The organism is Dactylosporangium sp. CA-139114 (genome assembly GCF_050955725.1).
In the GTDB taxonomy this organism is placed as follows: Bacteria; Actinomycetota; Actinomycetes; order Mycobacteriales; family Micromonosporaceae; genus Dactylosporangium.
In genome coordinates this window covers 4,090,975-4,148,645 of the sequence record NZ_CP192080.1, presented here as the reverse complement: position 1 = coordinate 4,148,645, position 57,671 = coordinate 4,090,975, and the positions used below count along the sequence as shown (strand labels likewise).

Annotated in this window: 49 protein-coding genes (2 of these 49 only partly in view); 31 read left to right on the top strand and 18 right to left on the bottom strand. The window is 73.3% G+C overall.

Annotated features, from left to right (window positions below; genetic code table 11):
• From ACQP2P_RS18885 to ACQP2P_RS18845, 9 genes are all read left to right on the top strand, one after another.
• Positions 1-355, top strand: the 3' portion of a protein-coding gene (locus ACQP2P_RS18885; RefSeq protein ID WP_433617718.1) for a KamA family radical SAM protein. It extends 926 nt beyond the left edge of the window; the window shows 355 of its 1,281 coding nt (coding positions 927-1,281); its start codon lies beyond the left edge, outside the window; the stop codon is at positions 353-355.
• Positions 356-364: 9 nt separating this feature from the next.
• Entirely contained in the window at positions 365-1,150 is a 786-nt protein-coding gene (locus tag ACQP2P_RS18880; RefSeq protein ID WP_433617717.1) for a DUF3050 domain-containing protein, read from the top strand.
• The gene (locus ACQP2P_RS18875) at positions 1,141-2,130 is read left to right on the top strand and encodes a threonine aldolase family protein (protein ID WP_433617716.1); all 990 of its coding nucleotides are present in this window, start codon (positions 1,141-1,143) and stop codon (positions 2,128-2,130) included. Before ACQP2P_RS18880 ends, ACQP2P_RS18875 begins: the two co-directional genes overlap by 10 nt.
• A 57-nt stretch (positions 2,131-2,187) precedes the next feature.
• The gene (locus tag ACQP2P_RS18870) at positions 2,188-2,520 is read left to right on the top strand and encodes a hypothetical protein (protein ID WP_433617714.1); all 333 of its coding nucleotides are present in this window, start codon (positions 2,188-2,190) and stop codon (positions 2,518-2,520) included.
• Between the two features lie 2,294 nt (positions 2,521-4,814).
• A complete protein-coding gene (locus ACQP2P_RS18865) occupies positions 4,815-5,666 on the top strand; it encodes an alkaline phosphatase family protein (protein ID WP_433617713.1) in 852 nt (283 codons plus the stop codon).
• A 56-nt stretch (positions 5,667-5,722) separates the two neighbouring features.
• Entirely contained in the window at positions 5,723-6,988 is a 1,266-nt protein-coding gene (locus tag ACQP2P_RS18860; RefSeq protein ID WP_433617711.1) for an MFS transporter, read from the top strand.
• A gap of 4 nt (positions 6,989-6,992) precedes the next feature.
• Positions 6,993-7,970, top strand: a complete 978-nt coding sequence (locus ACQP2P_RS18855; RefSeq protein ID WP_433617709.1) for a hypothetical protein — start codon at positions 6,993-6,995, stop codon at positions 7,968-7,970.
• A gap of 9 nt (positions 7,971-7,979) precedes the next feature.
• Positions 7,980-8,369 (top strand): hypothetical protein, encoded by a 390-nt coding sequence (locus tag ACQP2P_RS18850; RefSeq protein ID WP_433617708.1) that lies wholly within the window; start codon positions 7,980-7,982, stop codon positions 8,367-8,369.
• A gap of 599 nt (positions 8,370-8,968) precedes the next feature.
• The gene (locus ACQP2P_RS18845) at positions 8,969-9,133 is read left to right on the top strand and encodes a hypothetical protein (RefSeq protein WP_433617707.1); all 165 of its coding nucleotides are present in this window, start codon (positions 8,969-8,971) and stop codon (positions 9,131-9,133) included.
• Here ACQP2P_RS18845 and ACQP2P_RS18840 read toward each other — a convergent pair.
• On the bottom strand, positions 9,115-9,912 hold the full coding sequence (locus ACQP2P_RS18840; protein ID WP_433617706.1) for an ABC transporter permease: 798 nt from the start codon (positions 9,910-9,912) through the stop codon (positions 9,115-9,117). The genes ACQP2P_RS18845 and ACQP2P_RS18840 overlap by 19 nt on opposite strands.
• A complete protein-coding gene (locus tag ACQP2P_RS18835; protein WP_433617704.1) occupies positions 9,909-10,862 on the bottom strand; it encodes an ATP-binding cassette domain-containing protein in 954 nt (317 codons plus the stop codon). The genes ACQP2P_RS18840 and ACQP2P_RS18835 overlap by 4 nt, the downstream gene beginning before the upstream one ends.
• Positions 10,863-10,961: 99 nt before the next feature.
• Between ACQP2P_RS18835 and ACQP2P_RS18830 the strand changes: the two genes are divergently transcribed.
• From ACQP2P_RS18830 to ACQP2P_RS18790, 9 genes are all read left to right on the top strand, one after another.
• The gene (locus ACQP2P_RS18830) at positions 10,962-12,083 is read left to right on the top strand and encodes a magnesium and cobalt transport protein CorA (RefSeq protein ID WP_433617703.1); all 1,122 of its coding nucleotides are present in this window, start codon (positions 10,962-10,964) and stop codon (positions 12,081-12,083) included.
• 21 nt (positions 12,084-12,104) lie between these two features.
• Entirely contained in the window at positions 12,105-14,087 is a 1,983-nt protein-coding gene (locus tag ACQP2P_RS18825) for an amino acid transporter (RefSeq protein ID WP_433617701.1), read from the top strand.
• A 36-nt stretch (positions 14,088-14,123) separates the two neighbouring features.
• The gene (locus ACQP2P_RS18820) at positions 14,124-14,678 is read left to right on the top strand and encodes a hypothetical protein (protein WP_433617699.1); all 555 of its coding nucleotides are present in this window, start codon (positions 14,124-14,126) and stop codon (positions 14,676-14,678) included.
• Positions 14,679-14,709: 31 nt separating this feature from the next.
• Positions 14,710-15,486: a hypothetical protein gene (locus tag ACQP2P_RS18815; protein WP_433617698.1), complete on the top strand. Its 777-nt coding sequence runs from the start codon at positions 14,710-14,712 to the stop codon at positions 15,484-15,486.
• Between the two features lie 235 nt (positions 15,487-15,721).
• A complete protein-coding gene (locus ACQP2P_RS18810; RefSeq protein WP_433617696.1) occupies positions 15,722-17,779 on the top strand; it encodes a DNA gyrase/topoisomerase IV subunit B in 2,058 nt (685 codons plus the stop codon).
• A gap of 26 nt (positions 17,780-17,805) precedes the next feature.
• Positions 17,806-20,292, top strand: coding sequence for a DNA gyrase/topoisomerase IV subunit A (locus ACQP2P_RS18805; RefSeq protein WP_433617694.1), 2,487 nt, complete (start codon positions 17,806-17,808; stop codon positions 20,290-20,292).
• A 345-nt stretch (positions 20,293-20,637) separates the two neighbouring features.
• On the top strand, positions 20,638-22,188 hold the full coding sequence (locus ACQP2P_RS18800) for a hypothetical protein (protein ID WP_433617693.1): 1,551 nt from the start codon (positions 20,638-20,640) through the stop codon (positions 22,186-22,188).
• Positions 22,189-22,330: 142 nt separating this feature from the next.
• Complete coding sequence (locus ACQP2P_RS18795) at positions 22,331-23,479, top strand: lytic polysaccharide monooxygenase (protein WP_433617691.1); 1,149 nt, start codon at positions 22,331-22,333, stop codon at positions 23,477-23,479.
• Between the two features lie 67 nt (positions 23,480-23,546).
• Positions 23,547-24,359: a hypothetical protein gene (locus tag ACQP2P_RS18790; RefSeq protein WP_433617689.1), complete on the top strand. Its 813-nt coding sequence runs from the start codon at positions 23,547-23,549 to the stop codon at positions 24,357-24,359.
• Between the two features lie 48 nt (positions 24,360-24,407).
• Here the strand turns inward: ACQP2P_RS18790 and ACQP2P_RS18785 are convergent, their stop codons facing one another.
• The 6 genes from ACQP2P_RS18785 to ACQP2P_RS18760 all read right to left on the bottom strand — a co-directional run bounded on the left by ACQP2P_RS18785 (position 24,408) and on the right by ACQP2P_RS18760 (position 33,110).
• A complete protein-coding gene (locus tag ACQP2P_RS18785) occupies positions 24,408-25,004 on the bottom strand; it encodes a hypothetical protein (RefSeq protein WP_433617687.1) in 597 nt (198 codons plus the stop codon).
• A 733-nt stretch (positions 25,005-25,737) separates the two neighbouring features.
• Positions 25,738-27,372, bottom strand: a complete 1,635-nt coding sequence (gene pgi / locus ACQP2P_RS18780) for a glucose-6-phosphate isomerase (RefSeq protein ID WP_433617685.1) — start codon at positions 27,370-27,372, stop codon at positions 25,738-25,740.
• Between the two features lie 129 nt (positions 27,373-27,501).
• Positions 27,502-28,452, bottom strand: a complete 951-nt coding sequence (locus tag ACQP2P_RS18775; RefSeq protein ID WP_433617684.1) for a sulfite exporter TauE/SafE family protein — start codon at positions 28,450-28,452, stop codon at positions 27,502-27,504.
• Positions 28,453-28,782: 330 nt separating this feature from the next.
• Positions 28,783-30,768 carry an ABC transporter ATP-binding protein gene (locus ACQP2P_RS18770; RefSeq protein ID WP_433617682.1) on the bottom strand — a complete coding sequence of 662 codons (1,986 nt, stop codon included), beginning with the start codon at positions 30,766-30,768 and terminating at the stop codon, positions 28,783-28,785.
• Positions 30,765-32,501 carry an ABC transporter ATP-binding protein gene (locus ACQP2P_RS18765; protein ID WP_433617680.1) on the bottom strand — a complete coding sequence of 579 codons (1,737 nt, stop codon included), beginning with the start codon at positions 32,499-32,501 and terminating at the stop codon, positions 30,765-30,767. Before ACQP2P_RS18765 ends, ACQP2P_RS18770 begins: the two co-directional genes overlap by 4 nt.
• 3 nt (positions 32,502-32,504) lie before the next feature.
• Positions 32,505-33,110, bottom strand: coding sequence for a TetR/AcrR family transcriptional regulator (locus tag ACQP2P_RS18760; protein WP_433617679.1), 606 nt, complete (start codon positions 33,108-33,110; stop codon positions 32,505-32,507).
• Between the two features lie 145 nt (positions 33,111-33,255).
• On the opposite strand from ACQP2P_RS18760, the gene ACQP2P_RS18755 reads away from it, so the two are divergent.
• Positions 33,256-34,440: a GAF domain-containing sensor histidine kinase gene (locus ACQP2P_RS18755; protein WP_433617677.1), complete on the top strand. Its 1,185-nt coding sequence runs from the start codon at positions 33,256-33,258 to the stop codon at positions 34,438-34,440.
• Positions 34,441-34,475: 35 nt separating this feature from the next.
• On the opposite strand, the gene erm is transcribed toward ACQP2P_RS18755, so the two are convergent.
• The 3 genes from erm to ACQP2P_RS18740 form a co-directional block, all read right to left on the bottom strand.
• Positions 34,476-35,255 (bottom strand): ErmE/ErmH/ErmO/ErmR family 23S rRNA (adenine(2058)-N(6))-methyltransferase, encoded by a 780-nt coding sequence (erm, locus tag ACQP2P_RS18750; RefSeq protein WP_433617675.1) that lies wholly within the window; start codon positions 35,253-35,255, stop codon positions 34,476-34,478.
• A gap of 237 nt (positions 35,256-35,492) precedes the next feature.
• On the bottom strand, positions 35,493-37,016 hold the full coding sequence (locus ACQP2P_RS18745) for an MFS transporter (RefSeq protein ID WP_433617674.1): 1,524 nt from the start codon (positions 37,014-37,016) through the stop codon (positions 35,493-35,495).
• A 110-nt stretch (positions 37,017-37,126) separates the two neighbouring features.
• Positions 37,127-38,242: a MerR family transcriptional regulator gene (locus ACQP2P_RS18740; protein WP_433617673.1), complete on the bottom strand. Its 1,116-nt coding sequence runs from the start codon at positions 38,240-38,242 to the stop codon at positions 37,127-37,129.
• Positions 38,243-38,306: 64 nt separating this feature from the next.
• Here ACQP2P_RS18740 and ACQP2P_RS18735 point away from each other — a divergent pair, with 64 nt between their 5' ends.
• Positions 38,307-40,478, top strand: coding sequence for a DUF4132 domain-containing protein (locus ACQP2P_RS18735; protein ID WP_433617671.1), 2,172 nt, complete (start codon positions 38,307-38,309; stop codon positions 40,476-40,478).
• A 5-nt stretch (positions 40,479-40,483) separates the two neighbouring features.
• Here the strand turns inward: ACQP2P_RS18735 and ACQP2P_RS18730 are convergent, their stop codons facing one another.
• Positions 40,484-41,044: a helix-turn-helix domain-containing protein gene (locus tag ACQP2P_RS18730; protein ID WP_433617669.1), complete on the bottom strand. Its 561-nt coding sequence runs from the start codon at positions 41,042-41,044 to the stop codon at positions 40,484-40,486.
• 67 nt (positions 41,045-41,111) lie between these two features.
• Between ACQP2P_RS18730 and ACQP2P_RS18725 the strand changes: the two genes are divergently transcribed.
• The 3 genes from ACQP2P_RS18725 to ACQP2P_RS18715 are packed head-to-tail and all read left to right on the top strand — an operon-like array spanning position 41,112 to position 44,245.
• Positions 41,112-41,990, top strand: a complete 879-nt coding sequence (locus tag ACQP2P_RS18725; protein ID WP_433617667.1) for an NAD(P)/FAD-dependent oxidoreductase — start codon at positions 41,112-41,114, stop codon at positions 41,988-41,990.
• A gap of 26 nt (positions 41,991-42,016) precedes the next feature.
• Positions 42,017-42,967: a DNA polymerase domain-containing protein gene (locus ACQP2P_RS18720; RefSeq protein ID WP_433617665.1), complete on the top strand. Its 951-nt coding sequence runs from the start codon at positions 42,017-42,019 to the stop codon at positions 42,965-42,967.
• A 51-nt stretch (positions 42,968-43,018) separates the two neighbouring features.
• Positions 43,019-44,245, top strand: a complete 1,227-nt coding sequence (locus ACQP2P_RS18715; protein WP_433617663.1) for a sugar efflux transporter — start codon at positions 43,019-43,021, stop codon at positions 44,243-44,245.
• Between the two features lie 75 nt (positions 44,246-44,320).
• Here the strand turns inward: ACQP2P_RS18715 and ACQP2P_RS18710 are convergent, their stop codons facing one another.
• On the bottom strand, positions 44,321-44,899 hold the full coding sequence (locus ACQP2P_RS18710) for a CGNR zinc finger domain-containing protein (protein WP_433617661.1): 579 nt from the start codon (positions 44,897-44,899) through the stop codon (positions 44,321-44,323).
• Positions 44,900-44,955: 56 nt separating this feature from the next.
• Complete coding sequence (locus ACQP2P_RS18705; protein WP_433617659.1) at positions 44,956-45,870, bottom strand: alpha/beta fold hydrolase; 915 nt, start codon at positions 45,868-45,870, stop codon at positions 44,956-44,958.
• A 36-nt stretch (positions 45,871-45,906) separates the two neighbouring features.
• Between ACQP2P_RS18705 and ACQP2P_RS18700 the strand changes: the two genes are divergently transcribed.
• From ACQP2P_RS18700 to ACQP2P_RS18685, 4 genes are all read left to right on the top strand, one after another.
• Positions 45,907-46,488, top strand: coding sequence for a helix-turn-helix domain-containing protein (locus ACQP2P_RS18700; RefSeq protein WP_433617658.1), 582 nt, complete (start codon positions 45,907-45,909; stop codon positions 46,486-46,488).
• A gap of 23 nt (positions 46,489-46,511) precedes the next feature.
• Positions 46,512-47,519, top strand: coding sequence for a selenide, water dikinase SelD (selD, locus tag ACQP2P_RS18695; RefSeq protein WP_433617656.1), 1,008 nt, complete (start codon positions 46,512-46,514; stop codon positions 47,517-47,519).
• A 556-nt stretch (positions 47,520-48,075) separates the two neighbouring features.
• Positions 48,076-48,483: a DUF2752 domain-containing protein gene (locus tag ACQP2P_RS18690; RefSeq protein ID WP_433617654.1), complete on the top strand. Its 408-nt coding sequence runs from the start codon at positions 48,076-48,078 to the stop codon at positions 48,481-48,483.
• A gap of 13 nt (positions 48,484-48,496) precedes the next feature.
• On the top strand, positions 48,497-48,901 hold the full coding sequence (locus ACQP2P_RS18685) for an RDD family protein (RefSeq protein ID WP_433617652.1): 405 nt from the start codon (positions 48,497-48,499) through the stop codon (positions 48,899-48,901).
• A gap of 260 nt (positions 48,902-49,161) precedes the next feature.
• Here the strand turns inward: ACQP2P_RS18685 and nrfD are convergent, their stop codons facing one another.
• From nrfD to fdh, 3 genes are all read right to left on the bottom strand, one after another.
• Positions 49,162-50,070, bottom strand: coding sequence for an NrfD/PsrC family molybdoenzyme membrane anchor subunit (gene nrfD, locus ACQP2P_RS18680; RefSeq protein ID WP_433617650.1), 909 nt, complete (start codon positions 50,068-50,070; stop codon positions 49,162-49,164).
• A 470-nt stretch (positions 50,071-50,540) separates the two neighbouring features.
• Complete coding sequence (locus ACQP2P_RS18675) at positions 50,541-51,332, bottom strand: 4Fe-4S dicluster domain-containing protein (RefSeq protein ID WP_433617649.1); 792 nt, start codon at positions 51,330-51,332, stop codon at positions 50,541-50,543.
• Positions 51,329-54,514: a formate dehydrogenase gene (gene fdh / locus ACQP2P_RS18670; RefSeq protein WP_433617647.1), complete on the bottom strand. Its 3,186-nt coding sequence runs from the start codon at positions 54,512-54,514 to the stop codon at positions 51,329-51,331. Before fdh ends, ACQP2P_RS18675 begins: the two co-directional genes overlap by 4 nt.
• A gap of 215 nt (positions 54,515-54,729) precedes the next feature.
• On the opposite strand from fdh, the gene ACQP2P_RS18665 reads away from it, so the two are divergent.
• Positions 54,730-55,230, top strand: coding sequence for a metallophosphoesterase family protein (locus ACQP2P_RS18665; protein ID WP_433617645.1), 501 nt, complete (start codon positions 54,730-54,732; stop codon positions 55,228-55,230).
• A 10-nt stretch (positions 55,231-55,240) separates the two neighbouring features.
• Entirely contained in the window at positions 55,241-55,600 is a 360-nt protein-coding gene (locus tag ACQP2P_RS18660; protein WP_433617644.1) for a DUF4180 domain-containing protein, read from the top strand.
• A 490-nt stretch (positions 55,601-56,090) separates the two neighbouring features.
• Here the strand turns inward: ACQP2P_RS18660 and ACQP2P_RS18655 are convergent, their stop codons facing one another.
• The gene (locus ACQP2P_RS18655) at positions 56,091-56,990 is read right to left on the bottom strand and encodes a polysaccharide deacetylase family protein (RefSeq protein ID WP_433617643.1); all 900 of its coding nucleotides are present in this window, start codon (positions 56,988-56,990) and stop codon (positions 56,091-56,093) included.
• A gap of 56 nt (positions 56,991-57,046) precedes the next feature.
• Here ACQP2P_RS18655 and ACQP2P_RS18650 point away from each other — a divergent pair, with 56 nt between their 5' ends.
• Both ACQP2P_RS18650 and ACQP2P_RS18645 read left to right on the top strand, forming a co-directional pair.
• Complete coding sequence (locus ACQP2P_RS18650; protein ID WP_433617641.1) at positions 57,047-57,475, top strand: helix-turn-helix transcriptional regulator; 429 nt, start codon at positions 57,047-57,049, stop codon at positions 57,473-57,475.
• 11 nt (positions 57,476-57,486) lie between these two features.
• Positions 57,487-57,671: the 5' end (the start) of a VOC family protein gene (locus ACQP2P_RS18645; RefSeq protein ID WP_433617640.1), read on the top strand. It continues 226 nt past the right edge of the window; 185 of the gene's 411 nt are visible here — the first part of the coding sequence; its start codon is at positions 57,487-57,489; its stop codon lies beyond the right edge, outside the window.

Genomic DNA, 57,671 nt, shown 5'->3' with positions numbered 1-57,671 from the left:
GGCCGGGGTGAACGACTCGGTCGGGGCACTGCTCGACCTGTGCTTCGGCCTGCAGGACGAGGCGGGCATCCTGCCGTACTACTTCTACCTCTGCGACATGATCCCCGGCGCCGAGCACTGGCGCATCCCGCTCTCGGCCGCGATCACGCTGCAGGACGGGCTGATGGGCTGGCTGCCCGGGTACGCCACCCCGCGCCTGGTCTGCGACGTGCCCTACGCCGGCAAGCGCTGGGTGCACCAGGCCGTCTCCTACGACCGCGAGCGCGGCGTCTCCGCATGGTCCGGCTCCTCCTTCTACTACGACCCGATCCACACATTGCCCGAGGCCGGCCGCCACTGGTGGTCGCTGCAGTAAGGAGAGGACATGTCCCGCTACGACTGGGGCGACACGCACCCCGGGATCGAGAAGCTCAAGGCGGAGATCACCCCGGCCCGCGACCGCGTGGTCGGCCATCCGCTCTACGCCGCGCTGCGCGACCACGCGGCGATCGTGACGTTCATGGAGCACCACGTCTTCGCCGTGTGGGACTTCATGTCCCTGCTCAAGTCGCTGCAGCGCAGCCTCACCTGCGTCGACGTGCCGTGGGTGCCCAGCGGCCCGACCGGCAGCCGCCGGCTCATCAACGACATCGTGCTCGTCGAGGAGAGCGACGAGCTGCGCGGCGGGTTCATCAGCCACTTCGAGCTGTACCTCGAGGGCATGACCGAGGCCGGCGCCGACCGCACCGCGATCGACGCCTTCATCGCCGCCCTGCGCGCGGGCACCGGGGTGCCGGAGGCGCTCGTGGCCGCCGCCGTGCCCGCCCCGTCGGCCGCGTTCACGACCACGACGTGGGACTTCATCCGCACCGCGCCGGTGCACTGCCAGGCGGCCGCGTTCGCCTTCGGCCGCGAGGACCTCATCCCCGACATGTTCGAGCAGGTCGTGAAGGTCAACGAGCGCGGCGCGGGCAGGCTCGACACGTTCGTGGACTACCTGGCCCGCCACATCGAGGTCGACGGCGAGGAGCACACGCCGATGGCCATGCAGATGCTGGCCGACCTGTGCGGGGACGACGCCGCGCGCTGGACCGAGGCGGCGGACACCGTCATCGCGGCCCTGGACGCCCGCGTGGCCCTGTGGGACGGCATCCTGAAGGCGTGTACCTGATCAGTGACAACACCGCGGGCGTCCATCCGGACGTGCTCGCGGCCATCGCGGAGGCCAACACCGGGCACGTGCCCTCCTACGGCCGCGACCCGGTGACCGCCCGGGCCGACGCGCTGTTCCGCGAGCACTTCGGCGAGCGGGCCGAGACGGTGCTCGCGGTCACCGGGACCGCGGCGAACGTCATCGCGCTGGCGGCGCTCCTGCGCCCGTACGAGACCGTCCTCTGCGCCGGGACCGCGCACATCGTCACCGACGAGTGCGCGGCCCCGGAACGGTTCACCGGCGGGCGGATCACCACCGTGGACACCCCCGACGGCCGGCTCACGCCCGCGCAGGTCGCCGCGTTCGCCCGGGCCGGCGACCCGCCGCACGCCCCGCTGCCCCGGGCGGTGTCGATCGCCCAGCCGACCGAGCTCGGCACCCTGTACTCCGTCGCCGAGCTGCGCGCCCTGGCCGACACCGCGCACGAGCACGGGCTGCGGCTGCACATCGACGGCGCCCGGCTGGCCAACGCCGCCGCCGCGCTCGGCACCGGCCTGGCCGAGGCCGCGACCGGGGCCGACGTCGTGTCGTTCGGCGGCACCAAGAACGGGGCCCTGGCCGCCGACGCCGTGGTCTTCCTCGATGCCGGCCTCGCCGGTCCGCGGCACCTGATCCAGAAACAGGCCATGCAGCTGCTGTCCAAGAGCCGGTTCACCGCCGCCCAGTTCGTCGCGCTGCTCGACGGGGGCCTTTGGCGTACCAATGCCGAGCACGCCAACGCGATGGCCGCCCGCATCGCGTCCGTCCTCGCGGCTCACGCCGAGATCGTCCACCCGGTGCACACCAACGCCGTGTTCGCCACGCTGCCGTCCTGCGACGGGGAGCTCGACCGCTACGGCTCCGGCGACCCGATCCGCCGCTACATGGCCGCCTTCGACACGACACCGGCCGATGTGGACGCATTCGCGGGAGTCCTGCAAGCGGCGTTCACCCGCTGAGCCTTGGAACGGCTCTGCCGCGCAGCGCCTCGGCACCGGCACGGCCACGACCGTCGCGTGCGCGTCCGGGACCGAGGCACCGGCCAGGTCCGGCATGCCCTCAGCGACCACGACGACCCGGTGCTCGCGGTCGCGTGCAGTCCCGGCGGGAGCCTGCTCGCCTCGGGCTGCGCCCACCCCCGCCGCGACGTCTTCGACGCGCACCCGGGCGGCCCGGCCACGCTGGCGGTCCACCCATGTGCTCACCGCGGCCGGGCTCGACGGCGTCCCGCGCCTGTTCGACCTGGCCGACGGGGCGTGGAGCGCGCGGCACTGCACGCGGTCGCGTACCACGCCGACGGCTCAGCCCTGGCCACCGGCGACGACGCACACGTGGTGCTGCCGCACTAGTCCGCCCCGACGACCCCGCCGCGCGGCCACCGGGGCGCGGTGCTCGGGTTGGCGCTCGGCGGCACGCTGCTGGCCGGCGCGGGGCGGACGCGACGGCCCGTCCCTGGCCCAGCTCACCCGTGCTGACCGGGACTCTTCGTTGCCCCACAGGCGTCGGGGGAAAAGGGCAGCGCGGGATGCGTCGCAGCTGGTCCCGCTCGTCGATGACATGGGGCAGGATGCCGTCCCGGCGCACGCTGACGCGTTGCCCGGCCGGGGGGCTGATCCCTGCGCACGCGTTGACCACTCGGCCGGCCCCCACACCCGGCAGATCCGGCGCGACGGCCGGCAGCGGTGACGGACCGGCGACCGTAGGCCAACGGACGGGCCGGCTCGCGTTGGGGACAGCCCCGAAAAGCAACTCTTGATCCGGGCTTCGCTCCGGTTCCGGAATGTTCACTATTTGCGCTCGGCGTGGTTCGGGATCGATGGCCCGGTCGTGTTCTGGGATAATTTTGGGCATGGGGCAGATGCAGCTTTTCAGTTCTCGGGAATTGGCTGCCATGCGTGACCGCACGAAGGCCCGGAATTGGTGGCCCGGGAAGGACGAGTTTCGGAAGGAAGCGCAGCGACGGCGTGATTGGGGGTTGGTGAGACGGCATGCGGAGAAGCTGCGCCGCATCCACGGTCCCGCAGATCCCGAGCCCGAAGCGCCAGCTCCTCCAAGCCAGCGACCTCCTGAGGCCGTCTCGACACAACCGCCGTCCGACCCCACCCCAACGGCGCCCATCGGGCCGGCCGAACAATCACACCAACCGACCGCGGACAATCACGCCAGCGCCCCAGCTGAGTCTGGCACCGCAATTCCCCCGATGCAACAATCCCACGAGCCGGGGCCGCGCACAGGCATCACCCGGCGCCTGCACGCATATACAAACGGTCCGCAACGATATTCCATCACAGCGGCCACAAAACGGCGTGCGCCCGCATTGCTCTCGGCGCGTGACTTCGGCGTGCACGACTCCACGGTGCACGGCCCTGCGGTGAACCGCTGCACGCCGTGTGACTCCGCGACGCGCGGCCCTGCGGTGCGCAGCCGCGCGGCTCGGGGCGCGCAGCTTCGGGGTGCGCGGCCGCACGTGCGCGGCTGCACGGTGCACGGCCCTGCGGTGAACCGCTGCACGGCTTGCGCCGCGCGACTCCAGGTGCACGACTCCGCCACGCGCGACTGCACGGTGCGCTGCCCTGCAATACGCCGCTGCACGCCGTGCGACTCCGCGACGCGCGACTCCGCGGCGCGCGGCCCTGCGGTGCGCAGCCGCGCGGCTCGGGGCGCGCAGCTCCGGGGTGCGTGGCCGCACGTGCGCGGCTGCACGGTGCACGGCCCTGCGGTGAACCGCTGCACGCCGTGCGACTCCGCGACGCGCGACTCCGCGACGCGCGGCCCTGCGGTGCGCAGCCGCGCGGCTCGGGGCGCGCAGCTCCGGGGTGCGCGGCCGCACGTGCGCGGCTGCATGGTGCGCGGCCCGGAAGCGCCAGCGGACGTCAACCGCGTGCACGGGAACCCCGCGCGGCCCACTGGTCGGCCGCCGGGAAGAGCATCACCGGCGCCGCATACGTGACCACGCCACTCCACCCGTGCCGCCAGACCCTGGGCGGTGCAACGAGCGTCCGTGGGCACCAGGGCGAGGCCGAGCAGCAGCCGCAGGGCACCGTCCACGGCAGCGGCAGGCCAGGGCGACAGCACGGCGAGCCGGTGACAGCGAGCCGGTGACAGCGAGCCGGTGACAGGGAGCCGGTGGGAGGGAGCCGGCGTGTGCGCTGCGAGCCAGTGGCACGCCAGGGCGCCGCCCGGCACCGTCGAGGCCGCCCAAGGCCAGCCTCTCGAACGCGCCTTCGAAGCCGGCCGTCGCGCTGCTCGCGATCGCCGCGCATGGGCGGCGGTGCTGTGCGGCGTCAGCGCCGGGACCGACGTCCGCCGGGCTGTGGCGCCCCCCTGGCCGCGGTTGTGGCCGGTGCCGGTGAGAACCACGCCTGGGGTCGCCGGCCAACCCGGCCGGTCCTCACGCCGCGGCCGACGACGGTGATCCGGAGCCGGCGAGCATCACCACCGCACACGACGAGTCGAAGACCGCCGACCCGGATGCGATCGGCAACACCCATGCCGGCGCGCGGTCGTCGTGGGCCGGGAGCGTGCGGGCGGTGCGGGGAGTTCACCGGGCGCACGCCTGACGGACCCGCAAGAGTCATAGTCTTCCATCTATCGATGCGTACGATGGGGGTGTCATCCCGGCCCAGTGAGGGGGAATCTACACATGTCGATTCGTCGGGTGGTGTTCGCGCTGGCGACCACTGCCCTCGTCGCCGGTGGCCTGACCGCCGCGGCGTCCACCGCCCAGGCCGCCACCGGGGTTCCGCGCTTCGATCACATCGTTCTGGTGATGTTCGAGAACCACGCGTACTCCCAGATCAGCGGCGCCGGCTCCGCCCCGTACTTCAACTCCCTGGCGAGCCAGGGCGCGAAGTTCACCAAATCCTACGCGATCACGCACCCGAGCCAGCCGAACTATATCGCGCTGTTCTCGGGCTCCACCCAGGGCGTGACCAGCGACGACTGCCCGAAGAACTTTACCGGCACCAACCTGCAGTCGCAGCTGTCGGGCGCCGGGCTGTCGTTCAAGGGCTACTCCGAGTCCATGCCCTCCAACGGCTACACCGGCTGCTCGAGCGGCAACTACCAGCGCAAGCACAACGCCTGGGTCGACTTCTCGAGCGTGCCCGCGGCGTCGAACCTGACGTACGCGAGCTTCCCCTCGTCGTCGAACTACGCCTCGCTGCCGACGGTCGCGTTCGTCTCGCCGAACATGTGCAACGACATGCACGACTGCTCGGTCGGCACCGGGGACACGTGGCTCAAGAACAACCTCGACGCCTACGCGCAGTGGGCCAAGACGCACAACAGCCTGCTGATCGTGACGTTCGACGAGGACAACCGCCTGGCCCTCAACCAGATCTTCACCGTCTTCGCCGGCGCGCACGTGCAGGCCGGCTCCTACGCCGAGAAGATCAACCACTACAACGTCCTGCGCACCATCGAGGGCGCGTACGGCCTGCCGGGCATCGGCGGCGCGGCGAGCCTGTCCCCGATCACGGACGTCTGGAACTGATCGATCCCCGGGCGCCCCGTCTCCAGCGGGGCGCCCGCCGGCCACGAGAGGCTGACGTGTACCTGTCCACAGTGGACAAGCCGGTCACCGGCCCCGCCCCGCGCGGCACCCGCGTCGCCGCCACAGTGCTCGCCCTGGGCACGGTGAGCCTGATCACCGACGTCTCGTCGGAGATGGTGGCCGCGATCCTGCCGCTGTACCTCATGCTGGGCCTGCACCTCGGCCCCCTCGGCTACGGCGTGGTCGACGGCCTCTACACCGGCGCCACCGCGCTGCTGCGCCTCGCCGGCGGCTACGTGGCCGACCGCATCCGCCGCCGCAAGGCCGTCGCCGCCGCCGGCTACGGCATCTCCGCGGTGGCCAAGCTGGGCCTGCTCGCCGCGGGCTCGTCGGTCCCGCTGCTCAGCGCCGTGATCGTCGCCGACCGCGCGGGCAAGGGCCTGCGCACCGCCCCGCGCGACGCGCTCATCACGCTGTCCACGCCGGCGGACCGCCTGGGCCGGGCCTTCGGTGTGCACCGCGCGATGGACAGCGTGGGGGCCTTCGCCGGCCCGCTGGTCGCGGTGGCGGTCCTGGGCGCCTCGGCGCAGTCCTTCGACGCCGTGTTCGTGACGAGCTTCGCCATCGCCGCGCTGGGCGTGTTCGTCCTGCTCACCTTCGTGCCCGAGCACCGCGGCCCGGCCTGGACGAGCGAACCCTCCCCGAGCCGGCCCACGGCACCCGCGGCCGTCTCCATGCGCGCCGCCGCCGCACTGCTCGCGCGCCGGGACTTCCGGCTCGTCGTGCTCGCCGCGGCCGTCATGGGCCTGGCCACCATCGGCGACGGGTTCGTCTACCTGGTGCTGCAGCGCCGCCACGATCTCGCCGTCGGATGGTTTCCGCTGCTGGCCGTCGGCACCAGCCTCGTCTATCTGCTCCTCGCCGTCCCGCTGGGCCGCCTCGCCGACCGCGTCGGGCGCGCCCGTGTCTACCTGGCCGGGTTCGCCGCGCTCGCGGTCGTCTACCTGCTGCTCGCCGCCGGGCTCGGCGGCGTGCCGATGCTGGTGCTCACGGTGGCCCTCTACGGCGCGTTCTACGCGGCGACCGACGGCGTGCTGATGGCGCTCGCCGGGCCGCTGCTGCCGGAGTCGCTGCGCACGACCGGCATCGCCCTGGTGCAGAGCGGGCAGGCCCTGGCGTATCTGGTCTCCTCGATCCTGTTCGGCCTCGCGTGGCAGCTGTGGGGGCCCGGCCCGGCGCTGCTCGCGGCCGCCGCGGCCGCCCTGGCCGCCGTCGCCCTCGTCGCCTGCATGCTCCGGAGAGGTACGGCAGACATTGCATAAGATCTTGTCAACGGCGATCGTCGCGGCGATCCTCGCCGGAGGGGCCGCGGCCTACATCTTCCGGGCCGCGCACCGCAACGATGCCGCCGCGGCCGCCCCCGAGGCCATCCACCTCCAGCCCGGAGACCTGCTCGTCCGCAGCACCGCCGACGGGTCGATGGGGCACCTCGCGGTCGTGGACGGCACCACCCGCAAGGTCTCGGCCGTGAGCTGCAACCGCGTCTACGCCGCCGCGCAGACCGTCATCTGCCTGCGCCCCGACGGCCCGCTCGCGACCTACCAGGTCGCCGTGCTCGACGGGAGCCTGCGCGAGCGGGACACGTACCCGATGGTGGGCGTCCCGAACCGGGCCCGCGTCTCGGCCGACGGGCGGCTGGTGACGTGGACGGCGTTCGTCACCGGCGACTCGTACAACGGCGGGCAGTTCTCGACCCGCGTCGGGGTGCTCGACACGACCTCCGGCGACCTGCTGGCCGGCACCCTGGAGACGTTCGCGCTCACCCGGGACGGCCGGCCGTACCAGGCCGCCGACGTCAACTTCTGGGGCGTCACGTTCGCGCCGGACGACCGGACGTTCTACGCCACGATGTCGACCCAGGGCCGGCGGTACCTCGTCGAGGGCGACCTCACCGCCCGCACCCTGCGCACCCTGGCCGAGAACGTCGAGTGCCCGTCGCTGTCGCCCGACGGCACCCGCATCGCGTTCAAGCAGGCCGTCGGCGCCGACCCGGCGAAGGGCTGGCGCCCGGCCGTCCTGGACCGGGCGACCCTGCGGACCACGGTGCTCGCCGAGACCCGCAGCGTCGACGACCAGATCGCCTGGCGGGACGAGCGCACGGTGATGTACGCGCTGCCGCGGGACCGGGACCACGCCGACGTCTGGTCCGTGCCGGCCGACGGCACCGGGGCCCCGGCCGTGCTCGTGCCCGACGCCGAGTCCCCCGCGCACATAGAGTGGAAATCGAGGCCTACCAAAGAGTAACTTGACCGGATGCGAACGCTGGCGCTGCTCATCGCGGCCGTGGGGATCCTCCTGGAAGGCCTGGTCATCGGGGTCACGCTGGTCGCCCTGGGCGGGGTGATCGACGCCTACTCCATGTCGCTGGCCGGCGCCGACCCGTCCGCCGCCCAGGTGGCGGTCAAAATCACGGGAGTCGTACTCGCCGTGCTCCTCGTCGTCCTCGCCGCCGGACTCGGCGCGGCGGCCGCCCGCGACCGGCACGCCCGCCGGATGGCCTTCCTGGCGATGCTCTTCCAGTGCGCGGTCGTCGTGATCGCGGGGCTGGCGCTGGGCTGGGCCGTGTTCGCGGGCACCCTGGTGGTGCTCGGCACGCTGCTGTACGCCCTCCTCGACGACTCGCAGCAGACCGCCACCCGCTGAGCCCCGCCGCGGTGGCATCCTTGCCCGGCGCCGACCACCACCCCGGGCGAGCCGGCCGTCGACGGCCGCCCGGTGCTCGGCGAGCGCCTCGCCGCCGCGGTCCGCTCGCTCGTCGACGCGCGCGGCCGCACCGTCCCTGCCGCCGCGCTCGCCGAGGCCGTGCGGGGCGGGGCACCGCCGGAGGACGCCGGGGCCGTCCCGGCCCGGCGAGGTCGTGGGACGCGCGCGGCCGCACCGTCACCGCCGCCGCGCTCGCCGAGGCCGTGCGGGGCACCGCCGGAGGACACCGGGGCCGTCCCTGCCCGCAGAGGTCGTGCACCGGCTGCCCGCCCCGGACGACGAGGCCGCCCTGGCCCCGCTCACCGCGCGGGTCATGGCCGGGGCGCTGGAGCTCGCCGTGGCCTGGCGGCGGCACATGCCGATCGAGGACGTCCGGCGACCGGTTCGGGCTGCTCGACGCCGCCCCGCGGGGGCTGCACGAGCGCCGACCAGGCCCGGGCGCCGGCTGCCAAGGTCCGCGCGGTGTTCTTCGTCGCCGCGGCGACCCGGCGTCGGCGCGCGAACTGCGGGCACTGGGCGAGCGCTGCTCACCGGTCGCGATGCACCTGTCCGACCCCGGCGCCGACCCGGTGATCGACACCGCCCGCGAGCCCGACCCGGCGGCGCAGCAGCGGCTCGCGGCGTGGCGGCGGCGGCCGATGACCGAGGTCACCGACCGCATCCGGGAGCTGGTGGACGTACACCTTCAGACCTTGCGGCGGTAGGCCCACAGCGCCAGCGGCATGAACACCGCGACGAGGGCGGCCGACCAGCCCAGCGTCCACCACACGTGCACCCCGTAGCCGGGCGTGCCCAGGAACAGCCCGCGCATCGCCTCGACCAGGTGGGTCAGCGGGTTGTTGCGCACGAACCCCCGCATCCAGCCCGGCAGCGTCGCGGTGGCGACGAACACGTTGGACGCGAAGGTCAGCGGCAGCACGACCAGGAAGCAGATGCCCTGCACCGCGCCCGAGGTGCGGGCCAGCATGCCGATGAGCACCGGGGCCCAGGACAGCGACAGCGCGAACACGACGGCGAGCAGCGCGCCGGCGACCGCGTGCAGCGGGTCGGAGCCGATGCGGAAGCCCAGGACGTAGGCGAAGGTGAAGGTGGAGATCGTCACCAGGAGGTACCGCACGACGTCCCCGAGGACCGCGCCGATCAACGGTGCCGCTCGGGGGATCGGCAGGGAGCGGAACCGGTCGAAGATGCCCTTCTCGAGGTCGGTGTTGAGGTTCACGCCGATCGAGATCGCGCCGATGGCGATCGTCTGGGCCAGGATGCCCGGCATCACGAACTGCAGGTAGTCATGGGTCGAGCCGGAGATCGCGCCGCCGAAGACGTAGACGAAGATGACCATGAACAGGGCCGGCTGGACGGTCACGTCGATGAGCTGCTCGGGCGTGCGCATCGTCTTGATGAGGCTGCGCCGGGTGAGCTCGAGGGAGTGGCGCAGCAGCTTGAACGGCTTCGGCGCGGGTCGGTCGAGGACGAGCGTGGTCATGCCGCAACCTCCGCGGGCTTGGACGTGAGGGAGAGGAAGACCTCGTCGAGCGAGGGCAGGTGCAGGGAGAGCTCGGTGACGGCGATGCCCTCGGCGGTCAGCTTGGCCACGGCCTCGGCCATGGCGGCGTCGCCGGAGACGGGCACGGCCAGCACGCCGGCGCGGATCCGGTCGGCGGCGGCGCCCGAGGAGACCATGGTCAGGATCTCGGCGGCGCGGGGCAGGTCGCGCTCGTCGGACGGGCGGACCTCGAGGGTCTGGCCGCCGACGATCCGCTTGAGCCCCTCGGGCGTGTCGTGGGCGATGACCCGGCCGTGGTCGATGACCGTGATCTCGTCGGCGAGGGCCTCGGCCTCCTCGAGGTACTGCGTGGTGAGCAGCACCGTGGAGCCCTCGCGCACGAGCTTGCGCACGACCTCCCACATGTCCTCGCGCTTGGCCGGGTCCAGGCCGGTCGTCGGCTCGTCGAGGAAGATGACGTCGGGGCGGCCGACCAGGCTCGCGGCCAGGTCCAGGCGGCGGCGCATGCCCCCGGAGTAGGTCTTGGCCGGCCGGTCGGCGGCGCCGGTCAGGTCGAACCACGCCAGCAGCTCGGCGGCCCGCGCCCGGGCGCCCTTGCGGCCCAGGTCCAGCAGGGTGCCGAAGAGCACGAGGTTCTGCCGGCCGGTGAGGTCCTCGTCGACGGCGGCGTACTGCCCGGTCAGCCCGATCGACGCGCGGACCTTCCCGGCGTCGCGGACCACGTCGTGCCCGCCGATGCGGGCCGTGCCGGCGTCCGGCCGGATGAGCGTGGACAGGATGCGCACGGCGGTGGTCTTGCCGGCGCCGTTGGGGCCGAGCACGCCGTGCACGGTCCCCCGCGGGATGACCAGGTCGACGCCCTGCAGCGCCTTCGTCTGGCCGAAGTGCTTGACGAGGCCGCTCGCCTCGACCATCACGTCGTTCGTCATGTCCCGGACTCTGCCCGCCGCGACCGACACGGCGCCGACACGCGACCGACACGACCCGACACGCGGCTGACGTGCGCGGCGGCGGTACCGTGACGGCTCATGAACGACACCCAGCTCAGCCCGGGCCGCCGGGTCGGCCGCCGGGTCGGGCGGCTGATCGGCCGGGTGCTGCAGGGCATCCAGCCCCCGGAGGCGATGCCGCAGCTCCTGCCGCGCGCGGAGGAGGACGCGGCGGTCATGGACTGCGCGCTGTACGTGCGCGGCAGCCGCCAGCCGGGCCGCCCCGCGTTCGCCGAGGCCTTCGCCGCGGCCCGGCGCCGGCGCAACGGCTTCGTGTGGCTGGGGCTGTTCGAGCCGAGCTGGTCGCAGTTCACCGCGATCGCCGAGACGGTCGGGGCCGACGAGGCGACCGTCGACCAGACGCTCGACGCCGAGCGCCGCCCGGCCATCCAGCGGCGCGGAGACGTGACGGTGCTCACGCTGCGCACGGCGCGGTACGTCGAGCACGCCGAGCTGACGGAGACCTCCGAGGTCGTCGACACCGGCGCGGTCACGCTGCTCATCGGCGCGCACTTCGTGGTGTCGGTGCGCCACGGCGGGGCGGGCGCCCTCGCCGACGTGCGCGAGGGGCTGCAGCGGCGGCCGAGCCTGCTCGCACAGGGCCCGTGGGCGGTCGGCTACGCGGTGATCGAGCGGATGGTCGAGGTCTACCACGACGTGGCCACCCGCGTGGAGCAGGACGTGGAGAAGCTCGAGGAGACCGCGTTCCGGCGCCAGGGCGGCTGCGACGTGCAGCAGATCTACCAGCTCAAGCGAGAGCTCGTCGAGTTCAAGCGGGCCGTGCTGCCGTTGCAGGCGCCGCTGCGGCTGATGACCGACATCGCCTCCGAGCTGCCGACGGGTCTGCGCCAGCCCTTCACCGACGTGCTCGGCCGGCTCAACCAGGTGGTGGAGCGCGTCGGGACGTACAACGAGCTGCTCGACTCGATCCTGCAGGCCCGGCTGGCACAGGTCGGGCTCGACCAGAACAATGACATGCGCAAGATTGCCGCGTGGGCGGCGATGGCCGCGGTGCCGACCGCGGTCGCCGGCGTCTACGGAATGAACTTCGACCACATGCCGGGCACGTCGTGGCGCTGGGGCTTCGGCGTGGCGGTGCTCGTGATGACCGCCGGGATGCTGGTGCTCTACCGCTTGTTCCGCAAATCGAGATGGCTTTGACCGGATGATTGCCGAGGGGTCATGACGACCACACCCGAATACCTGGTCCCCGCCCGGGTGGAGACCCCCGGGCCCGAGGAGCGTTCCGGCGGCCCGATCGGGCGCTGGCTGCTGGAGCACCGCGTGGCCCCGATCGGGCCGGAGAGCGACGAGGCGCACGCCAAGCCGCAGGCCTGGTGGAAGGTCATGACCCTGACCGGCGTGGACTACTTCTCCACGCTGTCCTACCTGCCGGCCATCGCCGCGCTGGCCGCCGGGGCCCTCTCCCCGCTGGCGACCCTGCTCATCGTGGCGCTCACGCTGCTGGGGATGCTGCCGATGTACCGCCGCGTGGCCAAGGAAAGCCCGAACGGCCAGGGCTCCGTGGCGATGCTGGAGACGCTCCTGCCCTTCTGGCGGGGCAAGATCTTCGTGCTGGTGCTGCTCGGCTTCGTCGCCACCTCATGGATCATCACGATCACCCTGAGCGCCGCCGACGCCTCCGTGCACATGCTCGAGAACCCCGTGTTCCCGAGCTTCATGCACGGCCACGCGGTGATCATCACCGTGGTGCTGCTGCTCATCCTGGGCGGCGTGTTCCTGCTCGGCTTCAGCGAGGCCGTCGCCGTGGCGATCCCGCTGGTCGGGGTGTTCCTCCTGCTCAACGCGGTCATCGTGGTCGTCGGCCTGGTCGACGTGTTCACCACCGCCGGGGCGCTGCCGGCCTGGACGCACGCGCTGAGCACCGGGCACGGCGGCGGATTCGGGCTGCTGCTGCCGGCCGTGGTCGCGTTCCCGTCGCTGGTGCTGGGCCTGTCGGGCTTCGAGACCGGGGTCAGCATGATGCCGCTCGTGGCCGCCGAGGGCGGCAACGCCGGGCAGCGGCGGGCGTCGCGCCTGGCCAACACCAAGAAGCTGCTCACGGTCGCGGCCGCGATCATGTCGGTGTACCTCATCGCGACGAGCTTCATCACCACCGTGCTGATCCCGCAGCGGGAGTTCGAGGAGGGCGGGAAGGCGGCCGGGCGGGCGCTGGCCTACCTCGCGCACGAGAAGATCGGCGAGGCGTTCGGCACCGTCTACGACATCAGCAGCGTGCTCATCCTGTGGTTCGCGGGCGCGTCGGCGATGGCCGGGCTCATCAACATCATCCCCCGCTACCTGCCGTCCTACGGCATGGCGCCGGAGTGGGGCCGCGCGGTGCGCCCGATCGTGCTGGTCTACACCGCGATCAGCATCGGCATCACGGTCGCGTTCGGCGCCGACGTCAACGCGCAGGCCGGGGCCTACGCGACCGGGATTCTGGCCATGATGGTCTCCGGGGCCGTGGCGGTCACGATCTCGGCGTGGCGGGCCGGTCAGCGCCTCACGGGGATCGGGTTCACGGTGCTGACGCTGATTCTGCTGTACGCGCTGGGCGCCAACGTGATCGAGAAGCCCGACGGCATCCTCATCTCCGCGGTCTTCATCGCCGGAATCATCGTGGTGTCGCTCGTCTCGCGGGTCAGCCGCACCACCGAGCTGCGCGCCGACGCGATCGAGTTCGACGACGCCGCCCGCCGCTTCGTCACCGAGTCGATCGAGCACGACGGCGAGCTCAACATCGTGGCGAACCGCCGGCAGGCCGGGGACAGGGCGGAGTACGAGGGCAAGGAGTCCGAGCAGCGCGGCCACAACCCGGTGCCGGGCCGGGCCGACATCCTGTTCCTGGAGGTCGACGTCGTGGACCCGTCGGCGTTCTCCGGCACCCTGTGCGTGCGCGGGGTCGAGGTGGACGGCTACCGGGTGCTGCGCACCGGGAGCCCGGCGGCCCCCAACGCGATCGCGGCGGTGCTGCTCGCCCTGCGCGACGCGACCGGGGTCCGCCCGCACGCCTACTTCGAGTGGGCGGAGGGCAATCCGCTCGGGCACCTGTTCCGGTACCTCATCCTCGGCCGCGGCGACACGGCGCCCGTGGTGCGCGAGATCATCCGCTCGTCGGAGCCGGACCCGTCCCGCCGTCCGGGCATCCACGTGGGGGGCTGACGCGATAGCGTGTACCCCGACTTCGGGGGAGGCCACATGTCCGTTTCCAGACAGGTCCGGCTGGTGCATTGGTCGGTGATCGCCTCGGCGCTGCTGCTCGGCATCGCCGCCGCGCTGTCCTGGGCGGCGCTCGCGCACCTCGCCGGGCTGCACACGAGGATGGTCTCCGACGGCCAGCTCGCCCAGGCGCGGACCGACATGCTCAACAACCTCGCCACCGCGGGCGTCTCCGCGCTGGTGCTCGCCGTGATCGCCGTCCTCCTGCGCCGGCCCTCCAGCAAGGCCCGCACCGCGGTGTGGGTGTTCGGGCCGATCATCGCGCTGACCACGCTGTGCTTCCTGGTCGGCGGCCCGGAGTGGGCGGTGGCCCCGACCGGCGAGGAGCCCGCCGAGCTGCGGGCGGAATACGCGCAGGTCGTGCCGGACTGGTACGTGTGGCCGCACGGGATCGCCGGACTGGTCGCGGTCGCCCTGCTGATCTTCGCCGCGGTCTTCCTGACCCGCGCGGATCTGCGGGAGCACTACATGGACGGCGGCCACGACGCCGCCCGCGGCTACACGTCGTGGGTCGATCGCACCGGCGGCGCGTGACCGGCGTGCGCGCCGGGGTTAAGGTGTCGCCGTGACGGAGCCGAACTCTCCCTCCGGCCCGACCTCGGGGCCCCGGCCGCCGGCGTGGAACCGGCCGCAGCCACCTCCCCCGCCACCGCCGCCCCCGGCCCCACCGGCCAACGTGCCGATCTCGGGCGAGCTGCTGCCGCCCGCCGGCTACGGCCCGCCGCGCGCGGTGCCCCCGCCCGGCTACGCGCCGCCGCCCCAGGTGCCGATCACCAAGCGCATCCCGGACAACCTGCCGTTCGTCGCCCGGCCCAGCGTGCTCAAGCGCGTCCTGGTCCTCGGGCCGATCGCCGCGGTCCTGCTGCTGCTGTTCGCCTGCCCGCTCGGGCTGGCCCTGACCGCCGACAACGACCCGAACCACACCAGCGGCGACGCCGTGGCGCTGGTCGGCATCGTGCTCTGCCTGGCCGTCGTGATCGCCGTGGCGTTCGGGCTGCAGATCTTCCTCGTCGCCTCGGGCGGGCCGGTGCTCGCCCTCGCCCCGACCGGGCTGTGGATCAAGACGCGGCCGACCCGCGGCCAGGCGGTCTGGCTGCCGTGGGAGGGCGTCGAGCGGATCCGGCGGCGGCGCTGGGGCCTGGAGAAGATGCTCGTGGTCAAGCCGCGCGACCCGCGCGTGGAGGGCAGCCTCGGCGCGTTCACCCAGGTCGATTCCGCGTTCATGAAGCTGTTCTACGGCTCGGGCTTCACCGCGACCCTGAACTTCGCGGACCGCTCGGAGGACGAGATCCTGGCGGCGGTGCGGCAGTTCAGCAACGGCCGCACACCCGTCGGCATCTGATTCGCATCCGACCCGCACCGTCGCGCGCCGATCCGTGGCTCTCCGGCCGGCGCGCAGTATCATCCGAGGTCGCGGCCCCGAAGCGGGCTCGCGTACCAGCCGTGGTTTGGACCGGCACCGATCCGGAAATCCGGCGCGTCGGGGGCCACATGTCACCAGGGTGCCGAAAAAGTGTCAGACCCTAGGTCTACGCTCGCGGGCAGCACAGGGACCAGGACCATTGGAGAGAGCCGAGTTGACCGCACAACCCGAGACCTTGTACGGGGCAGCAGACCTCACGCTCCTCGAAGGGCTCGACGCCGTCCGCAAGCGACCGGGCATGTACATCGGCTCGACCGACAGCCGCGGCGTCGCCCACCTGTTCAACGAGATCGTGGACAACTGCACCGACGAGGGCATCGCCGGGCACGCCACCCGCATCGAGGTGACGCTGCACGCCGACGGGTCGGTGCAGGTCGACGACGACGGCCGCGGCATCCCCGTGGACGTGCACGCCAAGTCCGGGATGTCCGGCGTCGAGCTGGTGCTGACGAAGCTGCACGCGGGCGGGAAGTTCGGCGGGTCGGGGTACAAGACCTCCGGCGGCCTGCACGGCGTCGGCGCCTCGGCGGTCAACGCCCTGTCGACGCGCTACGACGTGACCGTGCGCCGCGACGGCAAGATCCACCACATGTCGTTCCAGCACGGCGTGCCGGGCGAGTTCGACGGGCCCAACGCCACCTCGAAGTTCCGCCGCGGCGGCGGGCTCGTCGTGCAGGGGCGGATGAAGCGCGGCTCGTCCACCGGCACCTCGACCCGCTACTGGCACGACGCGCGCTACTTCGAGGCCGGCGCGGCCCTGGACCCCGAGGCGGTGCGGGCGAAGCTGCGCAACACCGCGTTCCTGGTGCCGGGCGTGACCTATGTGCTCAAGGACGCCACGCAGGGCTCGATCGAGACCGAGACCTACCACTACCCCAACGGCCTCGCCGACATGGTGGAGTTCCTGGCCCCCAGCGGCGACAAGCCGGTCTGCGGCACGCTGCTCATCAACGGCGAGGGCACCTACAAGGAGAACGCCGCCGACGAGAACGGCGTGATGAAGGCCAACGTCGAGCGGCGCGCCGAGGTCGAGATCGCGCTGCGCTGGGGCACCGGCTACGAGCGGGTCGTCGAGTCGTTCACCAACACCATCCGCAACATGCACGGCGGCACGCACCGGCGCGGCTTCGAGCGCGGCGCGCTGCGGGCGCTGACCGAGGCCATCCGCAACACCCGCGGCCTGCTGCGCCCCAAGGAGGACCTGCCGACGCTGGAGGACGTGCTCGAGGGCATGACCGCGGTCATCCACGTGCGCATCCCCGAGCCGCAGTTCACCTCCCAGACCAAGGACGAGCTGTCCACCGCGCCCGTGACCCGGGTCGTGCAGCAGGTCGTCGAGCAGCACCTCAAGGCCTGGATCGAGGCGCGCAAGACCAAGGTCGAGGCGCGCACCGTGCTGCAGAAGATCGTCGACGCGGCCCGGGTCCGGCTCACCCAGAAACAGCAGAAGGACGCGGCCCGGCGCAAGACGGCCCTGGAGGGGGCGTCGATGCCGGCCAAGCTCGTCGACTGCCGCTCGACCGGGGTGCAGCGCAGCGAGCTGTTCATCGTCGAGGGCGACAGCGCCCTGGGCACGGCCCGCATGGCCCGCTCCTCGGAATACCAGGCGCTGCTGCCGATCCGCGGCAAGATCCTCAACGTCCAGAAGGCGAACATCCAGCAGGTGCTGGACAACGCCGAGTGCTCGGCGATCGTGCAGGTGCTCGGGGCCGGCTCCGGGCGCACCTTCGACCTCGAGTCGATGCGCTACGGCCGCATCCTGATCATGGCCGACGCCGACGTCGACGGCTCGCACATCCGCACCCTGCTCATCACGCTGTTCGCGAAGTACATGCGGCCGGCCATCGCCGACGGGCGGCTCTACGCGGCCGTCCCGCCGCTGCACAAGATCGTCACGAAGGGGCGCAACCCGGAGACGATCTATACGTACACGCAGCAGGAGATGGAGAGCACCGTCGCCCGGCTGGAGAAGGCCGGCAAGCAGGTCGTCACGCCGATCCCCCGGTTCAAGGGTCTGGGCGAGATGGACGCCGACGAGCTGTGGGAGACCACGATGAACCCGGCGACCCGGGCGGTGCGGCGCATCACCCTCGACGACGTCGAGCGGGCCGAGGAGGTCCTCGAGCTGCTCATGGGCGAGCGGGTGGAGCCCCGCCGCAACTGGCTCATCGACTCCGCGGCGCGGGTCGACCAAGAGACGATCGACGCGTAACGACCCCGGAAGGCCGACGGAACACGATGGCACGCAAGAGCACCAAGGCGGTCAAGGCCGACCTGTCCGCGTTCGACCAGGCCGGTGCGCGGGTGCTGAACAACCCGCTCACCACCGAGGTGGAGGACTCCTACCTGGAGTATGCCTACTCGGTCATCCACTCCCGGGCGCTTCCGGACGCGCGGGACGGGCTCAAGCCCGTGCACCGGCGGATCCTCTTCTCGATGAGCGAGCAGGGGCACCGCCCCGACCGGGGGCACGTGAAGTCCTCCCGGGTCGTCGGTGACGTCATGGGCAAGTACCACCCGCACGGCGACAGCGCGATCTACGACGCCATGGTCCGCATGGCCCAGGACTTCTCGCTCAACGTCCCGCTCATCGACGGGCACGGCAACTTCGGCTCCCCGGACGACGGGCCCGCCGCCTCGCGGTACACCGAGGCCCGCATGTCCCGCGAGGCGATGCTGCTCGTCGGCGAGCTCGACGAGGGCACCATCGACTTCAAGCCCAACTACGACGGCTCCCTGCAGGAGCCCTCGGTGCTGCCCGCCGCCTTCCCCAACCTGCTGGTCAACGGCTCGTCCGGGATCGCGGTCGGCATGGCGACGAACATGATCCCGCACAACCTCGCCGAGATCGTGGCCGCGACCCGCTGGCTGATCAACCACCCGGCGGCGAGCCTGGACAAGCTCATGGAGTTCGTCCCCGGCCCCGACCTGCCCACCGGCGGTCTGCTCCTCGGCCTCGACGAGGTCCGCCGGGCCTACGAGACCGGCCGTGGCGTGGTCCGCATGCGCGGCCGGGTCGAGATCGGGCTGCTGGAGGGCAGCCGCGGCCGGCAGGCGATCACGGTCACCGAGCTGCCCTACGGCATCGGCGCCGAGAAGGTGATCGAGAAGATCACCGACGAGGTCAACAAGACCAAGCGGCTGCAGGGCATCGCCGACGTCAAGGACCTCACCGACCGGGAGAACGGCACCCGGCTGGTCATCGAGTGCAAGGTCGGCGTCAACCCGCAGGCGCTGCTGTCGGACCTCTACCGGCTCACCCCGCTGGAGCAGTCCTTCGGCGTCAACAACCTCGTGCTCGTCGACGGCCAGCCCCAGACCCTGGGCCTCAAGGCGCTGCTGGAGGTGTTCCTGCAGCACCGCTACGAGGTGGTGACGCGGCGCACCGAGTTCCGCCGCAAGAAGCGCCAGGACCGCCTGCACCTGGTCGACGGCCTGCTCATCGCCCTGCTCGACATCGACCGGGTGATCGCCCTGATCCGCGACAGCGACAACGCGGCCGAGGCCAAGGCCGGCCTGATGAGCGAGTTCGGGCTCACCGACGTCCAGGCCACCTACATCCTCGACACCCCGCTGCGGCGGCTCACCCGCTACGACCGCATCGAGCTGGAGGCCGAGCAGCAGCGCCTCAACGAGGAGATCGCGGCGCTGAGCCAGATCCTCGACGACGAGAAGGTGCTCAAGAAGGTCGTCTCCGACGAGCTCGCCGCCGTCGTCAAGGAGCACGGCCAGCCCCGCCGCACCACCCTCATCGACGGCGACCTCAAGGAGGTCCTCGCGGCCTCGGTCCCGGCCGGCCCGCTCGAGGTCACCGACGACCCGTGCCAGGTCCTGCTGTCCGCGACCGGCCTCGTCGCCCGCACCGCCGCCGAGTCCGAGGAGGCCCCGGAGGGCAGCCGCAAGGCCGGCCGCGACAAGCACGACGCCGTCCGCGCGGTCGTGCACACCACGGCCCGCGGCCAGGTCCTGCTGGTCACGAGCCGCGGCCGCGCCTTCAAGGTCGACGTGCTGCCCCTGCCGGTCCTGCCCGAGCAGCCCGGCACCGTCTCCCTGCGCGGCGGCATGTCCACGTCGGAGCTCGTCCCGCTGGAGTCCGGCGAGACGGTGGTCGGCCTCGCGCCGCTCGCCGACCGCGAGTCGGGCTCCCCGGGCCTCGCCCTCGGCACGCGCAACGGCCAGGTGAAGATCTGCGCCCCCGAATGGCCCGTGCGCTCCGACGAGTTCGAGGTCATCGGCCTGCGCGACGGCGACGAGGTGATCGGCGCGACCTGGCTCACCGACGGCTCGGAGACCCTGGCCTTCGTGAGCAACGACGCGTCGCTGCTGCGCTTCCCGGCGAACCTGGTCCGCCCGCAGGGCCTCAAGGGCGGCGGCATGGCCGGCATCAACCTGGCCGACGGCGCCCAGGCCATCTTCTTCGGCGCCGTGGTCACGAAGGACCCGGAGCACGGCGAGCCGATGGTCGTCACGGCGACGATGGGCAACGCGAAGATGACGCCACTGCGCCTCTACCCGGCGAAGGGCCGGGCCACGGGCGGCGTGCGCGCGCAGCGGTTCCTCAAGGGCGAGACCCACCTGGTGCTGGCCTGGATCGGCCCCCGCCCGGTGGCCTCGAACGCGAAGGGCGACGCCCGCGACCTGCCGCAGGCCGACTCCCGCCGCGACGGCTCGGGCGCCCAGCTGCGCGCCCCGGAGCTGATCGGCCACCTGGTCGAGCGCGGCTGAGGCCGCCGCTGGTCCCGGATGCGACGACGAGGGCCCGGTCCACGGCAGCGATGCCGCGGCCGGGCCCTCGCCGCGTCCTGGACATGTCCGGGGATTCCCTCACCACCGGGCCGTGACCCCCGGCCCGAGGATGAGCGCCGCTCACCTGCGGCACCCCTCCCCCGGCCACCATCCGGCGCCCGCGGCCGTACGGCCCGTCTCCCTCCAGCGCCCCCGACCGGACGTGCGCACCCCCGTCGCCGATCACCCACGGTGGATTCCCGCCGTCAACGCGCCTCGTGCCGCCGGTCGGCGTTCCTCCGGGGGTGAACGTTTGCCCACGTGGGGGTGGGTAGAGCGCGGCCCGTGCTGACGAACCTGGCCCACCTGGACGCGCTGCGCGTCCGTATCGCGCCGCCGGCGACCGCCCGGCACACCACCTACCGGCTCGCCGACGAGTCCGCCGTCGAGGTCGTCTGGACCTACGCCGAGGCCGGCCCCGGCGGCTACCGGCCGACCGGCGGCGACCCCGGCCAGGGCGCCTTCAACGCCGACGACATCGCCCGGGCCGCGATCGTGTACCTGCGGCACTGGCGCGCCACGGGCGACACCACGAGCCGGACGGCGGCGCGGCAGCTGCTGCGCGGGCTGTGCTACCTGCAGACCGCCCCCGCCGACGACACCGACCCCCGGGCCGGCAACGTCGTGCTGTGGCAGCAGGCCGACGGGCGGCTCAACCCGAGCGCCGACCCGGCCGAGCAGCCCGACCCGTCCGACGGCGGCGAGTCCGCGTGGCTGGCCCGCACGATCTGGGCGCTCGGCGAGGGGTTCGCGGCCTTCGACGGCGACGAGCCCGGGTTCGCCGGCTTCCTGCGCGCCCGGCTGCGGCTCGCGCTGGGTGCGGTGCGGCGGCAGGTGCTGCAGCGGTACGGCCAGTGGCGCCTCGTCGACGACACGGCCACGCCCGCCTGGCTCATCGCCGACGGGGCCGACCTCACCGGCGAGGCGCTGCTCGGCCTGTGCGCGTACACCGCACGCAGCGGCGACGAGGACGCCCGGAAGGTCCTCGAGCAGCTCGGCGAGGCGGTGACCGCGATGCGCACCGGCACCCCGTGGACGTGGCCGTTCGGGGCGGTCCTGCCCTACGGCCTGTCCCGCACCGAGTGGCACGGCTGGGCCGGGCTCGCCCCGGGCGCCCTCGCGCGCGTCTACGAGGTGTGCGGCGACCTCGGGGCCCGCGACGCCGCCCTCGCCGACGCGGCCTCGTTCACCCCGCACCTGCTCGTCGGCGGCGGCCCCGACAACCTGCGGGTGGCGCTGCCCGGCGCCCGCGAGGCGCTGACGCTGGACGGGGTGCAGCTGGCCTACGGGGCCCACTCCCGCGTCGAGTCGCTGCTGGCCACCGCCCGCGCCACCGGCCGGCCCGCGCTGCGCACGCTCGCCGGGATCGCCGCCTCGTGGTTCTTCGGCAACAACCCGGCGGGCGCCCCGATGTACGACCCCGCGACCGGCGTCACCTACGACGGCATCGACCGCCCCGACGGGCTCGGGGTCGTGCACCGCGACGCCGGGGCCGAGTCCACGATCCACGGCCTGCTGGCGATGCTGGCCCTCGACGCCGACCCGCACACCGCCGCGGTCGCCCGCATCGCCGAGCCCGGCCTGCGCATCGAGGGCACCGAGATGCACACGATGGCCCTCGCCGACCCGGTCACCGGCGCCCACCTCACCCTGCTGCGCAGCCTCGCCACGAGCATCCGCGCCGTCGACGTCGTCGTGCCGGGCGAGTCCCCGGCGACGGTGAGCGTGAACGACCCGGCGGCCGAGGAGATCGAGCACTACACGACGACGGCGGGCCGCATCCGGGTGCTCGTGCCGGCCGGGGGCTTCACGACCGTCGTGCAGCCGGGCGGCTGACGGTAAGTTTCACGCCCCGCCCGTGCTCAGCCGTGATTGACACCGTCCGATGTTTGCCAGCCGGTGGTGACGCCGCACACACTGCGCCTACCTCGTGGGAGCCGAGCAACTCTGCCGCGCCCCGAACTCGAGGAGGTACCCCTTGGCAACCATCGCCAGAGGCGCGCTGTGGACGACCGTGGTCGCCGCCGCCGCTCTCGTCGCGGCCACCCTGGTCGCGCCCGGCGCCGCGCACGCGCACGGCGTCGCACTCGTCCCCGGCAGCCGCACCTACCTGTGCTACGTCGACGGACTGCAGGCCACCGGCCAGATCGTCCCCACCAACCCGGCGTGCGCCGACGCCGTGGCGCAGGGCGGGCAGCAGCCGCTCTACGACTGGTTCGGCGTCCTGCGCTCCGACGCGGGCGGGCGCACCACCGGCTACATCAACGACGGTGAGATCTGCGGCGGCGGCACCACCAAGTACGCCGCCTACAACGCCGCCCGCACGGACTGGCCCACCACGCACCTGACCGCCGGGTCGACGATCCAGCTGCACTACAGCAACTGGGCCGCGCACCCGGGCACGTTCCACATGTACATGACCAAGAACGGCTGGGACCCGACGAGCCCGCTCAAGTGGTCGGACCTCGAGTCGTTCTGGAGCGCCACCGACCCGCCGCAGTCCGGCGGCCCGGGCGCGCTCAACTACTACTACTGGGACACCACGCTGCCGGCGAACCGCACCGGGCGGCACATCATGTTCATCCAGTGGGTCCGCTCCGACAGCCAGGAGAACTTCTTCAGCTGCTCGGACATCGTCTTCGACGGCGGGCACGGCGAGGTCACCGGCGTCAAGGGCGGCGGCACCGGGCCCTCGAGCTCGGCGTCGCCGTCGCGTTCGGCGTCGGCGTCGCCCTCGGTGTCGCCGTCGGCGTCGCGATCCGCGTCGGCCTCCGCGTCGCCGTCGCGCTCGGTGTCGTCGTCCCCGGCGCCGGGTGGATCCGGGTGTACCGCGACCTGGGCGCTCCAGCCGAGCTCGTGGGCCGGGCACTTCCAGGCCCAGGTCACCGTCAAGAACAACGGCTCGTCGACGCTCAACGGCTGGACGGTCCGCTGGACGTACACCGGCGGGCAGGGCTTCGAGGGCGCGCCGTGGAACGGCACCCTCGTCGGCCAGCCCCCGAACGTCGCCGTGTCGAACGTCGACTGGAACAAGGTCCTCGGACCCGGCGCCAGCACGTCGTTCGGCTTCAACGCCACGGGCACCGCGCCCGCCACCGCCCCGGCGCTGACCTGCTCGAGTCCCTGACCGTTCGTTGGCTCGCGGCGCCCGCATCCCCGGTGGTGCGGGCGCCGCCCGATCAGTTGAGGCCCCCGTGACCCACTCCGCACCCGGCGGGACCCGCGTCCGCCGCCCGGCCGCCCCCGACGAACCCGCCCGCCGTCACCGCCGCGGCCTCGCGCCCGTGTGGCGGTACAGCATCGGCTTCCTCGCGATCCTCGCCCTGCTCGGCGCGATCGTCTTCGTCACCCAGCAGCAGTCGCCGGCCCCGCCGCCGCCGAAGGAGACCGTGCACAGCGTCGAGGGGGCGCTGGGCAACCGGCAGGCGGCGACCCTGGACGTCATCAGCGGCGTCGAGTCGGTGATCATCCACGCCGAACCGCTCGACGGGCTGCTGTACCGCGCCTCGACCCTGCCCGGCAGCAAGGTCGAGCCGGTCGCGGCCGAGTCGGGCGACGACGTCAAGCTGAGCCTGAACGGCACCGAGATCGCCGGCCAGGCGACCGTCCACGTGTACCTCAACGACAAGGTCCGCTGGACGCTCAACCTCGCCGGCGGCGGGCTGCGCCAGGTCGTCGACTTCGGCGGCGGCCGCCTCGCCGGGATCGAGGTCGCGGCGGGGGTGCAGGAGCTCGACGTGACGGTACCGAAGCCGGAAGGCACCATGTCGATCCACGTCGGCGGCGTCGGGCGGCTCGCGGTGCACGCCCCGAGCGGGGTGCCCGCGCAGCTCAGGCTCGGCGACCACGGCACCATCGGCGAGGTGCGCCTCGACGACAAGGTGACCAAGAACGTGGCCGGCGGCGCGACCCTCGCCACCGGCGCGGACTACGCCACGGCCACGGACCGGTACGACCTGCAGGTCGGCACCGCGGCCGCGGCCGTCTCCGTGGACCGGCGACCCTAGGCGGGATCGCCCGCGGCCCGGGGTGCCGCCGCCGCCGCGCCGGCGCCCCTACGCGGTCGCCCGCGGCCCGGGGTGTCGCTTCCGGTGGGACGGCACGCCGAGCGCGGGCAGCTTGAGCAGCGAGACCTCCGGGGACTGGCCGGACAGCACCATGAGCCGGCGCATGCTGAGCCGCACCAGGTGGTGCGAGACGAAGAACAGCCATCCGGCCAGCGGCAGCTCCACGAGCAACGCGGTGGCCAGGCTGACCCAGCGGTCCGGCCCCGACGCGGTCATGATGTCGAACCAGGCGTCGCACGCGAGCAGCGTCCCGCTCACGAGCGCCGCGAGCACGACGACCTGCCGCCGGCGCAGCGCCGCCCAGGCCGTGAACCCGAGCGTGACCATGAGCGCCCCGTCGAACCCGACCCACGTGAGGTCCCAGTTCCCCGCGAGGTACCGCGGCGGCAGCCGCAGGCCGAGCGCGATGACCCACGGGATCATGAGGACGCTCGCGACCCCGATGACGATGACGAACCAGCGGCGCGCACGCTCGGTGGCCGCGATGGAGCGCCGCGCGAGGCGGGGCTGCAGCTGGGCGAGCCGGCGCGCGAGGTCGGCGCGCTCGGCGGCGGTCATCGACTGCAGGTCGGCGTCGGCGATCACGTCCACGACAGTACGTCGCCTTGGGTGCGCGGACGGGTGCTGACAGCAGGCTCCCAGCAAACCCTGACGTGACCCGAACACGAAGCTTCGGGCGGCGTGGCCGACATGTCGGACACTTCGTGATCCGACATGTCGGATTTTTCGCCTGTCGGGGTGTAAATCCGTTGCATGACGGTTGATGATCGGGAGGCGCCCGGCCAGCTTCGGCGTCGGGACGGCCATCACGACGCCGGTCCAGCCATCGTCACCAGGAGCCGTCTCAGCCGCCCGCGGGACAGCAGGCGCCGTCTCAGCCGCACGCAGGGCAGCGCTGCCATCAGGCTCCGGGAAGCCGTCTCAGCCGCGCGCGGGGGCAGCACTGCCGTCAGCCCCGGGGCGCCGTCTCAGCCGCGCGCGGGGGCAGCACTGCCGTCAGCCCCGGGGCGCCGTCTCAGCCGCGCGCGGGGGCAGCACTGCCATCAACCCCGGCGCGCCGTCTCCGCCGCGCGCGGGGCAGCGCTGCCGTCAAGCCCCGGGGCGCCGTCTCAGCCGCGCGCGGGGCGGGCAGCGCCGCCATCAATCCCGGCCCGCCGTCTCAGCCGGTGTGCGCGGGGCAGGCAGCACCGCCATCAACCCCGGCCCGCCGTTTCAGCCGCGCGTGCGGCAGCGCTGCCGTCAGGCTCCGGGAAGCCGTCTCAGCCGCCCGCGGGCCGAAGGGCGAGCGCCCCCGGCCCGCGCCGGCCGGTCGCGACGGTCAGCGGCCGCGCAGTGCCCGGTAGCGGGCCACCAGGCTCGCCGTGGAGCTGTCCAGCGCCGACAGGTCCGGGCTGTCCGAGGTCAGCGCCGGCTCGATGCGCTTCGCCAGGACCTTGCCCAGCTCGACGCCCCACTGGTCGAAGGAGTCGATGTCCCAGATCGCGCCCTGGACGAAGACCTTGTGCTCGTACAGCGCGATCAGCTGCCCCAGCACGTGCGGCGTGAGCTCGTCGGCGAGGATCGTCGTCGTCGGGCGGTTGCCGCCGAAGGTGCGGTGCGGCACCTCGGCCTCGGCCACGCCCTCGGCGGCCACCTGCTCCGACGTCTTGCCGAACGCGAGTGCCTGGCCCTGCGCGAAGAGGTTCGCCATGAGCAGGTCGTGCTGCTCGCGCAGCGGGCCGAGCTCCGCGACGGGCCGGGCGAAGCCGATCAGGTCCGCGGGGATGAGCGCGGTGCCCTGGTGGATCAGCTGATAGTACGCGTGCTGGCCGTTGGTGCCGGGCGTTCCCCAGACGATCGGGCCGGTCGCCCACTCCACGGGCCTGCCCTCGCGGTCGACCGACTTGCCGTTGGACTCCATGTCGAGCTGCTGCAGGTACGCCGGGAACCGCGACAGGTAGTGGCTGTACGGGAGCACGGCATGGGTCTGGGCGTCGTGGAAGTCGCGGTACCAGATGCCGAGCAGGCCCAGCAGCAGCGGCGCGTTGGCCTCGGGGGGCGCGGTGCGGAAGTGCTCGTCCATCTGGTGGAAGCCGGCGAGCATGGAACGGAAGCCGTCCGGGCCGAGGGCGATCATCAGGGAGAGACCGATGGCGGAGTCGTAGGAGTACCGGCCGCCGACCCAGTCCCAGAACTCGAACATATTCGTCGTGTCGATGCCGAACTTCGCGACCTCGCTCGCGTTCGTCGACACGGCCACGAAGTGCTTGGCCACGGCCGCGTCGTCGCCGAGGGCGTCGAGCAGCCACCGGCGCGCGGCGGTCGCGTTGGTGATCGTCTCGATCGTCGTGAACGTCTTCGACGACACGATGAACAGCGTGGTCGCCGGGTTCGCGTCGCGCAGGGCCTCGTGCAGGTCGGCGCCGTCGACGTTGGAGACGAACTTGAAGGTCAGGGAGCGGTCGGTGAAGGGCCGCAGCGCCTCGTACGCCATCGCCGGGCCGAGGTCCGACCCGCCGATGCCGATGTTGATCACGGTCGTGATGCGCTCGCCCGTGTAGCCGGTCCACTCCCCCGACCGGATGCGGTCCGCGAACGCCGACATCCGGTCGAGCACGGCGTGGACCTTCGGCACCACGTTCTCGCCGTCCACGATGATCTCGGCGTCGCGCGGCGCCCGCAGCGCGGTGTGCAGCACCGCCCGGTGTTCGGTGAAGTTGATCTTTTCGCCGCGGAACATGCGGTCGCGAAGCTCGGACACGCCGCGGGCGGCCGCGAGGTCCTGCAGCAGGCGCAGCGTCTCGTCGGTGACGAGGTGCTTGCCGTAGTCGAGGTAGAGGTCGCCGGCCTGCAGCGCATACCGGCGGCCCCGGTCGGGATCTTCGGCGAACAGGTCGCGCAGGTGAATCTCTCCGAGTTCCGCGCGGTGCTTGACCAGCGCGGCCCACTCGGGCAGATGGTTGAGCCGAGGCATCAGGAAGCTCCTAGCGAGTCAGCGTGGTGACACTCCACTCGCTGATTCTGCCCCTTTCGCGTTCGTCTCGTCGTCGCTGTCCCGATCTTGTGTGACGGACGGGACCACGCCCGGCCGTGCGTGACGGGCTCAGCGCGAGGAGTGCCCGATCGCGTCGCGTGACGTGGCCGAGGCGGCGATCGCGGCGGGGTCAGCCGGGTCGGTGTTCGGGTCCGACAGGGGCTGCGGTGTCCGGTTGCGCCGCCGGCGCAGGCCCTCCACCACGGCCGCGGCGGTCGCGAGGGCGATCACGAGCAGGACGGCGCCGGTCGGCACCTCGAAGAGCTTCAGCGCGCTGGCGATCAGCACGACGATGAGCGCCGCCCGCACCACGCCCGCCGGTGCCCGCGAGGACAGCCGGGCCCCGATGAGCACGCCCGGCACCGAGCCGATGAGCACCGCCGCGGCGAGGTCGAGCTTGAGGTCGCCGAAGATCGCGTGCCCGAGCGCGGCCGAGAACACGAGCGGGATGGCCTGCACCAGGTCGGTCCCGACGAGATCGCGGGGGCGCAGCGCCGGGTACAGCGCGAGGAGGATCACGATGATGAGCGACCCGGACCCGACGGAGGTCATGCCGACGACGAGGCCGCCGAGCGCTCCGAGCAGCAGGGTGGGCACCGGCCGGACCTTGATCGGGGCCGCGGCGCCGTCGTCGCCGGCCGGGCTCTTGCGGTATGCCTTGACGAGCAGCCCCACCACCGCGAGCAGCAGCGCCACCCCGAGGGCCAGCCGCACCACGTCCTGCACCCGGTCGCCGTCGCCGATCGCGCGCATGAGCAGCACGCCGGCGAACGCGCTGGGCACGCTGCCGAGGCACAGCCACCGCACCAGCCCCCAGTTGACGGACCCGCGCCGGGCGTGCACCCACCCGCCGAACGGCTTCATCACGGCCGAGGCGGCGAGGTCGCTGGACACGGCGGCGAGCGGCGGCACGCCGAAGAACAGCACCAGGATCGGCGTCATGAGCGCGCCGCCGCCCATCCCGGTGAGCCCGACGACGATCCCGACCCCGAGCCCGGCGAACGCAAGCAACGGATCCATGCCGAGCAGTCTCGCCCCGAAACCCGATTTTGTCCACTAAGTAGGTCGACAAAGGTGAGTAGTCCGCCGGAGGGATGAACACCCAGCGTGATCCGCGCGTGGCCGGACTGCGTGGACGCTCGGACGCGATGACGGTGTGTGATCGGTGCCGTCGGACTGATCGCTGGCCCGGGTGACTACCGCGGACCTGGCAGCGACGGCGCGCCAGCGCCGAGCGGTGTCTGGCGGGAGCGACGGTCCGCACCCCGGCGGACCCGAGCCATGGCTTGTGACAAACGGCCCCGGGTCGCCTTCAGGACACCCGGGGCCGTTGCGGAACCTCTGTGCGGATCAGTCCACCTCGACCGCGGCGGCGGCGAACTGGGCCGAGTAGAGCCGTGCGTACGCGCCGCCCGACGCGAGCAGCGAGTCGTGCGTCCCCTGCTCCACGATCGACCCGTGCTCCATGACGAGGATCAGGTCCGCGTCGCGGATCGTGGACAGGCGGTGCGCGATGACGAAGCTCGTGCGGCCCGCCCGCAGCGTGCTCATCGCCCGCTGGATGAGCACCTCGGTGCGGGTGTCGACCGAGCTCGTCGCCTCGTCCAGGATGAGGATCGTCGGCTCGGCCAGGAACGCCCGGGCGATCGTGATGAGCTGCTTCTCCCCCGCCGAGACGCCCGCGCCCTCGTCGTCGATGACGGTGTCGTAGCCCTCCGGCAGGGTGCGCACGAACCGGTCGGCGTGCGCGGCCTCGGCCGCCGCCGCGATCTTCTCCGGCGTCGGGTGGTCGGCGCCGTAGGCGAGGTTCTCCGCGATGCTGCCCTGGAACAGCCAGGTGTCCTGCAGCACCATGCCGATCTGCTCACGCAGCTCGTCGCGCGACATCGCGGCGATGTCCACGTCGTCGAGCAGGATCCGCCCGCCGGTCAGGTCGTAGAAGCGCATGACGAGGTTCACCAGCGTCGTCTTGCCCGCGCCGGTCGGGCCGACGATCGCGACCGTCTGGCCGGGCTCGACGGTCAGCGACAGATCCTCGATGAGCGGCTCGTCCTGCTTGTAGCGGAACGACACGTGCTCGAAGGTGACCTTGCCGCGGACCTGGGCCGGGCGCGCCGGGGCGGCCGGCTCCGGGGTCTGCTCCTCGGCGTCGAGCAGCTGGAAGACCCGCTCGGCGGAGGCGATGCCGGACTGCACGAGATTCGACATCGCGGCGACCTGGGTCAGGGGCTGGGAGAACTGCCGGGAGTACTGGATGAACGCCTGCACATCGCCCAGCGTCATCGTGCCCGAGGCCACCCGCAGGCCGCCGACCACGGCGACGAGCACGTAGTTGATGTTGCCGATGAACATCATCGCGGGCTGGATGAGCCCGGAGATGAACTGGGCCCGGAACGCCGAGGCGAACAGCGCCTCGTTGTGCTCCTCGAACGTCCTGGCCGCCTCCGCCTGCCGGCCGAAGATCTTCACGACCGAGTGGCCGGTGAACATCTCCTCGATGTGGCCGTTGAGCCGGCCGGTGCTCGCCCACTGCTTGACGAACTCCGGCTGGGACTTCTTGCCGATGCGGGCCGTGATGAGCACCGACACCGGCACGGTGACGAGCGCGATCACGGCCAGCAGCGGGGAGATCCAGAACATCATGCCGAGCACCGCGACGATCGTCAGCAGCGACGTGAGCAGCATGGACAGCGACTGCTGCAGGGTCATCGCGATGTTGTCGGTGTCGTTGGTGGCCCGGGACAGCACCTCGCCGCGGGCCTGCCGGTCGAAGTAGCTCAGCGGCAGCCGGGCGAGCTTGGCCTGGACCTGCTCGCGCAGGCGGTACACGGTGCGCTGCACGATGACCGTGGTCAGCCGGGCCTGCAGCAGGCCGAGGATCCAGGCGAAGAGGTACACCACCGCGACCCCGAGCAGCACCCGCTTGAGCCGGTCGAAGTCGATGCCCCGGCCCGGCACCAGGTTGCTCATGCCGCCGAGCAGGTCGGCGAACGCGTTGTCGCCGCGGGCCCGCAGCGCCTCGATGGCCTGTTCCTTGGTGGTGCCGGCCGGGATCTTCTTGCTGATGATGCCCTCGAAGATCACGTCGGTGGCGTGGCCGAGCAGCCGCGGGCCGAGCGTGGAGAGCACGACGCTGGCGATGCCGAAGACCAGCACCGCGACCACGATGAAGCGGTCCGGGGCGAGCATCTTCAGCAGCCGCTTGGCCGAGCCCTTGAAGTCCTCGATCTTCGCCGGGGGGCCGCCGGCGCCCATCATCATGCGCCCGGGGCCGAAGCCCGGTCCGCCGCCGGGCCGCGGGCCTGCGCCCGCGCCGCCGGGTCGTGGTGCGGTCATGCCGCGGCCTCCGCTTCAGTCAGCTGCGAAAGAACGATCTCTCGGTAGGTCTCGTTGCCGTCCATGAGCTCCTGGTGCGTGCCGGTGCCCACGACCCGGCCCTCGTCGAGCACGACGATGCGGTCGGCGTCGCGGATGGTGCTCACCCGCTGGGCGACGATGACCACGGTCGCATCGGCGATCTCGACGCGCAGCGCCTCGCGCAGGGCCGCGTCGGTGGCGTAGTCGAGCGCGGAGAAGGAGTCGTCGAACAGGTACACCTCGGGCCGGGCCACCAGCGTCCGGGCGATCGCGAGCCGCTGCCGCTGCCCGCCGGAGACGTTGGTGCCGCCCTGGGCGATCGGCGCCTGCAGCCCCTCGGGCATGGCCCGCACGAACCCGGCCGCCTGCGCGACCTCCAGGGCCCGCCACAGCTCCTCGTCGGTGGCGTCGGGCCGGCCGTAGCGCAGGTTGGAGGCGACGGTGCCGGAGAACAGGTAGGGCTTCTGCGGCACCATGCTGACCGTGCGCGCCAGCAGCGCGGGGTCGATGCGGCGCACGTCCACGCCGTCCACCAGCACCGTGCCGCCCGTCGCGTCGAACAGCCGCGGCACGAGGTTGAGCAGGGTCGTCTTGCCCGCGCCGGTACTGCCGATGATCGCCGTCGTCTGCCCGGGATGCGCGACGAGGTCCACGTCGGCGAGCACCGCCAGATCGGCGCCCGGGTAGTGGAAGGACACGCCGCGCAGCTCCAGCTCGCCGTGCACGTCGAGGCTCGTCACCGGCTCGGCCGGCGCCTCGACGCTGGACTCGGTGTCGAGCACCTCCTGGATGCGCTCGGCACACACCTCGGCCCGCGGGATCATGACGAACATGAACGTCGCCATCATCACCGACATGAGGATCTGCATGAGGTAGCTCAGGAACGCGGTCAGCGCCCCGACCTCCATGCCGCCGGTGTCGATCCGCTTCGCGCCGAACCACAGCACGAGGATGCTGGAGGCGTTGACGATGAGCATCACCGTCGGGAACATCAGCGACATCAGCCGGCCCGTGGCCAGCGACACCTCGCGCAGGTCGGCGTTGGTGCGGGCGAAGCGCCGCCGCTCGTGCTCGTCGCGGACGAACGCGCGGATGACCCGGATGCCGGTGATCTGCTCGCGGATGACCCGGTTCACCAGGTCGATGCGCACCTGCATGAGCCGGAACAGCGGCCGCATCCGCACCACGATGAGCGCGATCAGGATGATGAGCACGGGCACGACGACGAGCAGCAGCCCGGACAGCGGCACGTCCTGCTTCAGCGCCAGCACGATGCCGCCGAAGCACATGATCGGCGCCGACACCATGAGCGTGAACGTCATCAGGACCAGCATCTGGACCTGCTGGATGTCGTTGGTGGTGCGCGTGATGAGCGACGGGGCGCCGAGCTCGCCGACCTCGCGGGCCGACAGCTGCTGCACCTTCGCGAAGATCCCGGCCCGCACGTCGCGGCCCAGGGCCATCGCGGCGCGGGCGCCGAAGAACACGGCGGCGGCCGAGCACACGATCTGCAGCAGCGACACGCCGAGCATGAAGCCCCCGACGCGCAGGATGTAGCCGGTGTCGCCGGTCACGACGCCGCGGTCGATGATGTCGGCGTTGAGGGTCGGCAGGTACAGCGTGGCGAGCGTCTGCACCAGCTGCAGCACCACCACCAGGGTGATCGGCCCGCGGTAGGGCCGCAGGTATGTTCGCAGCAGACGGATCAACATCGGTCAGGCGTCTCCAGGGTCGGATGGGACGTGCAGGAGGCCGTCGAGCAGGACGGCGACGATCTCGTCCGGCGTGAACTCCTCGTGCGGCAGGTCGCCCCGCACGGTGCTCACGACCAGGGCGAACAGCAGCCGGGACGTGGCGGCCGGGCTGCGGCGCAGCAGGTGCTTGTCGGGTTCGATCAGTTCGGCGACGGCGTCGGAGAGCCGGCGGCGGCCGTCCACCAGCGCGGCGAACGGCGAGGAGTCCAGGGGCATGGTGCGGGCGAGCATCATGAGCGGCACCGAGCCCTCGACCCGGCGCATCAGGATCGCCGCGGCGTCGCTGAGCCGATCACGCAGCGTCGCCCCGGGGTCGATCGCGGACAGGGCGCGCAGCACCGGCTCCGGCTCGAAGGCCGAGCAGAGCGCGGCGGACAGCAGCGACGCCTTGTCCGGGAAGACGCCGAAGATGGTGCCCTCGGCGACGCCCGCGGCCTCGGCGATCTGCCGGGTGGTGACGGCCGCCCCGTGGGTGCGCAGCAGCGGCAACGTGGCGGCGATGAGCGCCGCGCGCCGCTCGTCGGGGGCCAGCGCGGGCACGCGCCGGCGACGGGTCTCGGCATTCACGGGCTCACTGTAATGAGCGAGCACTCACTCGTACAAGCGATTTCACCCTGCGCCGGGTTGCAACCACGTGGCAACGGCGCGTAATCGCACGCCGCTCCTCGATGACCGCACGATGATCCCACTGGAACCGGAAGGAGGGCCCGCCATGCGCGACGTCGACGAGGAAGCCCGGCTGTCCGCCCTGCACAGCTACGGCGTGCTCGACGCGCCGCGCCCGAAGGCCCTCGACGAGCTCACCGAGCTCGGCGTGTCCGTCTTCGACACCACCATGTCGACCGTCACGCTCGTCGACCGCGACCGGCAGTGGTTCGCCGGCAAGACCGGCCTGGCCGCCGACGAGACCCCGCGCGCCATCTCCTTCTGCGCCGAGACCATCCCGACCCGCCGCACCCTCGTCGTCTGCGACGCCCGCGCCGACGCGCACTTCCGCGACTACCCCAACGTCACCGGCGACCCGTACATCCGCTTCTACGCCGGTGCCCCGCTCATCGACGACGACGGGCACGTGCTGGGCACCTTCTGCGTCAAGGACGACCGCCCCGGCGACCTCGGCCCCCGCCGGCAGGAGGCCCTCGAGACCCTCGCCCGGCAGGCGACCGGGCACCTGTCGCTCATGCGCAGCCGCCTGATGCTCGCCGAGCTCGGTGACGAGCTCGCCCGCGCGACCCAGCGCGAGGAGGACCTCGTCGCGACCATCTCGCACGAGCTGCGCACCCCGGTGACGGCGATCCAGGGCTACCTCGAGCTGCTCGCCGAGGACGAGCGCCTCGCCGGGTACACCCGCCTGGTCGAGCCCATCTACCGCAACGGCCGGCGCCTCGTCGGCATGGTCGACCACCTGCTCACCGGCACCCGCCCCGCCGACGCGCCGCTGCTGCTGCACCGCAGCCCCGTCGAGCTGCACATGGTCCTCACCGCCGCGGTCCAGGCCGGCAGCGCCCTCGCCGAGCCCCGCGGCGTCGAGGTCGTCGTGGAGCCGCCGACCGGGGCCTGCGTCGTGTCCGTCGACATCGCCCGGCTCACCCAGGCCGTGCAGCAGCTGGTCCGCAACGCGATCCTGTTCACCCCGGCGGGCGGCAAGGTCACCGTCCGCGCCGTCCACGCCCCGAACCCGGCGGTCGAGGTGTCCGACACCGGCGTGGGCATCCCGCCGGACGAGCTGCCGTACGTCTTCCAGCGCTTCTTCCGCGGCCGCCACGCCCGCCGCCAGGCCGTCCCCGGCGTCGGGCTCGGCCTGCACATCGCGCAGGAGGCCGCCGCGGCCCACGGCGGGCGGATCACGCTGAGCTCCGCCGGCGCCGGCACCACGGCCCGGCTCAGCCTGCCGTAGGCGCCACCACCAGCCGCGGACGCGCCCTGACCCGGTCACCGGCCGGCGCGCAGCAGACGGAACAGCGTGAGCCACTGCTCCGGCCACACCAGCCCGACCGGCGTGCGGGTGTCCAGCCGCAGCGCCCGGAACGCCCCGGCGACCCGCGCCGCCGGGAACCGCTGCGCCAGCGACGCATACAGGGAGCCCCCGACGCCGCTGAAACCCAGACGCACGATGCCGCGGTACGTCCCGAGCCCGCCCGCCTCCACCAGCGGCACCGGGCGCCGGGTCAGCCGCAGCAGCCCGCCGTCGACCCGCGGCACCGGCCGGAACGCGGCCCGGGGCACCCGCCCGGCCAGCCGCCAGTCGACCTCCGGCCACGTCTCGATCGTCAGCCGCGACCAGCGCCCGTAGTCCCCGGCCCGCTTGCGCGCATACTCCAGCTGGGTCAGCAGCGTCGCCGACGTCAGCCCCGGCGCCCGCAGACACCAGCCGACGACCCCGGACGTCAGCGCGAACGGGATGTTGCCCACCACCGCGAACGGCTCCGGCGGCGGCGCGGCGGCCAGGAAGTCGGCCACCCGCACGCTCAGCCCGCCGAGGCGCGGCAGCGCGGCCGCCATCCCCGGATCGACCTCGAACGCGACCACCCGGCCGGCCCGGCGTACCAGCTCCTCGGTGAGCCGCCCCCGCCCGGCCCCGACCTCGAACACGAGATCACCACGGCGCATGGCCGCGGCATCGGCGATGCGGCGCACGGCCGCCGGATCCATCAGAAAGTTCTGCCCGTAGACGCGCCGGGCGCGCGGATGGGCAGCGGAGAAGCGAGACATGACCAGGTTCCCTGTTCGTTCGCGGCGAATGCGGACGCGGAAGGGCCCCGGTGCTGCAACTGGAGTTCTCGACCTGGAAGTTCCCGGTTCGTGGTGACGGGCGTCAGGCCTGGCAGACCAGGGCACGACGCCGGAAACGCAGACGCGCGGCCGGCATCACGGCCGACCGGATCAGGGCATGCGTCGTGGTGGTCATCGCCGGAAGATATCAGCACGGCGGATGCTCGCGCGCGGCATTTACGAACCGTCCGGCAGCTTCTCGACGTGCCGCGGAATCAGCAGGATCACGGCCACGCCGCACACGCCCACCACGGCCAGCGCCACGAACACGTTGTGCGACGCCGTGTAGAGGGCCGCCCGCACATAGTCCACGACGTTCGCCGGGGCCGCGCCGGCCTTCAGCAGGATCGTCGTGGCGTCGGCGCCCGCGGTCAGGGACGGCTTCACGTCCGGCGGGGCGGCGGCGAAGCGGCGCTCCAGGGTCGTGTTCGCGATCGCGCCGAAGACGGCCGCGCCCACCGCGCTGCCGATCGAGCGCGAGAACATGTTCGTGCCCGTCACCACGCCGCGGCGGTCCCAGCCCACGACGGACTGCACGGCCACGAGCGTCGGGGCGGCGGCGAGGCCGAGACCGATGCCGATCACGAAGCAGGCGACGGAGGTCATCGCGACCGTGGTGGCCTCGGTGAGCAGGGCGCACATGACGGTGCCGGCGATGATGACCACGCCACCGATCAGCGCCGTGTTGCGAAAGCCGATGCGCAGGTAGACGCGGCCCGACAGCGTCGCCGCGATCGGCCAGCCCAGCGTCATCGCGGCGACCACGAACCCGGCGACGAGGGCGCTGGTGCCCAGCACACCCTGGGAGAAGTTGGGAATGTAGGAGCTCAGGCCGATGACGAGCGCGCCGACGGCGACCCCGGCCAGGTTGCCCCCGATGAGCGTGCGGTGCCTGAACACCCACAGCGGCAGCACGGGCTCGGCCGCGCGGCGCTCGACGAACACGAACGCCGTGATCATGGCCGCGCCGAGCGTGAAGATGACGATGCTCGGGGCGCTGGCCCAGGCCCACATGATGCCGCCCTCGAGGGTGGCCAGGATGAGCAGCGTGCACCCGGCGATGAGCAGGCCGGCGCCGAGGTAGTCGATGCGGTGCGCGCGGCGCTCGACGTTCTCCTTGAGGTGCCGGGCGAACATCCACGCCGCGAAGAGACCCAGCGGCAGGTTCACGAAGAAGATCCAGCGCCACGACAGGTAGTCGGCGAACACCCCGCCGAGGGTCGGGCCGACGACCGAGGAGACGCCCCAGACGCCGGCCACGTAGCCCTGGACGCGGGCGCGCTCCTCGACCGAGTACAGGTCGCCGATGATCGTCATGCTGATCGGCTGGATGGCGCCGGCGCCGATGCCCTGGATCGCGCGGAAGACGATGAGCGTGAGCATGCTCCAGGCGGCGCCGCACAGCACCGAGCCGAGCAGGAACGCGGCGATGCCGAAGAACATGACCGGCTTGCGGCCGAGCACGTCGGCGAGCTTGCCGTAGAGCGGCGTCGTGACGGCCGCGGTGAGCAGGTAGATCGAGAACAGCCACGGGAAGTGCGCGAACCCGCCCAGGTCGCGCACGACCGACGGCACCGCGGTGGCGATGATCGTGCTGTCCAGCGCGACCAGGCCGGTGGTCAGCATGACCGAGCCCAGGATCGGTCCGCGCTCCGAGCGCAGCCCGACCGCGGCGCGCTTGGTGAAAGTGGCCTCTTGCACGAACACACCTTACGGCAGGGCCGACATGTTCTCCTCCAGGTGACGCATCGACGCGGTACCGGGGATCGGCGGCATCACCGGCGCCCGCCGCCTGAGCCGGCCCGGGGGTTTCACGCCACGAGCAGCCGCAGGCCGAGCTCGGCCGTGTCGAGCGCGGCGAGGTCGCGGTTGCGCTCGGCCCACCGGCCCGAGGCGAGGTCCTCGCGCAGCGAGCGCACCGCGCGCCGCTCGGCCTCGGGCCCGACCCGGGTCCAGACCGACACCGCGCGGCGCACGTGGTCGTCCAGGTACGCCTCGGGGCGGCGCCAGTACGCCTCGAAGAAGCCGTCGGCGCAGTCCCACGGGATGAGCACCGGCTCCGCGCGTCCGCCGATCGCGCGGGTCAGGTCGGCCAGGGCGGGCCAGCCGGTGAGCAGGCCGGCGAACTCGGGCAGGTAGTCGCGGGTGAGCCAGAAGCGCTGGCGCCAGCCGATGTCGTCGGCGTCGTACGTGAACACCACCACGCGGCGGGCCACCCGCCGCAGCTCGCGCAGCCCGGCGACCGGGTCCGGCCAGTGGTGCACGGTGCTGACCGCCATCGCGGCGTCGAAGGAGCGGTCCTCGAACGGCAGGCGCTCCGCGGCGGCGGCCACGCACGGCGCCGCGCCCGGGGGACGCAGCGCCCGCATGACCGCCGAGGGCTCCACCGCCGTGACCTCGCGGTCGGGGGGTTCGTAGGAGCCGGTGCCGGCCCCGACGTTCAGCACCGTCCGGGCGTCGCCCAGCGCGTCCCAGATGCGCGCGGCGATGCGCGGCTCGGTGCGCCGCGTCGCCGGGTAGGCGGACCCGATGGCGTCGTACAGCCTCGCGCCGAACATCCGCAGCCGCTCCTCGGGCGTCGTGCCGATCCCCATGGCCCGTGCCTCCAGCTCGCGGTCGATGGCCGTCACCATGGCGGCGGCGCGGTCACGCTGCCCCAGCAACAGGCCGCGCAGCCGGCGCAGGTGCGCGACCGCGTCGGTGGCCGGGTCGTCGACCAGGTCCGTGATCTCGCGCAGCCCGAAGCCCAGCCGCCGGTAGGCCAGCACCTTGCGCAGCCGCTCCACGTCGGCCGCCGAGTAGGCCCGGTGCCCGGCCGCGGTCCGCGCGGACGGCCGCAGCAGCCCGATCTCGTCGTAGTGATGCAGCGTGCGCACGGTGATGCCGGCCAGCTCGGCCACCCGTCCCACGGTCAGGTGCTCCTCCACACCGCCGACTATGTGGCATGACGCCGCGTGAGGGACAAGTCCCGGGCGGCTCTAGGCTGCCGGGGTGCGGTTCGTACTCCCGGCGTCCTGGCACCGCTCCTTCTACCCGCGCCGCGGCGGCGCTGCCCTGGCCTTCGCGCCGGTCGCAGACCCCGCGGCGCCGCTCGGCGCCGCGGCCCGGGCCGCGGTCGAGCTCGCCGCCGGGCAGGAGCCGCGCACGGACGCGGCGGTGGCCGCGCGGCGGGTGCTCGCGCCGGTGCGCGCGGCGCTCGCGGGCGCGCCCGAGGCGGTGTACGCCGAGGCCGCCGACGCGCTGCGCCAGGTCCGCACCGGGTCGTGGGCGCACCGGCTCGCGGCCGCGTTCCTCGTGCCGGACCTCGCCGCGGCGCACGTCGCCGAGGTGCCCGAGCGGCACCCGCTCGCGCCGCTGCTCCTGGCGTCGGTGTCGACTGTGGAGCAGGCACTGGCCGTGCTCGCCCGGCTCGCGCCCACGCAGGCCGAGCAGCTGCGGGAGCCGGAGCTGCTGCACACCCTCGCCGAGGGCATCGGCGACGGGATCCTCGACCTGTACGCCGCCTACTGGACCGGCCGCTCGGTCGAGTACACGATGGCGGGGGTGCCCGAGTACCTCGCGGCGATGACCGAGGCGCTGCCGGCGATCGGGACCCGGCGCGCGTTCGAGACCCTGCTCGGGCTGGCCGGGCAGCGCGGCGGACCGGCCGCGGTCATGGCCGCGGCGCATCGCTTCCCGGACCTCGCCGTGCCGCTGCTGCGGGCGAACGCGTCCCGGCCCCGGGTCGCCGAGCTGCTGAGCCGCCACCTCGCCCGGCACACCGGGACGGCCGTGGCCGCGACGGGCCACGACCCGCGGCTGCCGCCGTGGGTCGAGCCCGCGACGCTGCCGCCGATCCGGGTCGCCGCCGCGCCGGTCGTGGGGCGGCTCATGCGCGGCGAGGTCACCCCGGAGGCGGGCGACCTGGCCCGGTTCGGCTGGGCGGTGTGCTGCCGCTGGGAGGAGGCCGGGGCGCCGCCCGCGGGGCGCTGGGCCCTCGAGGCGCAGGCGCTCGTCGGCGACGACGAGACCGCGGCGTGGCTGGCGGAGGCGGTGCGGCGGTGGGCCGCCGAGGGCGCCGGCCGGCGGGTCGCCGCCGGGATCGACGTGCTGCGGCGGCTGGGCGGCGAGGCGGCGCTGCGGCAGCTGCACGCCCTGGCGACCACGGCGAAGACCCGGGCGGTCCGCGCCCGTGCCGAGGCGGCCCTGGCCGAGGTCGCCGCCGGGCTGGGCCTGACCGCCGACGCGCTCGCCGACCGGCTCGTCCCCCGCTTCGGCCTCGCCCCCGACGCGACCATCGTGCTCGGCGACGGCCCGCACCGCATCACCGCCGGCTTCGACGACCAGCTGCGCCCCTGGGTGAGCGACGAGCGCGGGACGCGCCGCCGGGACCGGCCCGGGTCGCCGTTCGCGGCGATCCGCCAGGGCGTCCGGAAGGTCGCGGCCGAGCAGACCCACCGCCTCGAGCTGGCGATGACGGGCGGGCGGCGGTGGAGCGCGGCGGAGTTCCGGGTGCTGCTCGAGCACCCGCTGCTGTTCCCGCTCGCCCGGCGGCTGGTGTGGATCACCGGCCCGCCCGGGGCGCCGGGCCCCGCGCTCCGCGTCGCCGAGGACCGCACCCTGGCCGGCGTCACCGACGAGCGGGCCGACCTCGCCGACGGGGACCTGCTCGGCGTCGCGCACCCCGCGGACCTCGACGTTCCCGCCTGGCTGGCGGTGTTCACCGACTACGGCATCCTGCAGCCCTTCCCGCAGTTGCATCGCCCGGTGTACCGCCTGGAGCCCGGCGAGTCCGCCGCCGCACGGCTGCGCCCCGTCGCGGTGGTGCGGCTGCTCGCCCTGGAGCGGCACGGGTGGCGGCGGGCCGCCGTCGAGGGCGCCCGCGTGCTCGGGATGGAGCGCGACCTGCCCGGCGGCGACGTCGTCACCGTCGGCCTCGATCCCGGCATCGCGCTCGGCCCGCGGCCGGACCGGCAGCCCGACCAGGACCTGCGCGAGATCCGGATTCGCACGCGCGAGGGCCGCGCCCGGCCCCTCGCGGAGCTGGACGCGGCCTCGGTCTCGCAGCTGCTGGCCGACCTCGCGCCGGGTCAGGAGACGAGCGGCCTGCTGTGCGGGCCGGACCAGGCGGGGCAGCGTCGTGGTCCCGGCTCCCGGCGCCAGGAGCCTGTGCGCCGGCGGTGAACCGCTCAGCGCGAGCGGGCGCGCACGTGGACCCGTTCGCCCTGGGGGCCGAAGAGGCTCAGCACCTCGGCGGCGTACGGGCTCGGGTTGCCGAACCAGTGCGGCACCCGGGTGTCGAACTCGACCGCCTCGCCCGTCTGCAGCATCATGTCGTGCTCGCCGAGGACGAAACGCAGCCGCCCCGACAGCACGTACAGCCACTCGTACCCCTCGTGCGTCTGCGGGGCCGGCGTGTCGTCCGCGGGCGTGTGCGGCGGGAAGACGAGCTTGAACGCCATCGGGGCGCCAGGGCGCCGGCTGAGCGGGATGTGGGTGATGCCGTGGCGCACCACCGGCTGCGCGTGCACCCGCGGGTCGGCGGTCGGCTCCGTGCCCGCGAGGTGGTCCAGCGTCACCCCGTGCGCCCGGGCGAGGGGCACCAGCAGCTCGAGCGTCGGGCGGCGGCCGCCGGACTCGAGCCGCGACAGGGTGCTCACCGAGATGCCGGTGTCCGCGGCGAGCGCGGTCAGGGTCACGCCCCGCTGCTCGCGCAGCCGCCGCAGCCGGGGGCCCACGTGATCGTCCATGGCCGCCAGTTTGCCATTCCGGCAAAGAGCTTTGCCAACGGCGCGACGACCGGGCATCGTCGAGCCCATGAGTGAGCGGTACGACGTGATCGTCATCGGCGGCGGGGCGGCCGGGCTGAGCGGGGCACTGACCCTGGCCCGGGCGCGCCGCCGCGTCCTGGTCCTCGACGGCGGGCAGCCGCGCAACGCCCCCGCCGGCGGCGTGCACAACTACCTCGGCCGGGAGGGCACCCCGCCCGGCGAGCTGCTGCGGATCGGGCGCGAGGAGGCCCGCGGCTACGGCGCCGAGATCGTCACCGGCGAGGTCGTGCGGGCCTTCCGCGACGGCGACGACCTGCGCGCCGTCCTCGCCGACGGCACCGGGTTCACCGGCCGGCGGCTGCTGGTCACCACCGGGGTCGTCGACGAGCTGCCGGACATCCCCGGGCTGGCCGAGGGCTGGGGCGACTGGGTGCTGCACTGCCCGTACTGCCACGGCTGGGAGGTGCGCGACCGCCCCGTCGGCATCATCGCCACCAGCGCGCTGGCCGCGCACCCGGCGCTGCTGTGGACCCAGTGGACGCGCGACCTGGTCCTGTTCACCAACGGCCTGGAGGTGCCGGGCGTCCCCGCGGCGGTCACCGTCGTCGAGGGCGCGGTCGCGAAGGTCGAGGCACGGGGCGTACACCTGCAGGACGGCGGATTCGTGCCGCGGGAGGCGACCGTGGTGCAGACGACGCTCGCCGCGCGAGCCGGGTTCCTCGACGAGCTCGGGCTGCCGCTTGCCACCCTGCACCTGCAGGGCCTGCCGGTCGCCACCTACGTCGCGGCCGACGCGACGGGCCGCACCGAGGTGCCGGGCGTGTGGGTGGCCGGGAACCTCGCCGACCCGATGGGCCAGGTCATCGGCGCGGCCGCGGGCGGGATGAAGGCCGGCGCCGCGCTCAACATGGACCTGCTGCTCTGAGCGCGCCCAGCCGATACGGTGTGACGGTGAGCACCGCCGAGGAACGTGACGGGGTCGCGCTGACCAACCTCGACCAGCCCATCTTCGAGGGGGCCGGCGCGACCAAGCGCGATCTCGTCGACTATCTCGACGCCGTGCGCGACCGGATCATCCCGGTGCTGCGCGAACGGCCGCTGTCCGTGGTGCGCATCATGCGCGGGCAGGACTCGTTCATGCAGAAGAACGTGCCCAAGTACACGCCCGGGTGGGTGAAGACCGTGCACATGTGGGCCGAGACGTCCAAGCGCGACGTCGCCTACGCGCTGTGCGACGACCGCCGGACGCTGCTGTGGTTCGCCAACCAGCGGGCGGTGGAGTACCACCCGGCGCTCGTGCGCGCCGGGGACTGGGCGCACACCACGCACCTGGTGCTCGACCTCGACCCGCCGGAGGGCGGCGACTTCTCGCTCGTCGTGCGCGCGGCCGGGCTGATCCGCGAGACCCTCGACGCGTCCGGGCTGCGCGGCGCGGTCAAGACCAGCGGCGCCAAGGGCGTGCACGTCTTCGTGCCGATCGAGCCGACGCCGATGCCGGACGTGGCCGCCGCGACGCGCGCGATCGCCGCGCGGGCCGAGCGGCTCGACCCGGGCCTGGCGACGACCGCGTTCATCCGCGAGGACCGGCACGGCAAGGTCTTCCTGGACCCGACGCGGGTGGGCGGGGCGACGGTCGTGTGCGCGTACAGCCCGCGGCTGCGGCCCGGCTGCCCGGTCTCCTTCCCGCTGGACTGGTCCGACCTGGACCGCGTCACGCCCCGCGACTTCACCGTCCACACGGCGCCGGGGCTGCTCGGCGACGCCGACCCGTGGGCCGCGCACATGCCCGGCCCGCAGGCGGTCCCGGCCGACCTGATCGCCGAGGGCCACACCATTCCCGTCCCGCGCGTGCAGGCCATGCACGAGGGCAAACGCCGGGCCCGGGCCCAGCGCTCGCCGTGAGCTTCGCGATATGCACACGAGCGCTCCCGTTCGGTCCCGTAAGGTGCGGAGGTGGTTTCAGGGGTTAGCGTCGAAGCACCGTCCAGCACCGCCCGCCGCGCCCTCGTCCCGCTCGGCATCATCTTCTTCTTCGTCGGCATGTCGGTCGCCGTCGTCGGCCCGTTCCTGTCGCTGTTCCTGAGCACCGAGGTCCACGCGGCCCCGGCCCTGGTCGGCGCGTTCCTCGTCGCCGGCCCGCTGGCCTCGATGGTCTCCTCGAACCTGCTCGGCCGGCTCTCCGACCGCCGCCCGATCCGCCGCCGGCTGCTGCTCACCGCGGCGCTGGCCGGGTTCGCCGGGGCGATCACGACCGCGTTCGTGCGCGAGTACTGGGTGCTGCTCGCCCTGACCATGACCCTCACGGCGCTGAGCGGCTCCCTGTTCCCGCAGTCCTTCGCCTACGCCCGCGAGGTGCTCTCGCAGCGCGGCTCGACCCGCGCGGCGATGGCGATCAGCACCCTGCGGATGGTGTTCTCGGTCGCCTGGGTGGCGGGCCCGCCCGTGGCCGCGCTGCTGCTGCAGTGGGGCGGCTTCCGGGTGCTGTACCTCACCGCCGCCGCCATGTACGCGACCGCCGCCGCCGTGATCTTCCTGCGCCTCGGCGAGGTGTCCCCGCCCGCGCACCACGAGCGCCCGCCCGCGCGCCGGGCCGGGGCGGTGGTCTGGTGCACCGTGGCCGCGTTCGCCGTCATGCAGGCCGCCGGCATCCTCAACGTGCAGGCGATGTCGCTGTACCTCTCCCACGTCCTGCACGCCCAGGTGCGCGACGCGGGCCTGATCCTCGGCCTGTGCGCCGCGCTGGAGATCCCGCTCATGCTGGGCTTCGGCGCCCTGTCGACCCGCTACCCGCTGCGCCGCCTCATCGTCCTCGGCGCCGGGACCGGGGTGGTGTACTACACGCTGGTGGCCCTGGTCGCCCACAGCTGGCAGATCGCGGCGCTGCAGGTGCTCAACGCGACCTTCATCGCCGCCGTGCAGGGGCTGGGCATCTCCTACGTCCAGGAGCTGCTGCCCGGCGAGCCCGGCCGCGCCACGACCCTGGCCGCCAACGCGTTCCCGGTGGCGTCGCTGCTGGCCGGCCCGCTGCTGGGGCTGTCGGCGGACGTGGGCTACCGCTACGCCTACGTGTCGGCGGCCGCGCTGTGCCTGCTCGGCTTCGCCCTGCTCGTGACCACGGCGCCGCGGCACGCGGCGACGCCCGCCCCGGCCCCGCAGCCCGAACCCGTCACCGCCGCGTAGCCGGCCCGCAGCCCGAACCCGTCACCGCCGCGCAGCCGGCACCGGCCCGGCCGGACGCCGGCCGCCCGGCGGGCGTCAGACGGCGACCCGGGCGGACTCCGAGCGGCGGCGCTGCTTCTTGGCGCGGTTGCCGCAGCTGTCCATCGAGCACCAGCGCCGGCTGCCGGGCCGCGACCCGTCGAGGAACACCGCGTCGCACGCCGGGTCCGCGCACTCGCGGATGCGCTGCACCGCCGGGGAGGTCACGAGGTCGAGCGCGTCGCGGGCGACGAGCGCGAGGGTGCTCGTGACGGGGTCGTTCGCATACCACCGCAGCTCCCCGCGCTCCCCCAGCGCCGGGGTCGGCACGGTGCGCGCGGCCGCCTGGTTGACGCGCTCGCGCGGCGCCCCGCCCGCCGCCGCGGCCCCGGCGCGGGTGCGGGCCGCGGCGACGAGCGCGTACACGGCCTCGCGCAGCTCGTGCGCGTCCCGCACGATCGCGGCGGGCACCACGCTGCCCGGCACCGGGGCCACCGGACCGCACTGGCCGACCCACGCCGCGAGCGCGGGCCCGTCGGGCAGCTCCTCGACGGCGTGCTCGGTGCCCCGGTGGCGCAGCGTCCGCGTGAAGTCGAGGCACAGCCTTCCGGCGCCCCGGCGGAAGAGATCTGGCATTTCGCCACCCTATCGCCCGGACCGGTTTAACCGGTACACCCGTTCCGGCAAGGGCATCACGCCGGATCGGTCGGCGGCGGCCCGGCGGCGACCCGGCCGAGCAGGTCGCGCAGGGCGGCGAGGACCGGCTCGGGCCGCTGCACGTGGAGATACTGGTGCGACGCCCCCGCGACCAGGCGCTGCTCGCCGCGCGGGACGGAGGCGGCGATCGCCGCGTGCAGGGCGTGCACGCCGTCGTGGGCTCGCTCGAGCAGCTCCGGGGGCATGTGCTGGACCCAGAGCGGGTTGCGCTCGGCCGCGCTGAGCACGATGAGCGGCACGTCGGGCAGCCGGCCGCCGGCGGCCAGCTCCGCGTACACCTCGTCCTCGAGGTTGCGGCCCTCGCGCAGCCCGGTGCGCCAGTGCTGGAGGCGATGCTCGACGAGGGGCTCGCGGATGTCGTCGGGCCACGACGCGTACAGCCGCAGCAGCGCGGCCCTCGACGCCTCGATCTGCTCGGGGGTCAGCTCCGGCAGCGCCTCCCACGTGGGCTTCATCCGCTCGTTGAGCGCGACGACCTCGGCCGGCAGGTGGCGCAGGATGTCCTCGTGCCCGGGGTCGAGCAACAGCAGGCCGGCGACGTCGGACGGGAACAGCTGGGCGAACCGGCGCGCGTAGACGGCGCCCATGGAGTGCCCGGCCAGCACGTACGGGCCGGGGATGCCGGCCGCGCGCAGCGTCTCGCGCAGCTCGCCGGCGACGGCGGCCGCGGTGCGGGGCAGGTCGGCGTCGTCGCTCCAGCCGGTGCCGGCCCGGTCGTAGGTGACCGCCGTGGTCAGCGCCGACGCGGCCCGCACGAGGTTGTCGTACTCCAGCCCGACGAGCCCGGCGCCGGGCAGGAACACGACGGGCGGCCCCCCGCGACCGGCCCGGTACAGCGCGATGCGGCGCCCGCCCGCCTCGACGAGCGCACCCCGCGGCATTATTCTCATGAATGCGAACATTATCAGGTGTGCGAACATAAGCCAATGGACCCCGTCGAGCTCCTGCTGCACCCGGTGCGGCTGCGGATCGTGCACGCGCTGTCCGGCGGGCGCAGCCTGACCACGCAGCAGCTGTGCGAGCGGATCGCGGACGCGTCGAAGGCGACGGTGTACCGCCACGTCGCCCTCCTCGCCGAGGCCGGCATCCTCGAGGAGTCGGGGCAGCAGCGGGTGCGCGGGTTCGTGGAGCGGCACTACCGGCTGCAGCCGGCGCGGGCCGCGGTGACCGCCGAGCGCGCGGCGGCCGCGACCGCCGACGACCACCGGCGCGCGTTCGCGGCGTCGATGGCGGCGCTGCTCGCCGAGTTCCAGGCCTACCTCGACGATCCGGCCGCCGACCCGGCCGCGGACCAGGTCGGCTACCGCCAGCACGCGGTGTGGCTGACCCCGGCCGAGCGCGACCAGCTCATCGGGGGCATGCGCGCGGCGATCCTGCCGATCCTCGCGAACGGGCCCGCCCCCGGCCGCGCGCAGCACCTGCTCAGCCCGATCCTGTTCCCGCTCGACCGCCCGGCCGGCATCCCTGCCGAGTCCCCGGCCGACGTCGCGGTCGCTGACCAACCATGACCGCGGGCCGCGATGTGCCTAGAGTGGGTGGCGTGACGCAGACGATCCGGCTCACCGGATACGCGCACGGCGGCGGCTGTGCCTGCAAGATCCCGCCCGGCGAGCTCGAGGCGGTGGTCGCCGGGCTGGTCGGCGACCGGGCCCCCGACGGCCCCGGCGAGCTGCTCGTCGGGCTCGACGACGGCGACGACGCGGCGGTCGTCTCGATCGCGAACGGCACGGCCGTCGTGGCGACCGCGGACTTCTTCACGCCGGTGGTCGACGACGCGTACGACTGGGGCCGCATCGCCGCCGCGAACGCCCTCTCCGACGTCTACGCGATGGGCGGCCGGCCGGTCGTGGCGGTGAACCTGCTCGCCTGGCCCCGCGAGGTGCTGCCCCTGGAGCTGGCGGCCGAGGTCCTGCGCGGCGGGCTCGACATCGCCCGCGAGGCCGGCTGTCACGTGGCGGGCGGGCACTCGGTGGACGACCCGGAGCCCAAGTACGGCATGGCGGTCACCGGCCTCGCCGACCCGCAACGCCTCCTGCGCAACGACCGCGGCCGCGCGGGCCTGCCCCTGACGCTCACCAAGCCGCTCGGCGTCGGCGTGCTCAACAGCCGCCACAAGGCCACCGGCGAGCCGTTCCCGCACGCGGTCGCCGCGATGTGCGCCCTCAACCGCGACGCGTCCGAGGCCGCCCTGGCCGCGGGCGCCGAGTGCGCCACCGACGTGACCGGCTTCGGCCTGCTCGGCCACCTGCACAAGCTCGCCCGCGCGAGCGGCGTGACCGCGGTCGTCGACGCGGCATCGGTACCGTACCTCGAAGCCGCCCGCCAGGCCCTCGCCGACGGCTACGTGAGCGGGGGCACGCGGCGCAACCTCGACTGGGTGCGCCCGCACCTGGACGCGGGGGCGACGCCCGAGGACGAGCTGCTGCTGCTGGCCGACGCGCAGACGTCGGGCGGCCTGCTCGTGGCGGGCGAGGTGCCCGGCTACCCGGTCATCGGCGAGCTCATTCCCGCGGACGGCCCCACCCTGCGCGTCCGCTGACAACCTCGCCCGAGCACGCCTCCGCTCGGCCACGAGCACAGCCGCCGCACGAGCCCGCGCCCGTGCTCGTGTCGCGCGGGCGCGGGCGTTGCATTACACGAGCACGGTCACCGCACCAGCCCGGGGACGTGTCGCGCGGGCGCGGGCACTGCGCGGGCACGGGCGTTGCACGACACGAGCATGGCCACCGCACGGCCACGAGCACGGTCACCGCACCAGCCCGGGGCCGTGTCGTACGGGCGTTGCCCGACACGAGCACGGTCACGAGCACGGCCGTTGCACCCCACCGCACGGCGCCCCCGCACACCCCTCTCCGTCCGGCCGGAGCCGCCTGCGAGTTCGTGCCGTCCGGTGCGGTCGTGCCGCGCCCGGGATTTCGCGTCGTGTGCCGGGGTGGCGTATACATCCACTTCTGCGACGTGTGCTGCGGCGATATTTCCCATCTGATCCGAATCGTGCCTGCTCACGGTGTTTGGCATCGGACGATCGGAGGACAGCGAGCAATGTCGATCACGACCTAAGCTCACGACTCGTCACTTCGAGGACGGGTTGCAGGGTGGGCAGGCAGTACTCGGTTCCGGAGCGCCTCGGCGCGTTCGGCCTCGCGGTCGGCGCCGCGGCCGCGGTCTGGCCGGCGCTCAGCGCCGGCGCGGGCCTCGGCCTGCCGTGCCCGCTGCGGTGGGCGACCGGCGTGCCGTGCCCCGCCTGCGGCCTGACCACCGCGGCCGTGGAACTCGTGCACGGCCGGGTGCTCGCCTCCCTCGGCGCCAACCCGGCGCTCGCGGGCCTGGCGCTGCTCACGGCCGTGACGGTGCCGCTGCTCGCGCTGCGGCACCTGGGCCTGGTCCGGCCGCCGCGCCCGTGGACGCCGCGGGCGCGCCGGCGGGCAGCAGTGACGGCGCTCGTCGCCGCGGCGGCGAGCTGGCTGTTCCAGCTTCACCGATCCGGCCTCATACCGTCTTAGGAGATCCCCCCCGATGAACTACGCAAGCTGGCCCGTCCGCGTTGGCGCCGCCATCGTCGACGCCATCCCCGCGGTGATCCTCTCCGGCATCGGCTACCTGGTCGCCGGCCCGAGCGCCGACGACCCCACCGTCGGCCCGCTCTACTACGTCTTCGCGCTGCTGTCGCTGGTCTACACCATCTACAACCGCTGGTACCTCGGCGGCCAGGGCGCGAGCCTGGGCAAGAAGGCCCTGGGCCTGCGCCTGATCAAGGAGCAGACCGGCCAGCCCCTGGGCTTCGGCGGCGCCTTCGTCCGCGACCTGGCCCACATCGTCGACAGCATCATCTGCTACATCGGCTGGCTGTTCCCCCTGTGGGACGCCAAGCGCCAGACCCTCGGCGACAAGATCGTGGGCAGCCTGGTCGTCAAGGCCTGACCCTCCGGAACGACAGCACCGCACCGAACACCACGGCGCCGGGAGTCGCGCGACTCCCGGCGCCGTCGCGCGTCCAACGCACAAGCGCACCGCCGCACCCGGCACATGCGCACAGCCAAAACCACCGCGCGTCCAACGCACAAGCGCACCGCCGCACCCGGCACATGCGCACAGCCAAAACCACCGCGCGTCCAGCGGACAACGCACCGCCGCGCGTGCGCACAACCGAGCCCGCCGCGTCTCCGGCACGCAGCCGGAGGTCAGGGCCTCGCGTCGCGGGCGGCGAGGCCGGCGCGCTGGGGCTCGACGACGTACTTGGGGTCCTTCGTCGACTCCATGCCCGCCTCGAAGATGCCGAAGCGCGTCGCGAGGGAGCCGGCCAGCAGCGCCGCGCCCGACAGCGCCGACACGATTCGGCTGCGGTAGCCGAGCACCGCACCCGCCGCGCCCGCCAGGTTGAGCCGGCGCGCGGCGCGCAGGAGGCGGCCGGCCCGGCCCTCGCGATACGGCTCGCTGAGCAGGCCCAGCCCGTGCTCGATGCGGTGCGTCGCGGCGAGCTCGAGGGCGACCCCGGCGACGGCGAGCGCGCGGGCCGGGTCGCCCTCGCGCGGTGGGGCGGCGATGAGCCCGACGGCGGCCCCGCTGGCCAGGGCGCTGCCGGCGAACGCGAACGGCAGGTCGGCGCGGGCGGCGTGCCACGACGGGGCGGCGGTGTCGGCGATGAGCACGGCCGTGTACGTGGCCAGCGCCGGCGCCAGTGCGGCCGCGCCGATCCCGGCGGCCCGTCCGGCACCGCCGACCAGCCCGCGCGGGCGGGCCTCGGTCGTGGCCGCGAGCCCGGCGGCGCCGCCGAACGCGCTGAGGATCCAGGTGCCCACCGACATCGGCGAGGTCGGCTTGGCCACGCGCAGCATGTGGTGGAAGCGCTCGGGCCGGCCGAGGTCCTTGACGAGGAAGTAGGTGCTCGCCCCGAGCGCCCCGAGCGCCGCGAGCCGGGCCGCGCGCCGGGTCTTCGGCCGCCCGGTCAGGTCGGCGCCGGCCGCGAGCAGGGCGCTGCCGGCCGCGAGCCCGCCGGTGAACAGGTACGCGGGCACGTCGTGCGACCAGACCGGGGTCTTGACGATGGGACGGCCGTAGTAGGACCGGAAGTCGGCCCGGGGCACCTGCACGTCCTCGCCACCGTGCTCACGCCGCGGCCGCCGCTCCCCCGAACGCCCCCCGCCCTCGCCCCGCGAACCACCGTCGTGCGCGCCGCCGCCACGTGCGCCACCGTCGCGCGCGCTGCCGTGACGTGCGCCGCCATCGCGCACGCCGCCGCCACGTGAGCCACCGTCACGTGCGCCGCCATCGCGCACGCCGTCGCCACGTGAGCCATCGTCGTGCCCGCCGCCGCCATGGGCGCCACCGTCGCGCGCGTCGTCGCCACGCGGGCCGCTGCCGGAGCCGGACGAACGCGCGAAGCCGTTGCCCGGGCCCGAATCGGTCGAGCGCGCGGAACCGTTGCCCGGTCCGGGGCCGGACGAGCGCGCGGGACCGTTGCCCGGGCCCGAATCGGTCGAGCGCGCGGAACCGTTGCCCGGTCCGGGGCCGGACGAGCGCGCGGGACCGTCGCCGGGGAAGGAGCCGGAAGCGTGCCCGGTCATGGGCGCCGGCCCAGGAAGGACACGGCCACCGCCGCGGCCATGGTCAGTGCGGCCCATCCCGCCCGCTTCCACATGCCCGACAGGTTACGCGTCGTGGCGACCGGCGCGGGCGGCAACCCGTACACCTCCGGCTCGTCCAGCAGCAGGAAGAACGCCCCCTGCCCGCCGACCCCGTCGCCGGGGTCGTGCCCGTAGAGCCGCGCCTCCGGCCGGCCCAGCTGCTCGAGCCGGGCCTCGGCGCGCTCGCGGAGCTCGTCGAGCGGACCGTACTGGATCGACTGCGTCGGGCACGCCGTCGCGCAGGCCGGCATCAGCCCGTCGCCGATGCGGTCGTAGCACAGCGTGCACTTCCAGGCTCGCCCGTCGCCCTCGCGGCGGTCGATGACACCGTACGGGCAGGCGGTCACACAGTATCCGCAGCCGTTGCAGATGTCGGACTGCACGATCACGGTCTCGAACTCGGTGTGCATGAGCGCCCCGGTCGGGCACACGTCGAGGCAGGCCGCGTGCGTGCAGTGCTTGCACACGTCGGACATCATCAGCCAGCGCATGTCGCCGGAGCCGTCCGAGCCCGCTGACGGCGGCGCGGGCTGCTCGATGAAGGCGACGTGCCGCCAGGAGTTCGCGTCGAGCCGGCCGGTGTTGTCGAACGACATGCCGAGCAGGTCCAGGCCGTCGGCCGGGACGGCGTTCCACTCCTTGCACGCGACCTCGCACGCCTTGCAGCCGATGCAGACGCTGGTGTCGGTGAAGAAGCCCACCCGCTGCGGCGTCTGGTCGATGCTCACAGGCCCGCCCTCCGGTTGTAGTCGTCGACGAGAGCCCGCAGTGCGGCGCCGCGCGGACGGCGCCCGGGCCGCACGTCGCAGGTGCCGACCTTGGTCTCCTGGATGAGCACGTTCGGGTCGAGCACGATGCCGATGAGGTCGTTCGCGGAGTCACCGGTCGTGAGGCCGGAGTTTCCCCAGTGGTACGGCAGCCAGATCTGATGCACCGGTCGCCCGTCGATGCGCAGCGGACGCATCCGCGGGGTCACCATGACCCGCGCCTCGATCGCCGAGCGGCTGGTGACGACGTGCGCCCAGCCGAGGTGCTCGAGCCCGCGCTCGGCCGCGAGCGCGGGCGACACCTCGACGAACATGGCCGGCTGCAGCTCGGCGAGGTAGTCGAGGGTGCGGCTCATCCCGCCGGCGGTGTGGTGCTCGGTGAGCCGGCTCGTGGTGAACACGAACGGGAAGACGTCGCTGCGGACCGGGTTCATCGGGTTCTCGGAGCGCTGGTACCGCTTGCGGGTCGGGTTCGCCTGCTGCCCGTAGAGCGGGTTGGCGACCGGCGACTCGGCCGGCTCGTAGTGCGTGGGCAGCGGCCCGTCGACGAGACCGCTGGGCACGTACAGCCAGCCCTTCCCGTCGCCCTGCATGACGAACGGGTCGTCTCCGGCGATCGCGGCGGGGCCGGCCGCACCGGGCTCCGGGCGGTACGACGGCGGCTTCGTCTTCTCGAAGTCGGGCACGTCCGGGCCGGTCCACTCGCCCTTGGCCTCGTCCCAGTACACGTAGGCCTTCCGCTCGCTCCACGGCCGGCCCTGCGGATCGGCGGACGCGCGGTTGTAGAGCATGCGGCGGTTCATCGGCCACGCCCAGCCCCATTCGAGGCCGAGCGGGTCGTCGGCGGACGCGGGCGTGCGCCGGGCCGCGGCGTTGACCCCGCCCGCGTAGACGCCGGAGTAGATCCAGCAGCCGCAGGCCGTCGAGCCGTCGTCCTTGAGCTCGTTGAAGCCCGACACCGCCGCGCCGTCGGCGACGCGGTAGCCGTTGATCTCAAGCAGTACCGCCTCCGCCGAGGGCTCGTCGTGCACGCCGTGCGTCGGGTAGTCCCACGCGAGGTCGCGCACCGCCCGGTCGCGCTCCAGTGTGGACAGTCGCAGGCGGTCCTTGACCAGGCGGCCGAGGTGGTAGAAGAACCACAGCTCGGAGCGGCAGTCGCGCGGCGGGTCGACGGCCTTCTGCCGCCACTGCAGCAGCCGCTGGGTCTGGGTGAACGTGCCCTCCTTCTCCACGTGGGAGGCCGCGGGGAGCAGGAACACCTCGGTCTTGCACTCCTCGGTGACGATCTCGCCGGTCTCGATCTCGGGCGCGTCGCGCCAGAACGTGGCGCTCTCGATCTCGTACAGGTCGCGCACCACCAGCCAGTCCAGCTGCGCCATGCCGAGCCGCTGGGCGCGCCCGTGGGCCGAGCCGACCGCCGGGTTCTGGCCGAGCAGGAAGTACCCCTTGACCTTCCCGTCGAGCATCGACAGCACCTGCTGGTAGGTGCCGTGGTCGCCGGTCATCCGCGGCAGGTACCCGAAGCCGTAGTCGTTGGCCTCCGTGGCGGCGTCGCCGAAGTACGCCTTGAGCAGGCTCACCCCGAACGCGTGTGCGTTGCCCCAGAAGCCCTTCTGCCCCGGGTGGCGGATCGCGTCGACCCACTCGTCGAGCGTTTCGTGCTTGCTCGCGGACGGCATCGGCAGGTAGCCCGGCAGCAGGTTGAACAGCGTCGGGATGTCGGTGGAGCCCTGGATGCTGGCGTGTCCGCGCAGCGCCATGATGCCGCCGCCGGGCCGGCCCATGTTGCCGAGCAGGAGCTGGATGATCGCGCCGGTGCGGATGTACTGCACCCCGACCGAGTGCTGCGTCCAGCCGACCGAGTACACCAGCGCGGTCGTGCGCTCGCGGCCGGAGTTGCGCGTCCACGCCTCGCAGATCTCCGCGAATACCTCGGGCGCGACGCCGCACACCTGCTCGACCAATTCCGGGGTGTACCGCGCGAAGTGCCGCTTCAGGATCTGGTACACGCACCGGGGGTGCTGCAGCGTCTCGTCCCGCTGCGTCTGGCCCGGCACCGGGGCGCCGTGGGACTCGTGCTGGAGCCCGCCCGCGGTCTCCCGGGTCGCGTGGCCGTGCTCCGGCTTGTGGTCCTGGTGCCCCTCGTACTGCCACGACGACGGGTCGTACGCCTGCGTCGCCTCGTCGAAGCCGGAGAACAGCCCGTCGAGGTCCTCGGTGTCGCGGAACTCCTCGCGCACGATCGTGGCCGCGTTGGTGTACGCGACCACGTACTCCCGGAAGTCCAGCTCGTTGCTCAGGATGTAGTTGACGACACCACCGAGCAACGCGATGTCCGACCCGGCCCGGATCGGCACGAACGTGTCGGCGACGGCGCTGGTGCGCGTGAACCGGGGGTCGATGTGGATGACCTTCGCCCCGCGGGCCTTGGCCTCCATCACCCACTGGAAGCCGACCGGGTGGGCCTCGGCCATGTTCGAGCCCTGGATCACGATGCAGTCAGCGTTGGCCAGGTCCTGCTGGAATCCCGTGGCGCCGCCGCGACCGAAACTGGTCCCCAGACCGGGGACGGTGGCGGAGTGTCAAATGCGCGCCTGGTTCTCGATCTGCAGCGCGCCGATCGCCGTGAACAGCTTCTTGATCAGGTAGTTCTCTTCGTTGTCCAGGGTCGCGCCGCCGAGGCTGGCGATGCCGAGCGTGCGGTTGAGCGGGTGCCCGTGCTCGTCGCGGTCCTCCCAGGTCTCCGCGCGCGCGGCGACGACCCGGTCGGCGATCATCTCGAGCGCGTCGGCGAGGTCGAGCTCCTCCCAGGCGGTGCCGTAGGGCCGGCGGTACTTCACCTTCGTCACCCGCAGCGGGCTGGTGACGAGGCTCTTGCTGGCCGAGCCCTTCGGGCACAGCCGGCCGCGCGAGATCGGGCTGTCGGGGTCGCCCTCGATCTGGGTGACCTTGCCGTCCTTGACGAACACCCGCTGGCCGCAGCCGACGGCGCAGTAGGGGCAGATGGACTTGGCGACGGAGTCGGCCTGGGTGGTGCGGGCGGTGATGGCCTCGGTGCGGCGCGAGCGCACGGCGTCGCCCCGGCCCGTCGGATCGGGTCCGGTGAGCTGCCGGTACACCGGCCATCTCCGCAGCCACTGCATAGCTTCGACTGTATGCCAATCACGGCCGGCTCGCGCGCCGGCGGCCGGGGTACCATGACCGTGAGGCTCAGGACCGGCGGCGAGTAATCGGGTCAACTACACACCGTCGCCGACGGTAAGATCGATTTGAATGCGTCGTGTACGGTGAGAAAGCCGGAACGCCACCGCCGAGGTCCCCTGCCACATCTCCAGAAAGCCCAGGCACGACGCGAGCCATGCAACTGCTGCTGCTAGCCGACACCCACGTCCCGAACCGCGCCCGCGACCTGCCGGCCGAGGTCTGGTCCGCGGTGGAGGCCGCCGACCTCGTGATCCACGCGGGCGACTGGGTCGACGCCACGCTGCTCGACGCCCTGGAGTCCCGCGCGGCGCGGCTGATCGGCGTGCACGGCAACAACGACGGCCCGGCCCTGCGCGCCCGCCTGCCCGAGGTCGCCGAGGCCGAGCTGGACGGCGTGCGCCTGGCGGTCGTGCACGAGACCGGCCCCGCGGCGGGCCGCGAGCAGCGGTGCGCCACGCGGTACGCGGGCCGCGACCTCCTCGTCTTCGGCCACTCCCACATCCCGTGGGACACCGTGGCGCCCGGCGGGCTGCGGCTGCTCAACCCCGGCTCCCCGACCGACCGGCGCCGGCAGCCGCACTGCACCTACATGACGGCAACCCTGACCGGGGGTGAGGTGCGCGACGTGCTGCTACACCGGCTCCCGCGTGGGTAGCGTGGCGGGCGTGGACCACGTGGAGAGGATCAGCGGCGTCAACGCGCTCGTCCTGGCCCCGGAGGGGCCCCGCTACGGCGCCGAGCGCGGGGCCGGCGACCTCGTCGGCGACGCCCTCAGCCACGGGGCGGAGCTGGTCGTGATGCCCGTGGGCCGGCTTGCCGACGACTTCTTCGTGCTGCGTACGGGGGTGGCGGGCGAGATCCTGCAGAAGCTGGTCAACTACCGGGTCCGGCTGGCCGTGATCGGGGACGTGCCCGCGCACGTCGGGGTGAGCGGGGCGCTGCGGGCGCTGATGCGGGAGTCCAACCGGGGGCGGGACGCCTGGTTCCTGCCGGACCGGGCCGCGCTCGAAGCCAGGCTCGCGTAGCCGCACCCGGCCCACGCAGCCGCGCTTCGGGCCCACGCAGCCGCGCGCCAGGCCCACACGGCCGCGCCCCAGGCCCACGCAGCCGCGCCCCAGGCCCACGCAGCCGCGCTTCAGCCCCGCCCGCAGCCCGGCGAACGCCGTTCGCGCGCAGCGACCCGGCACGCGTCCGCGCCCGCGCAACCTCGCTGCAGGCTCGCCCGCCGCCCGGCGAACACCGTTCGCGCGCAGCGACCCGGCACGCACCGCCCCCGTACGCGCCCCATTGCCACTCACCGGACGCGCGGCCAGCCTGGAGCGCCGCGAAGACGCAAGATCAAACGCTCTAAACGCGCAAAGCGCCATAAAAGCCGCGAAATCTGCCAAACGCCCTAAAATCACGATTTAACGCAGTAATCCGCGCCGCCCCAGGCGCGATCCCCGCGCCAGCCGCGGCTCGGTCAGTCGGCCTCCACAGAGGCCGGAACGCCCCGCAGGCCCGCGACGGCGAGCGTCAGACCGGCAGGCGCGTCAGGGTGAAGTAGCGCTTCATCCAGGGAATGAGCTGGCGATAGGCCACGATGGTGTCCGGCTGGGCGTTGTCGTGCGACAGAATGATCGACCCCTGCCGCACATGCCCCTTGATCTGCGAAACCACGCGATCGATGTGCGCCTGGTCGTTCTTGTCCGGCTTGTGGTTCCAGTCCTGCGGGTCCACGTCCCAGTAGATCGAGGACATGCCGAGCGCCTTCGCCTTCGCCACCAGCGCGGGCGTGAAGTTGCCCCCGGGCGCGCGGAAGTACCTGATCGGCGCGTCCGCCCCCACCGCCGCGTGGATCGCGTCGTTCGTCTTGCGCAGGTCCCAGTCGATGTACGACGGGTCACGCTTGGCGAGGTCCGTCAGGTGCTGCCAGGAGTGGTTGCACAGCGTGTGCCCGTCGGCGTAGATCTGGCGCACCAGCTCGGGATGGTCGCGCACCCGGAAGCCGACCATGCAGAACGTCGCCTTCACGCCGTTGTCGCGCAGCACCTGCAGGATCGCGGGGGTGTTGACCGGGTCGGGGCCGTCGTCGAAGGTCAGCGCGACCTCGGTGCCGCCGGTCCGCGACGCGGACGAGGCCGGGCCGTGCCCGGTGCCGGGCGGGCGGACGACGAACCCGCCCTCGGCGGTCCGAGCCGTCCGGCTCGGCGCCGGCTTCGCGGTCGTCGGCACCGGCGACGGCGCGGCCGAGGTCGGCGCGACCGGCGGCTCCGGGGCGAGCGACAGCGTCGGCGACACGCTGGCGGGCGAGCCCGGCTGCGCGGTGCGCGACGGCTCGTGCCGGCCGCACGCCACGGCCCCGACCAGCACTGCGAGCAGCACCGCCACGGCCGCGGCCGGGAGGACGTATCGAGACTTCTGGTTGCCGCGCACCTGGCCACGCTAGCGGACCACGGACAGAACCCGCATCCCCCGCGTACCGTGAGGCCGTGACGGTGCCGGTCGGACTCCTGCCTCACCTGCGCCGCGCGCGCGACCACATCGACCGCGCCTACCGCGAGCCGCTGGACCTCGGCGGGGTCGCGGCGGTCGCCGGCGTCTCGAAGTTCCACTTCATCCGCTGCTTCGAGAGCACCTATGGCGAGACGCCGATGCGCTATCTCACCCGCCGGCGCATCGAGCGCGCCCAGGACCTGCTGCGCGGCGCGAACCTGACCGTGACCGAGGTCTGCATGGCGGTCGGGTTCACCAGCCTGGGCTCGTTCTCGGCGAAGTTCACGCGCCTGGTCGGGCAGAGCCCCACGGTGTACCGCGCGCGCTGGGCGAAGGCCGGCGCCCCCCACGTGCCCGGGTGCCGGCTGTTCATGGCCGGCGTGGTCCGCAATTTTCGAGAAGGCGACGCCGGTCACGGCCGGTAACGTCCCAGGGCATGATTACGAACATCTCCCTCGTCACCGTCTACTGCCTCGACCAGGACCGTGCCCGCGACTTCTACGTCAACGTGCTCGGCTTCGAGGCGAGCATGGACGTCACCATGGGTGAGTTCCGCTGGTGCACCGTGAAGCACCCGGACCACCCCGAGCCCGAGATCACCCTCATGGCGCCCGGCCCGCC

Bases quoted from the DNA above. Each gene is read 5' to 3' on its own strand.
- ACQP2P_RS18755 (WP_433617677.1), top strand. From the start codon at position 33,256: ATGCGCGACGTCGACGAGGAAGCCCGGCTGTCCGCCCTGCACAGCTAC.
- ACQP2P_RS18825 (WP_433617701.1), top strand. From the start codon at position 12,105: ATGACGACCACACCCGAATACCTGGTCCCCGCCCGGGTGGAGACCCCC.
- ACQP2P_RS18665 (WP_433617645.1), top strand. From the start codon at position 54,730: ATGCAACTGCTGCTGCTAGCCGACACCCACGTCCCGAACCGCGCCCGC.
- ACQP2P_RS18730 (WP_433617669.1), bottom strand. From the start codon at position 41,044: ATGGACGATCACGTGGGCCCCCGGCTGCGGCGGCTGCGCGAGCAGCGG.
- ACQP2P_RS18830 (WP_433617703.1), top strand. From the start codon at position 10,962: ATGAACGACACCCAGCTCAGCCCGGGCCGCCGGGTCGGCCGCCGGGTC.
- ACQP2P_RS18805 (WP_433617694.1), top strand. From the start codon at position 17,806: ATGGCACGCAAGAGCACCAAGGCGGTCAAGGCCGACCTGTCCGCGTTC.
- ACQP2P_RS18835 (WP_433617704.1), bottom strand. From the start codon at position 10,862: ATGACGAACGACGTGATGGTCGAGGCGAGCGGCCTCGTCAAGCACTTC.
- ACQP2P_RS18705 (WP_433617659.1), bottom strand. From the start codon at position 45,870: ATGAGAATAATGCCGCGGGGTGCGCTCGTCGAGGCGGGCGGGCGCCGC.
- ACQP2P_RS18775 (WP_433617684.1), bottom strand. From the start codon at position 28,452: ATGGATCCGTTGCTTGCGTTCGCCGGGCTCGGGGTCGGGATCGTCGTC.
- pgi (WP_433617685.1), bottom strand. From the start codon at position 27,372: ATGCCTCGGCTCAACCATCTGCCCGAGTGGGCCGCGCTGGTCAAGCAC.
- ACQP2P_RS18700 (WP_433617658.1), top strand. From the start codon at position 45,907: ATGGACCCCGTCGAGCTCCTGCTGCACCCGGTGCGGCTGCGGATCGTG.
- ACQP2P_RS18845 (WP_433617707.1), top strand. From the start codon at position 8,969: ATGCACCTGTCCGACCCCGGCGCCGACCCGGTGATCGACACCGCCCGC.
- ACQP2P_RS18710 (WP_433617661.1), bottom strand. From the start codon at position 44,899: ATGCCAGATCTCTTCCGCCGGGGCGCCGGAAGGCTGTGCCTCGACTTC.
- ACQP2P_RS18865 (WP_433617713.1), top strand. From the start codon at position 4,815: ATGTCGATTCGTCGGGTGGTGTTCGCGCTGGCGACCACTGCCCTCGTC.
- ACQP2P_RS18840 (WP_433617706.1), bottom strand. From the start codon at position 9,912: ATGACCACGCTCGTCCTCGACCGACCCGCGCCGAAGCCGTTCAAGCTG.
- ACQP2P_RS18820 (WP_433617699.1), top strand. From the start codon at position 14,124: ATGTCCGTTTCCAGACAGGTCCGGCTGGTGCATTGGTCGGTGATCGCC.
- ACQP2P_RS18880 (WP_433617717.1), top strand. From the start codon at position 365: ATGTCCCGCTACGACTGGGGCGACACGCACCCCGGGATCGAGAAGCTC.
- erm (WP_433617675.1), bottom strand. From the start codon at position 35,255: ATGTCTCGCTTCTCCGCTGCCCATCCGCGCGCCCGGCGCGTCTACGGG.
- ACQP2P_RS18685 (WP_433617652.1), top strand. From the start codon at position 48,497: ATGAACTACGCAAGCTGGCCCGTCCGCGTTGGCGCCGCCATCGTCGAC.
- ACQP2P_RS18765 (WP_433617680.1), bottom strand. From the start codon at position 32,501: ATGTTGATCCGTCTGCTGCGAACATACCTGCGGCCCTACCGCGGGCCG.
- ACQP2P_RS18850 (WP_433617708.1), top strand. From the start codon at position 7,980: ATGCGAACGCTGGCGCTGCTCATCGCGGCCGTGGGGATCCTCCTGGAA.
- ACQP2P_RS18725 (WP_433617667.1), top strand. From the start codon at position 41,112: ATGAGTGAGCGGTACGACGTGATCGTCATCGGCGGCGGGGCGGCCGGG.
- ACQP2P_RS18770 (WP_433617682.1), bottom strand. From the start codon at position 30,768: ATGACCGCACCACGACCCGGCGGCGCGGGCGCAGGCCCGCGGCCCGGC.